The following is a 55,444-nucleotide window of genomic DNA, read 5'->3' on the forward strand; positions in this document are numbered from 1 at the left end:
GCATGGCGCTCAATGTCATGTTGTTCTTCAACCGGCGTTACGGAATCTAGGTGATCTGGGATGTACGTCATCCGGCTCGCTGATGGGACCCTGCGGGTGCCACAGAGCCTGTCCAGTGAGGACGGACGTCTGATCGGCAACGCGTACGTGGAGCTGTCACCGGGTGATCCGGACTACGACCGCTGGCTGTCGGAGGCGCTCACCGAGGAGGAGTGGGCGGAGCGCCGGCGGCGCTGGCTCACGGAGAACGATGATCTGGAACGGAGGTTTTTGGCCTTCAAGGCCGAGCAGGACAGTTAGCGCGGCGGGTGGTCCTCCCGCGGGGCGGCGGTCCGGTGGGGTGAGGAGGGGTTCGGTGACGGGGTGGCCACCTCCTCGCGGTGCCGGCGACCGCCGGCTGTACGACTCATCGGTGACCCTGCGGCTTTCCGGGTGAGGCTCGCAGGACCACCGATGTGTGACGTCATTAAGATCGTCAGACGCGCGGGGACTCGCCTGTCGGCCGTTCGGCCGTCAGTACGTCCTCTCCACGCAGAAGGGCGTGCACTTCCGACTCGCGGAAACGCCGGTGCCCTCCGGGGGTACGGATGCTGCTGATGCGGCCTGCCGCGGCCCAGCGTGTAACCGTCTTTGGGTCGACCCGGAAGAGGGCGGCAACCTCTCCGGGCGTCAGCAGACGCTCGCTGCTACTCTCCACAATCTCTCCCCCTCGCATCCCGCTTCCTGCCAGCGGGCGGACAGGTAACCAGTGTGCCGAGCGAAGTCTGATTTATCCGTGCTTTTCAACAAAGATCACGGGTTGTTATCGACTGACTGCCCGATTGTTATATGATAGAGCCTCTTTGAGACTCTCGTGGGTGTTTCTTTACAAAACTGATCTCTTGGGCACACTAGCAGCGCTCGTACCCGGTGCGTAGAGCGTCCACTCTGTTGCCCTGATCGCGCTTCACCGGGAAGGGTGACGTAGCCTCGATGCTGTGCATCCCGTCTTCGTTTACACCGTCTCCCGGCTGGGCCTGCTGGCAGTGAGCATCGGTGTGCTCTATCTCCTCGGCCTGCGTCAGCCCCTCCTCCTGCTGATCGCCGCACTCCTGGTCAGTGGGGTGGCCAGTTACGTCCTGCTGTCGAAGCAGCGTGACGCGGTGAGTGAGCGATTCACAAGGAATCGGGAGTGATCATGGCAACGGGAACATGCCGACTCGGGCATGGTACTCGTGACCCAGCCGCGTTGTGTCACTACCAACCAGTAGCCCTCCGTGATGGGCCAGGAATGCCTTGACCCCGATTCCTCGCTCCCTTGTCGGATTCCACTTCAGAGCCTTCCCGGTGCGTGGATGGATCGCTCCAATACCCGGCCGCGCCACCGCCCCCGGGCCCGCCGAATCACGGCCCCGTGGATTGTCCAGCCAGCGCTGGTGGCCGCCCACGTATACGGCGGCCCCGGTCGCCGCCACCGCGTAGAGCGAGTCGCCGCCGGTGTGGTTCACCCACGTCGGCCTCACCTCACCCCGGGTGTAGGTCTCGAAGCGCGCCGTGGTGTCGCACGGCTTCCCCGCCCCCAGGGCACCCCCGGTCGTGACGACCGCGAAGTAGGTGCCGTCCGGGGCGAAGTCCAGGCCCCGCAGATAGGCGGGGAAGACGTCCAGGCACCTGGCGGCGTAGATGCCGGTCCGCCAGTCGGCGACCCTGGCGGGGGACGCGCCGACGTCGACCAGGCCGAGCTGGGGGCGCGACAGCCCGCCGAGGACGGTGAAGTCGCCGGCGACCGCCAGCCGGTCCCCGCTCAGGGACATCGCGTGCACCCGCACCCGGCCGCCCCTTGGGCCGGCCGGCTCGACCGCGAAGTCCGGGTCCACCGCGCCGGTGGTGGCCTCCAGCCGGGCCAGCGCCGTACGCCGGACGTCGCCGATCCGGGTGAAGTCACCGCCCACGTACAGCTGGGAGCCGCGCCGGGCCAGGCTGGTGACCGTGCCGCCGCGGATCGAGGCGTCGAAGCCGGGCACCGGCAGGCCGTCGGAGAGCCGGAGCCGGACCAGGCCTCCGGCGCCCGGGTCCGGGTGGGCGAACTCGCCGCCGACATAGACGGTGCCGCCGGTGCCCGCGGCCAGCGCGCGGACCGGGCGGTCGAGGAGCGGCGCGAAACCGGGCAGGATCCGCCCGGTGGACAGGTCGTAGGCGAAGACGTTGTCACGTTCCAGGACGGTCGTGCTCCCGGCGTCGCGCACCTGGCCGAACGAGCCGCCGACCACCACCGTGCCACCCACAAGCGCGATGGCGTCGACGATCCCGTCGAGCACGTGGGGGGTGGTGTCCACGGGGTCGGCCGAGACGACCTCGTTGTGCTCCGTCGTGCCGGCGGCGGCGACCCCGGGGGGAATCAGGATCAGGGTCGCGACCAGCACGGAAGCGGTTCTGGCAAACATTCGGCAATTTCTACCAGACTCCGGGTAGTCGGATCACTACTTTCCGTGGACTGTCCGTCCGGGCCTAGGCTTGTGTCCATGACGCGTGCTTCGCTGGACAAGCAGCCGTATGAGGTCGCCGCGATGTTCGATCGCACGGCCCGGCGATACGACCTGGTCAACGACGTTATCTCCCTCGGGCAGGTCCGGTTGTGGCGCAAGGCGGCCGCGGCGGCCGTCGACGCGGGTCCCGGAGAGCTGGTTCTCGACCTCGGCGCCGGCACCGGCACCTCCACCGACGCCTTCACCGCGCTGGGCGCCAGGGCGATCGCCTCCGACTTCTCGCTCGGCATGCTCCGCACCGGCGTGCGGCGGCGTGGCGGCTCCGGCCTGTCCGGCGGCGGGGTGCGGGGCGTCACCTTCATCGCCGGTGACGCGCTGAGGCTGCCCTTCGCCGACGGGGTCTTCGACGCGGTGACGATCTCCACCGCGCTGCGCAACGTCCAGGACACCGGGCAGGCGCTGCGCGAGATGCTCCGCGTCGCCAGGCCGGGCGCGCGTCTGGTGATCCTGGAGTTCTCCCACCCGACGGTGAAACCGTTCGACCTGGTCTACTCGCAGTACCTCATGAGGCTGATGCCGCAGGCCGCCAGGCTCGTCGGCTCCAACGACGACTCCTACGAGTATCTGGCGGAGTCGATCAGGGCCTGGCCGGACCAGGCGGCACTGGCGAAGATCATCCAGGACGCGGGCTGGGAGCGGGTCGCCTGGCGCAACCTCGCCCTGGGCATTGTGGCGCTTCACCGCGCCTATAAGCCCGTATAGAACCCCGCATGGAAGATTGACAGGCGATAGCAGCACCCCCCTGACACTTCACTCCGCAAAGGGGTTAGACTTCGGCCCGACAAGTTTGTGAAGACCTTCACAAAGGAACGAAAGGCCCCTCACTCCGAGGCCGTCAGAGCGTGTAGGACAGGACAGGTCCGTGACCGTGCCAGCCGCCATACAGCGGAACGTCGCTGAGGCTGACGCCGACGTCATCGTCGTCGGCGCCGGGCCCGCCGGTTCGACAACCGCTTTCCATCTCGCACAGGCCGGGCTGAACGTCCTGTTGCTGGAGAAGACCACGTTTCCCCGGGAGAAGGTCTGCGGCGACGGGCTGACCCCCCGCGCGGTCAAGCAGCTCATCGCGATGGGAATTGACATCGACGCCCCCGGCTGGGTCAGGAACAAGGGCCTGCGGGTGGTCGGCGGAGGGCTCCGCTTCGAGCTCGACTGGCCCGAGCTGTCCAGCTACCCCGACTTCGGCCTGGTCCGCACCCGCCAGGACTTCGACGAGATCCTCGCGGACAACGCGGTGCGCGGCGGCGTCCGCCTGATGCAGGGCGTCAACGTCACCGCCCCGATCCTCGACGACCGCAGCGGCCACATCGTGGGCGTGGTCGCCAGGCGGGACGGCGAGGAGGTCTCCTACCGTTCCCGCCTGGTGGTGGCCGCCGACGGCAACTCCACCCGGATCTCCCTGGCGATGGGGCTGCACAAGCGCGAGGACCGGCCGATGGGCGTCGCGGTACGGACCTATTTCACCAGTCCGCGCCACGACGACGACTACCTGGAGACCTGGCTGGAGCTGTGGGACGGCGACACCCTGCTGCCCGGCTACGGCTGGATCTTCGGGGTCGGCGACGGCACCTCCAACGTGGGCCTCGGGCTGCTGAACACCAGCGAGGCGTTCAAGGGCATGGACTACCGCGACCTGCTCAGGCGCTGGGTGAAGGGCATGCCCCCCGAGTGGGGGTACGTCGAGGAGAACATGACCGCCCCCATCAGGGGAGCGGCGCTGCCGATGGCCTTCAACCGCCAGCCGCACTACACCCGGGGGCTGGTGCTGGTCGGCGACGCGGGTGGAATGATCAACCCGTTCAACGGCGAGGGCATCGCCTACGCCATGGAGACCGGCCGGGTCGCGGCCGAGACCGTTGTTCAGGCGCTGGGCAGGACGACCCCCGCCCAGCGGGAGCGCGTCCTGCGGGCCTACCCGCAGACGCTGAAGGACGCCTATGGTGGTTACTTCACGCTGGGCCGTGGCTTCGTGGAACTCATCGGCCACCGCGGGGTGATGAACTTCGCCACGCGTCACGGGCTGCCACACCCCCGTCTGATGCGCTTCGCGCTCAAACTTCTCGCCAATCTCACCGACCGGCGAGGCGACGCGTCGGACCGCATCATCAACGCGCTGTCGAAGGTCACGCCATCGGCATGATCTCAACGAGCGTCCGGCATCCGGGACGGAGAGCAGGGATGGCCGCTCTACCTAGACTTGCACGACGACGTGCACGACGAAACGACATGATGAGCTACGCGCCGGCGCGCGTGGAGATGGGAGAGGAGGCGTAGCGATGGAATTGTACGCACCCATTCTGGTGCTCGCCGTTCTCGCGGCGGGTTTTGCGATCTTCTCGGTGACGGTCGCGCCCTTCACCGGTCCCAGGCGCTGGAACCGCGCGAAACTGGACGCCTACGAGTGCGGTATCCAGCCGACGCCCCAGCCGGTCGGCGGCGGTCGCTTCCCGTTGAAGTACATGATCACCGCGATGCTCTTCATCGTGTTCGACATCGAGATCATTTTCCTCTACCCGTGGGCGGTCGCGTTCGACCGGCTCGGCGTCTTCGGGTTGGTGGAGATGGTGCTGTTCATCGTCACCGTGCTCGTGGCCTACGCGTACGTGTGGCGCCGCAAGGGTCTGGACTGGGACTAGATATGGGTCTTGAAGAGAAACTTCCGAGCGGGTTCATGCTCAGCACGGTCGAGCAGGTGGCCGGCTGGGCGCGTAAGAACTCCGTCTGGCCGGCGACCTTCGGCCTCGCCTGCTGCGCCATCGAGCTGATGTCCACCGGTGGCCCCAAGCACGACCTGGCGCGCTTCGGTATGGAGCGCGCTTCGGCGTCTCCGCGCCAGGCCGACCTCATGATCGTGGCGGGCCGGCTGTCACAGAAGATGGCCCCGGTGCTGCGCCAGATCTACGACCAGATGGCCGAGCCCAAATGGGTCATCGCCATGGGCGTCTGCGCGTCCAGTGGAGGCATGTTCAACAACTACGCCATCGTGCAGGGCGTGGACCACGTCGTCCCGGTCGACATCTACCTGCCCGGCTGCCCGCCGAGGCCGGAGATGCTCATCGACGCGATCGTGAAGCTGCACGACAAGATCCAGAACATGAAGTTCGGCGCGCACCGGGCCAAGCAGATCGACGAGCTCGAACTGCAGGCCCTGCGGACACTGCCCCTGATCGAGCAGGGGACCGCCACATGAGGCGCGAACCCGGCGCGGTGAGCACCGCGCCTCCCGGGTTTTCCGGACGGGCCCGCGGCGGACGGCACGCGGTGCCGCGGGCGTGCCCTGTGGCCCCGTGCGCAGCCAACGAGGAGCGGTAAGGCGACCGATGAGCACTGACAACCTCCCCGAGGCCCCCGACGGGCCGATCGCCCGCCTGGGCATGTTCGGCGCCTCGGGCACCGGTGACACCTCCGGCTACGGCCGGCTGGCCGTACGGCGCAAGCCCGAGCTGTCCACGCCCCGCCCCTACGGCGGCTACTTCGACACCGTGGCCGACGAGCTGGAGCGCGCGCTCGGCGGCGACCTCGGCGTCGCGATCGAGCGTGTCGTCGTGGACCGGGGCGAGCTGACCCTGCACGTCAGGCGGGACCGCCTGGTCGAGGTCGCCAGGACTCTGCGCGACGACCCCGCGCTCCGCTTCGAGCTCTCGCTCGGCGTCTCCGGCGTGCACTATCCCCACCTGAAGGGGGAGGAGCTGCGCGCGGTGATCCACCTGTGCTCGATCACGAACAACCGCCGCCTGCGTCTGGAGGTGTCCTGCCCCGACACCGACCCGCACATCCCCTCCACCGTCTCGGTCTACCCCACCCACGACTGGCACGAACGGGAGACCTGGGACTTCTTCGGCATCGTTTTCGACGGTCACCCGGCGCTGACCCGCATCATGATGCCCGACGACTGGGACGGTCACCCCCAGCGCAAGGACTACCCGCTCGGCGGCATCCCGGTCGAGTACCGCGGCGCCGAGATCCCCGCGCCGGACCAGAGGAGGTCGTACTCGTGAACGCTCCCAATGAGGAGGCCACCGAGGGCAGGGTCTACACCGTCTCGGGCAACGACTGGACGGAACTGGTCGAGACCCTCAGCGGCCAGCAGGACGAGAAGCTCGTCATCAACATGGGCCCGCAGCACCCGTCCACGCACGGGGTGCTCCGCCTGGTCCTGAACCTGGACGGCGAGACGGTCACCGAGGCCCGCACGGTCATCGGCTACCTGCACACCGGCATCGAGAAGAACATGGAGTTCCGGACGTGGACCCAGGGGACCACGTTCGTCACCCGCATGGACTACCTCGCGCCGATCTTCAATGAGACCGCGTACTGCCTGGGCGTCGAGAAGCTCCTCGGCATCACCGACCGGATCCCCGACCGGGCCCAGGCCATCCGCGTGATGATGATGGAGCTCACCCGCATCTCCTCGCACATGGTGGCCATCGGCACCTTCGGCATGGAGCTGGGCGCGACCACGCCGTTCCTGTTCGGGGCCCGCGAGCGCGAGATGGTGCTCGACGTGATGGAGTACATCACCGGCCTGCGGATGAACATGGCCTACATCCGGCCCGGCGGCGTCTCCGTCGACCTCCCGGCCGGTGCCGTGGACAAGGTCGGCGAGCTGCTCAAGGTCATGCCGGGGCGCATCAAGGACATGCGCAAGATGCTCGACGCCAACCCGGTCTACCTGGCCCGCACCAAGGACATCGCCTACCTCGACCTCACCGGCTGCATGGCGCTGGGCGTCACCGGCCCGATGCTGCGGGCCGCGGGCCTGCCGTGGGACCTGCGCAAGTCGCAGCCCTACTGCGGCTACGAGACCTACCGGTTCGACGTCCCGACCGAGAAGACCGCCGACGTCTACGGCCGCTACCTGGTGCGGATGGCCGAGATGGAGGAGTCGCTCAAGATCATTGAGCAGGCTCTCGACCGGCTGTCCGGCCCGCTCAAGGGCGGTCGCGTCATGGTGGACGACAAGAAGATCGGCTGGCCCGCGCAGCTCGCGCTCGGCCCCGACGGCCTGGGTAACTCGCCCGACCACATCGCCCACATCATGAGCGGCTCGATGGAGGCGCTGATCCACCACTTCAAGCTGGTGACCGAGGGCTTCCGGGTCCCGGCGGGGCAGGCGTACGCCTCGGTCGAGTCGCCCCGCGGCGAGCTCGGCGCCCACGTGGTCAGCGATGGCGGCACGCGACCCTACCGCGTACACTTCCGCGACCCGTCATTCACGAACCTGCAGGCCATGCCCGTGACATGCGAGGGTGGCATGGTCGCGGACGTCATCTCCGCGGTGGCGTCGATCGACCCGGTCATGGGAGGTGTGGACCGATGAGCGAGCGGAGCCCGTCCCCGAACCCCGGCGGCACACCGGCGGGAGAGCGGAGCGGCCGGCCGGCGAACGCGGCGGCCCGCGTGGCGAACGAGAAGGGGGGCGCGACCTTGAACACGGGTTACGCACCGGAGGTCCGTGAGCGTCTGAAGCGGGACGCCAAGGAGATCATCGGCCGCTACCCCAAGCCGCGGTCGGCCCTGCTGCCCCTGCTGCACCTGGTGCAGTCGGAGGACGGCTACGTCTCCGACGACGGCCACGAGTTCTGCGCCGAGATGCTCGGCCTGAGCAAGGCCGAGGTCGTCGGCGTCTCCACGTTCTACACGATGTACAAGCGCAGGCCGATGGGCGAGTACCACGTCGGCGTCTGCATCAACACGCTCTGCGCCGTCATGGGCGGCGACCAGATCTGGGAGGAGCTCTCCGAGCACGCCGGGGTCGGCCACGACGAGGTGACCCCGGACGGGAAGGTCTCGCTGGAGCGGCTGGAGTGCAACGCCGCCTGCGACTTCGCCCCGGTGATGATGGTCAACTGGGAGTTCTTCGACAACCAGACGCCCGACTCGGCCAAGCAGCTCGTCGACGACCTGAGGGCCGGCCGGCAGGTCCTGCCGACCCGGGGGCCGAACAGGTTGTGCACCTTCAAGGAGGCCTCCCACGTGCTGTCGGGCCTGCCCGACGGCCTGGCCGGTGAGGGCCCTGCGGCGAACGGACCCTCCCTGGAGGGTCTGAAGGTCGCCAAGGCCAACGGATGGAAGGCCCCCGAGCAGTGAGCGAGCGAGCCGATCAGCACAGCGCCACCCCGTCGCGTCGCGACGGGGCGCTGGGCGAGGAGACAAGGTGACCACTCTTACCCCGGTCCTCACGGCGAACTGGGACCAGTCCGACGCCTTCACCCTGGACGGTTACGGCGACTACTCGGCGGCCAGGAAGGCGCTGGGCATGGACCCCGACGCCGTCATCCAGGCCGTCAAGGACTCCGGACTGCGCGGCCGTGGCGGCGCGGGCTTCCCCACCGGCCTGAAATGGGGCTTCATCCCCCAGGGTGACGGCAAGCCGCACTATCTCGTGGTCAACGCCGACGAGTCGGAGCCGGGCACCTGCAAGGACATCCCGCTGATGATGGCCAACCCGCACTCGCTGGTCGAGGGCGTCCTCATCGCGTCCTACGCCATCCGGGCCAACCACGCGTTCATCTACGTGCGCGGCGAGGTGCTGCACGTCATCCGCCGCCTGCAGGCGGCCGTGGCCGAAGCCTACGGCAAGGGCCTGCTCGGCAGGGACATCTTCGGCACCGGTTTCGACCTGGAGCTGGTGGTCCACAGCGGGGCCGGAGCCTACATCTGCGGCGAGGAGACGGCGCTGCTGGACTCGCTGGAGGGCTATCGCGGCCAACCTCGGCTCAAGCCCCCCTTCCCGGCCGTGGCGGGCCTGTACGCCTCGCCGACCGTGGTGAACAACGTCGAGTCGATCGCCAGTGTTCCCTCGATCATCTCCAACGGGGCCGCCTGGTTCGCCGGGATGGGCACCGAGAAGTCCACGGGCTTCGGCATCTTCTCGCTCAGCGGCCACGTCACCCGCCCCGGCCAGTACGAGGCTCCGCTCGGCATCACGCTGCGCGAGCTGCTCGACATGGCGGGCGGGATCCGCGAGGGCCACCGGATCAAGTTCTGGACCCCCGGCGGATCGAGCACCCCGATCTTCACCGACGAGCACCTGGACGTCCCGCTCGACTTCGAGTCGGTCGGGGCCAAGGGCTCCATGCTCGGCACCCGGGCCCTGCAGATCTTCGACGAGACCACCTGCGTGGTGCGCGCCGTACTCCGCTGGACCGAGTTCTACGCCCACGAGTCCTGCGGCAAGTGCACCCCCTGCCGGGAGGGCACCTTCTGGCTCAAGCAGGTGCTCAAGCGGCTGGAGAAGGGGCAGGGCACCGAGGAGGACCTGACCACGATCACCGACATCGCCGACAACATCCTGGGCCGCTCCTTCTGCGCCCTGGGGGACGGGGCCACCAGCCCCATCCACTCGTCGGTGAAGTACTTCAGGGACGAGTACCTCAAGCACTTCGAGATCGGTGGCTGCCCGTTCGATCACGCCCCCTCCACGGTGTGGGGCGCCAAGTGACCGGGCGAAGCGCGGCAACCAGCAAGCACGGCACCGTTTCGGTCATGAGGCCGACGGAGGAGGCGCCATGACCGTCGAAGCGACCACCCCGGCCAAGGCGCCGGTAGACCTGGTAACCCTCACCATCGACGGTTTCCAGGTGAGTGTCCCCAAGGGCACACTGATCATCCGGGCGGCCGAGCTGCTCGGCATCCAGATCCCCCGGTTCTGCGACCACCCGCTGCTGGAGCCGGCGGCCAACTGCCGCCAGTGCCTGGTGGACATCACCGACGCGGGAAACGGCCGGGGCTTCCCCAAGCCGCAGCCCTCCTGCGCCATCGAGGTCGCCCCCGGCATGGTCGTCCAGACCCAGCTCACCTCCCCGATCGCGGAGAAGGCGCAGCGCGGCGTCATGGAGATGCTGCTGCTCAACCACCCGCTGGACTGCCCGGTCTGCGACAAGGGCGGCGAGTGCCCGCTGCAGAACCAGGCCATGTCCAACGGCCAGGGCGAGAGCCGCTTCGAGGAGAGGAAGCGCACCTTCGAGAAGCCCATCGCGCTCTCGACCGAGGTGCTGCTCGACCGCGAGCGCTGCGTGCAGTGCGCCCGCTGCATCCGCTTCTCCGATGAGATCGCCGGTGACCCGCTCATCGAGTTCTTCGAGCGCGGGGCCAAGGAGCAGGTGCGGACCGCCGACGGGGAGCCGTTCGAGTCCTACTTCTCCGGCAACACCATCCAGATCTGCCCGGTGGGCGCGCTGACCGGCGCCGCCTACCGCTTCCAGGCCCGCCCGTTCGACCTGGTCTCCACCCCCGGCGCGTGCGAGCACTGCGCCAGCGGTTGCTCGCTCCGCACCGACCACCGCCGGGGCAGGGTGACCCGCCGCCTGGCCGGGGACGACCCGGAGGTCAACGAGGAGTGGAACTGCGACAAGGGCCGCTGGGCCTTCACCTACGCCACCCAGCCCGACCGGCTGAGGACCCCGCTCGTCCGTGACGAGGAGGGCCGCCTGGTCCCGGCGTCCTGGCCCGAGGCGCTCGCCGCGGCGGCCGAGGGCCTGCTCGCCGCCCGCGGGCGCGCCGCCGTGCTGGTCGGCGGCCGTGTGACCGTCGAGGAGGCCTACGGGTACGCCAAGTTCGCCCGGATCGCACTCGACAGCAACGACGTCGACTTCCGCGCCCGTCCCCACTCCGCCGAGGAGGCGCGGTTCCTCGCGCACGCCGTCGCGGGCAAGGGCATCGAGGTCCGCTACCGCGACCTTACGAGCGCCCCGGCCGTGCTGCTGGTGGGCTTCGAGCCGGAGGAGGAGTCGCCGATCGTCTTCCTGCGCCTGCGCAAGGCGTGGCGGAAGAAGGGCCTGAAGGTCTTCGCGGTCGCGCCGTTCGCCGCCCCCGGCCTGGACAGGATGGGCGGCACGCTGATCCGCACGCTGCCCGGCGCCGAGGCCGCGGCCGTCGAGGACCTGATCTTCGGCGCCTCCCCCGCCGCCGAGGCGGTCAGGCAGCCGGGCGCGATCATCCTCGTCGGCGAGCGGCTCGCCACCGTGCCGGGCGCGCTCTCCGCGCTGGTACGGCTCGCCGCCTCCAGCGGCGCCCGCCTGGCCTGGGTGCCGCGCCGCGCCGGTGAGCGAGGGGCCGTCGAGGCCGGAGCGCTGCCCAACCTGCTGCCGATCGGCCGCCCGATCGACGACGCGACCGCCCGCGCCGAGGTGGCGAGGGCGTGGAACGTCGCCTCGCTCCCCGAGGCCCCGGGCCGCGACACCTCCGGCATCCTGGCGGCGGCGCTCGACGGGGAGCTCGACGCCCTCGTCGTCGCCGGAGTCGACCCCGGCGACCTGGCCGACCCCGAGGCCGCCCTGGCGGCCCTGGAGAACACCCCGTTCATCGTGAGCCTGGAGCAGCGCGTCAGCGCGGTCACCGACCGCGCCGACGTGGTGCTGCCGGTCGCCGTGGTGGCCGAGAAGTCCGGCACGTTCGTCAACTGGGAGGGGCGCGGGCGCACCTTCGAGGAGGCGCTCCCGGTTCCGGGGATCATGAGCGACCTGCGGGCCGTCTCGGCGATCGCCGACCACATGGACGTGCACCTGGGCCTCCCCGACCCGGCGGCCGCCCGCCGCGAGCTCGGCGCGATCGGCGCCTGGCGCGGCTCCCGGGCCGCGGCTCCGGCCGCGGCCGGCCGGCCGGCCCCCGTCGCGCGCGCGGGGGAGGCGATCCTGGCCACCTGGCACCTGCTGCTCGACGACGGCCGCCTGCAGGACGGCGAGCCGTACCTCGCGGGCACCGCCCACTCGGGCGAGGTGCTGGTGTCGGCGTCGACCGCGGCCGAGTCGGGTCTGGTCGACGGCGACAAGATCACTGTTACCGCCGAGGGCGGCTCGCTGAGCCTGCCGGTGCGGATCGCCGACCTGCCCGACCGGGTGGTGTGGCTGCCGTCCAACTCCGGCGGCCACTCGGTCACCCGCGACCTGCGCGCCACGGCCGGTGACGTCGTCAGGATCGGGAGTGCCCACCGGAACGGGGCCGACGCGATGAGCACGGTGTCTCCGGGGCGCGCCTCCGGTACGACGGCCGGCGAGGCCGTGCCCGCGGAGCGCGTCTCCGGCACGACAGTCGCCCGCGAAGCGAACGAGAAGCGGTGAGCGACCAATGAACACGAGCACTCTTCTGGCGGCCGATCCCTCCCTCGCCGACTTCGGCAAGGACCCGCTCTGGATCAGCATCATCAAGGCCGTCGTCATCTTCGCCGTCCTGATGCTGGGCGTGCTGTTCGGCGTCTGGTTCGAGCGCAAGCTCATCTCCCGCATGCAGAACCGGTACGGCCCCAACAGGGCCGGAAAGTTCGGCCTGCTCCAGTCGGTGGCCGACGGTCTGAAGATGGGTCTGAAGGAAGACCTGATGCCGCGGACCGTGGACAAGGTGATCTACTTCATCGCCCCGATCGTCCTCGCGGTCCCGGCCTTCCTGGCCTTCTCCGTCATCCCCATGGGGCCGAAGGTCTCGATGTTCGGCGTCGAGACGCCGCTGCAGCTCACCGACCTGCCGGTCGCGGTGCTGCTGGTGCTGGCGATGGCCTCGATCGGCGTGTACGGCATCGTGCTCGCCGGCTGGGGGTCGCGCTCGCCGTACTCGATGCTGGGCGGTCTGCGGGCCAGCGCCCAGGTGGTCTCCTACGAGATCGCCATGGGCCTGTCGTTCGTGGGCGTGTTCCTGTACGCGGGGACGCTCTCCACCTCGGAGATCGTCGCCTCGCAGGCGGGGGGCAAGGTGCTCGCGCTGGGCGGCCTCAACATCCCGATGCCGTCCTGGTACATGATCCTGCTGATCCCGTCCTTCCTGATCTACATCGTCACGATGCTGGGCGAGACCAACCGGGTCCCCTTCGACCTGCCCGAGGGTGAGGGCGAGCTGGTCGGCGGTTTCCAGACCGAGTACTCCAACTCGCTGAAGTTCGCCGTCATCATGCTCGCCGAGTACGTCAACGTCTTCGTGGTGTCCGCCGTGTCGATCACCCTGTTCATGGGCGGGTGGCGGGCGCCGTTCCCCATCTCGCTCTGGGACGGGGCCAACGCCGGCTGGTGGCCGCTGCTCTGGTTCTTCCTGAAGATGGTGGTGGTCTTCACCTTCTTCATCTGGTGCCGCGCCTCGCTGCCGCGGGTCCGCTACGACCAGCTGATGGCCCTCGGCTGGAAGATCCTCATCCCGGTCAACCTGGGCTGGATCCTCCTGGTCGCCACCATGAAGGCCTACCAGCTCCAGGGCGTCAACAGGCAGCTGGTCGTGATCCTGGCCGGGCTGGTGCTCGTCGGATGCTTCGGGCTGTGGTGGCGCTTCGACCACGTGATGCAGAAGCGCAAGGAGGCCAAGGCCGGCCAGGTCGAGGCGGAGTTCGAACAGCTCGTCGCCGAACCGGCCGCGGGCGGCTTCCCTGTGCCGCCGCTCGACCTGCCGCACTACCACGGGGTAGAGCGCAAGGAGGTTCCCAGTGGGAGCAACTGATTGGCTGAACCCCATCAAGGGGTTCGGCGTGACCTTCCACACGATGTTCAAGAAGGTCGAAACGGTCAACTACCCCGAGGATAAGCGGCCCACGGCTCCGCGCTTCCACGGCCGGCACCAGCTCAACCGCTGGCCCGACGGCCTGGAGAAGTGCGTCGGCTGTGAGCTCTGCGCCTGGGCCTGCCCGGCCGACGCGATCTTCGTCGAGGGGGCGGACAACACCGACCAGGAGCGATACTCGCCGGGTGAGCGCTACGGGCGCACCTACCAGATCAACTATCTGCGGTGCATCCTGTGCGGCCTGTGCATCGAGGCCTGCCCGACCCGCGCGCTGACCATGACCAACGAGTACGAGCTCGCCGACACGAGCCGCGAGAGCCTCATCTACACCAAGGAGATGCTCCTCTCGCCCCTCGGCCCCGGCATGGAGGTCCCACCCCACGCCATGCGCCTCGGCGAGACCGAAGAGGACTACTACCGGCTGGGACGTAACAATGGGTGAGACCATCACGTTCTGGGTGCTGGCGACCGCGTCGGTGTCCGCCGCACTCGGACTCGTCTTCAGCCGCAAGGCCGTCTACTCGGCCCTCATGCTCGGCGTGGTCATGCTCTCCCTGGCCGTGCTCTACGCCGTCCAGGACGCTCCCTTCCTCGCCGCGGTGCAGATCATCGTCTACACCGGCGCGGTCATGATGCTCTTCCTGTTCGTGCTGATGCTCGTCGGCGTGGACTCCGCGGACTCACTGGTCGAGACGATCAAGGGGCAGCGGCTCTGGGCGGCCGTCGCGGGCCTGGGCTTCGCCGCCCTGCTCGCGCTGGCGGTCGGCAACGTGGCGTTCGGCCCGGCGACGGGTCTCGACGGCGCGGTACGGCAGGCGGGCGGCAACATCCCCGCCCTCGCCGAACTGGTCTTCACCAGATACGTCTTCGCCTTCGAGGTCACCTCGGCGCTGCTGATCACCGCCGCGCTCGGCGCGATGGTCCTGGCCCACCGCGAGCGGGTACGGCCCAAGGCCACCCAGCGGGACCTGTCCCGCGCCCGCTTCCTGGGCCCGCAGCCGTCGCCGCTGCCGGGGCCGGGCACCTACGCCCTGCACAACGCCATCGACATGCCGGCGCTGCTGCCCGACGGCACGGTGTCGCCCAAGTCCATCAACCGGGTGCTCGCCAGGCACGACCTGGAGGACGGCGTCGTGCCCAGCGACCCGGAGAAGGCCGCGCTCGTCAGGCAGATCCTCAGCCGGGACGTCGTCGTGAAGAACGAGGGACCGGCGCGAGACGACGCGCGGGACGGTGACGCGCGCGGCGCCAACGGCGTCAACGGCAACGGCGTCCCGCGGGAGGTCGTCGCGCGGGACGGTGAGGAGCGGGACGTCACCGTGCGGGACGGCGGCATGCAGGACGGCGACGTGGAGAGCGGCGCCGCGCAGGAAGCGGCTCACCGGGAGGACGTCAAGTGACCACTCACTACCTGGTGCTCTCCGCACTGCTGTTCGCGATCGGCGCCATCGGCGTGCTGACCCGGCGCAACGCGATCGTGGTGTTCATGTGCGTGGAGCTCATGCTCAACGCCTGCAACCTCGCGTTCGTCACCTTCGCCAGGCAGCACGGGAACCTGGACGGCCAGATCATCGCGTTCTTCGTGATGGTGGTGGCCGCGGCCGAGGTCGTGATCGGCCTTGCCATCATCGTGATGATCTTCCGAACCCGCAGGTCCGCGTCGGTCGACGACGTCAACCTGCTGAAGTACTAAGAGGTGGCCGGTGCAATCTCCCGTTGAGATCGTCCAGCACTCCGGTGGAGTGATCGGGGTCTCCTGGCTGATGATCGCCCTGCCGCTGCTCGGTGCCGCGATCCTGTTGCTGGGCGGGCGCCGTACCGACCGCCGGGGGCATCTCCTCGCCGTCGGCATGTCGCTGGCCGCCTTCGTGATCGCCCTCCTCTCCTTCGTCGAGCTGCTCGGCCTGCCCGAGGGGGCGCGCCGCCAGGGGATCCAGCTGTACCAGTTCATCCCCGGCCTGGCCGACATGGGTGTGCTGATCGACCCGCTGTCGATCAGCTTCGCCCTGCTGATCACCGGTGTGGGCTCGCTGATCCACATCTACTCGATCGGCTACATGTCGCACGACCCCGACCGGCGCCGGTTCTTCGCCTACCTGAACCTGTTCGTCGCGGCGATGCTCCTGCTGGTGCTGGCCGACAACTACGTCGGCCTGTTCATCGGCTGGGAGGGCGTGGGCCTGGCCTCGTACCTGCTGATCGGCTTCTGGCAGTTCAAGCCGTCCGCGGCGGCGGCCGCCAAGAAGGCGTTCATCGTCAACCGCGTCGGCGACGTCGGCCTGCTGATCGCGATCTTCACGGTCTGGACGACGTTCGGCTCGGTCGCCTTCGGTGAGCTCTCCGGCACCGTGGTGGGCGAGGCCCTGAAGTCGGGCGAGGCGTCGCAGGGCACGCTGACCGCGATCGGCCTGCTGCTGCTCCTCGGCGCGTGTGGCAAGTCCGCCCAGCTCCCGCTGCAGTCCTGGCTGCTGGACGCGATGGAGGGCCCGACCCCGGTCTCGGCCCTCATCCACGCCGCGACCATGGTCACCGCCGGTGTCTACCTGGTCGTCAGGTCCGGCGTCTTCTTCGAGGCCGCCCCCACCGCGCAGCTGGTCGTCACCATCGTCGGTGTGGCCACGCTGCTCGCCGGTGCGATCATCGGTTGCGCCAAGGACGACATCAAGAAGGGCCTGGCGGGCTCGACGATGTCGCAGATCGGCTACATGATGCTCGGCGCGGGTCTCGGCCCGGTGGGCTACGCCTTCGCCATCGCGCACCTGATCACGCACGGCTTCTTCAAGGCCAACATGTTCCTCGGCGCGGGCTCCGTCATGCACGCCATGAACGACGAGGTCGACATGCGCCGGTACGGCGGGCTGTTCCCGGTGATGAGGGTCACCGCGATCACCTTCATCGTCGGCTACCTGGCGATCATCGGCTTCCCGCTGCTGTCCGGTTACTTCACCAAGGACGGCATCATCGAGACGGCCATGGAGCACAGCGAGATCCTCGGCTGGCTCGCGGTCGTGGGCGCCGGCATCACCGGCTTCTACATGTCGCGGATGATCTTTATGACCTTCTTCGGAGGGAGGCGCTGGGCCGACGACGCGCACCCGCACGAGTCGCCCTCGATCATGACCGTGCCGCTGGTCATCCTGTCCGTCGGCTCGATCTTCCTCGGCGCCTTCCTGATCCTGGGCAACCGGCTCATGCTGTTCCTCGCCCCGGCCGTCGGCCGTCCCGAGCACCTGCCCTCCTTCCACCCCCTCACCCTCCCCGGTCTCGCCACACTCGGACTGGTCGCCGTCGGCGCCGCCTTCGCGTGGTTCAGGTACGGCGCGGCCGAGGTGCCCCGGGTCGCCCCGCGCGGCTCCTTCCTCACCACGTTCGCCCGCCGTGACCTGTACGGCGACGCCCTGAACGAGGCACTGTTCATGCGTCCCGGTCAGTGGCTGACCCGGATCGCGGTGTTCTTCGACAACCGTGGTATCGACGGCCTGGTCAACGGGCTCGCCGCGGCGATCGGCGGCACCTCCGGGCGGCTGCGTCGCATCCAGACCGGCTACGTACGGTCCTACGCGTTGTCCATCCTCTTCGGTGCCGCCCTGGTCGTTGGCGCGCTGCTCTACGTAGGGAACATGTGATGCCCTGGCTCTCGACCCTGATGGCCGTGCCCGTACTGGGCGCGGTGGGTGTCTCCCTTGTCAAGAGTGACAAACTGGCCAAGCAAGTGGCCCTGGCGGTCTCGCTGGTCGTGCTGGCACTGACCGTCGTCATGGCGGCCCTGTTCGACCCGTCCCTGGGCGCGTCCAAGGCCACCCGGTTCCAGTTCGCCGAGGTCCACGAGTGGATCCCGCGCTTCGGGGTGCACTACGGCGTCGGCGTGGACGGCATCGCCCTGGTGCTGATCGCGCTGTCGGCGGTCCTCGTGCCGATCGTGATCCTGGCCTCCTGGCACGACGCCGACGGCACCGGGGCCGCGGCCCCGCCCAAGCGGTCGGTGAAGACCTACTTCGCGCTGCTGCTGGTGCTGGAGGCGATGATGATCGGCGTCTTCGCGGCGACCGACGTCTTCCTCTTCTACGTCTTCTTCGAAGCCATGCTGATCCCGATGTACTTCATGATCGGGTCGTACGGCGGCGCCCAGCGGTCCTACGCGGCCGTGAAGTTCCTGCTCTACTCGCTCTTCGGCGGGCTGCTCATGCTGGTCGCGGTGATCGCGCTCTACGTGATCGCCGACAAGGGCACCTTCATGTTCCCCGAGCTGATCGGGGTCATCCAGGACCCGGCCACGCAGAAGTGGCTCTTCCTCGGCTTCTTCATCGCGTTCGCGGTCAAGGCGCCGCTCTGGCCGTTCCACACCTGGCTGCCCGACGCGGCGGCACAGGCCCCGGCCGGCGCCGCCGTACTGCTGGTCGGCGTGCTGGACAAGGTCGGCACCTACGGCATGCTCCGCTTCTGCCTGGAGCTGTTCCCCGACGCCGCCAAGTTCTTCACCCCGCTGGTGATCGTGCTCGCGGTGGTGGGCATCGTCTACGGCGCGATCGTGGCCATCGGCCAGACCGACATGAAGCGCCTGATCGCCTACACCTCGATCTCGCACTTCGGCTTCATCGCGCTGGGCGTCTTCGCGATGACCACCGACGCCGGTGCGGGTGCCACCCTCTACATGGTCAACCACGGCTTCTCGACCGGCGCGCTCTTCCTGATCGCCGGATTCCTGATCTACCGCCGGGGTTCCAGCCAGATCGCCGACTACGGGGGCGTGCAGAAGGTCGCCCCGCTGCTGGCCGGCACCTTCCTGATCGCCGGCCTGTCCGGCCTCTCGCTGCCGGGGCTGTCCACGTTCGTCAGCGAGTTCATGGTCCTGATCGGCACCTACGAGCGCTACGTCGTTCCGGCGGTCATCGCGACCAGCGGCGTGGTCCTGGCGGCCGTGTACATCCTGTGGATGTACCAGCGCACGATGACCGGCCCCACGGCCGAGTCCGTCAAGACCCTCCCGGACCTCAACCTCCGGGAGAAGTGGGTGGTGGGCCCGCTGATCGCGGTGATCATCGCCCTCGGCTTCTTCCCCAAGCCAGCGCTCGACATGATCAATCCGGCGGTGGACCACACGCTGTCCAACGTCCACGTCAACCCGCCGGCCGTCGCTGACAAGAAGGGGGCCGGGCAGTGAACGGCACCATCCAAGCTCCGACGATCGAATACGCCCTGCTCTTCCCGGTGCTGATCGTGTTCGCCGCGGCGATCGTCGGTGTGCTGGTCGAGGCGTTCGCGCCCCGCTACCTGCGCAAGTCGATCCACGTGCCGCTCACGCTGCTGACGCTGTTCGGCGCGTTCGTCACGACCGTCATGGCCGCGGCCAACGGCCTGCCGGCCACGCCGGCCGCGATGGGCTCGGTCGCGGTGGACGGCCCGTCCCTGTTCATCTGGGGCATCATCCTCATCCTGGCCTTCATCAGCACGCTGCTGATCAACGACGACGAGCAGTTCGTCGCGCAGGCGGCGGCCGTACCGGGCAGCGTCGACGAGGAGAACGCGGTCCGCAGCGGGTTCGCCCAGACCGAGGTCTACCCGCTGCTGCTCTTCGCGGTCGGCGGCATGCTGCTCTTCCCGGCGGCCAACGACCTGCTGATCATGTTCGTGGCCCTGGAGGTCATGTCCCTGCCGCTGTACCTTCTCTGCGGCCTGGCCCGCCGTCGCCGCCTGCTCTCGCAGGAGGCGTCGGTCAAGTACTTCCTGCTCGGCGCCTTCTCCTCGGCGTTCTTCCTGTACGGCATGGCCCTGCTGTACGGCTACGCGGGCTCGGTCGACCTGCGGGCCATCAGCGAGTCGCTCGGCGCGGTCTCCGGCAACGAGCCCCTGCTGCTCGTCGGCACCGCGCTGGTCGGCGTCGGCCTGCTTTTCAAGATCGGTGCGGCGCCGTTCCAGGCGTGGAAGCCCGACGTCTACCAGGGCGCGCCCACCGCGGTCACCGCCCTGATGGCCTCCACCGTGCTGGTGGCGGCCTTCGGCGCCGTGCTCCGCGTCTTCTGGGTCGCCCTGGGCAACCTGGACTGGGACTGGCGCCCGGCCATGTGGGGCGTCGCGATCCTGACCATGATCGTCGGTGCGATCCTGGCGATCACCCAGACCGACATCAAGCGCATGCTGGCCTACTCCTCGATCGCGCACGCGGGCTTCCTGCTCACCGGCGTGATCGCCACGGGCGCCGCGGAGCAGAACTCCCAGTCCCTGTCGGCGATCCTGTTCTACCTGGCCGCGTACGGCTTCACCACGGTCGGCGCCTTCGCGGTGGTCACCATGGTCCGCGACGCGGGCGGCGAGGCCGGGCACCTGTCCCGGTGGGCCGGGCTCGGCAAGCGGGCCCCGGTGCTGGCGGGCACCTTCGCCTTCTTCCTGCTGGCCTTCGCCGGCATCCCGCTGACGAGCGGTTTCTTCGGCAAGTACGCCGTGTTCACGGCGGCGGTCGGCGGCGGTGCGCTGCCGCTGGTCATCGTGGGTGTGGTGAGTTCGGCGATCGCCGCGTTCTTCTACGTCCGCGTGATCGTGCTGATGTTCTTCAACGAGCCGGCCGCGGACGGCCCGAGCATCGCCGCGCCCAGCGTGGGGACCTCGGCCGTGGTGGCTCTGGCCGCAGCGGCTACGGTAGTGCTGGGGGTCTTTCCTCAGCCGGTGCTCACGTTGGCGGACCAGGCCGCGTCCGCGCTGTTCATTCGTTAGGGGAGTAGGGCTTCATGGCTGCGCCACCAGTTGTTGATCTTCCGTTCGTCGACGAGCGGCTGGCGCAGGATCTCGCCGACGGTCTGGCGGAGGTCGAGAAGCTGCTGCGATCCTCGGTGGAGAGTGAGGACGCCTTCGTCACGGAGGCGTCCAAGCACCTCATCGAGGCGGGCGGCAAGCGGTTCCGGGCCATGCTCGTGCTGCTCGCCGCCCAGTTCGGGGCTCCGGGGGCCCCGGGGGTGGTGTCCGGGGCGGTGGTCATCGAGCTGACCCATCTGGCGACCCTCTACCACGACGACGTCATGGACGAGGCCCCGGTGCGCAGGGGATCCCAGTCGGCCAACGCCCGCTGGGACAACACGGTGGCCATCCTGACCGGCGACTACCTGTTCGCCCAGGCGTCGGAGATCCTCGCCGACCTGGGCCCCGACATCATCCGGATCCAGGCTCAGACCTTCTCGCGCCTGGTGCGCGGTCAGATCCGCGAGACCATCGGCCCGCGGTGCGGTGAGAACCACGTGGCCCACTACATCGGCGTGCTGGCCGACAAGACCGGCTCGCTGATCGCCACCTCCGGCCGGTTCGGCGCCATGCTGAGCGGGGCGTCGCCGGAGATCGTCGACCGGCTGACCCGGGCCTGCGAGGCCATCGGGGTCGGCTGGCAGCTCGGGGACGACCTGCTCGACGTCGCCTCCGAGTCGGTCGAGTCCGGCAAGACACCCGGCACCGACCTGCGCGAGGGTATCCGTACCCTGCCGGTGCTCTATGTCCTGGAGTCCGACGTCCCGGAGGACGCCCGCCTGCGCGAGCTGCTGGCCGGGCCGGTGGCCGAGGAGGACGTCGAGGAGGCGCTCCGCCTGCTCCGGGCGAACCCGGCCATGGCTCGGGCCCGTGCCGAGCTGGTCGCCTGGGTCGACCGGGCCAGGAGGGATCTTCTCGCACTCCCGGACATTCCAGCCCGTGCCGCCTACCTCGCCCTCTGCGACTACGTCGTCGAGCGCTCCGGCTAGCCCCGGGTCCGCGTTCCGGCCAGGTCATGGAGGCGGTTGGTTGTGGGGACTGTGTCGCGATTTTCCCGTAATACGTCGTTTGTCGGCATAAGACGATATTGCAGACAAATGTAGGATTTTTTAGGGCGAACGCTTCGAGGAGACTCACGATGACCTGGAACCGGTTCGTGCGCCTGCACGCCCGGGTGGAGGCCGAGCTGACCAAGGCGCTGCAGCGCGGGCACGGACTTGGCCTGTCGGAGTACCGTGCGCTGGAGCGGCTCGCCGCCGCCGGCGGCGAACTGCGGATGCAGGAGCTGGCCGACGCCCTCGGGCTGAACCAGAGCTCGGTGACCAGGCTGGTCGCCCGGCTGGAGGAGGCCGGGCTGACCCGTCGCGACCTGTGCTCGGCCGACCGCCGCGGCGTCTACTCGGTGATCACCGTCGACGGGCGCACCCGGCTGGCCGAGGCCATGCCCACCTACGAGCGCTCCCTCGCCGCGGCCCTGGAACATGCCTGCGCCGACCCCGACCTGACCCCCCTGGTCACACTGGTCCGGGGTTCCTGACCCGCGAGCGGGGCCGGTCCCGGTCGCCGGGGATCAGGCGGTCACCGGCTCCGGCTCCGGCTCCGGTGCTTTAGGGCGGCGGGCGCGGGCCTCGTGGGCGGCGCGCAGGCTGTCCCAGGTGAAGAGCGACAGGGCCAGCCAGACGACGGCGAACCCCGCCCAGCGGCTCGGCGGCATGACCTCGTGGGCGACGAGGACCCCGCAGAGGAACTGCAGCACCGGGGCGATGTACTGCAGCAGGCCCATCATGGTGAGCGGCACCCGGATCGCGGCGGCGGTGAAGCAGAGCAGCGGAACGGCGGTGATCACACCGGCCCCGACCAGCAGCAGGGCGTGGCCGGCGCCCGTGGTCCCGAACGTGCCGGTGCCCTGCTGCTGCAGGTAGAGCAGGTAGCCGAGCGCGGGCGGCAGCAGCACCAGCGTCTCGACGGTCATGCTCTCCGCGGCGCCCACCTGCGCGATCTTCTTGACCAGGCCGTAGGTGCCGAAGCTGACCGCCAGCACCAGGGCGATCCACGGTGGCCGGCCGTAGTCGACGGCGAGAATGATCACAGCCAGGCTCCCCAGTCCGACCGCGCCCCACTGCCAGGGCCGCAGCCGCTCCTTGAGCAGGACGACACCGAAGAGCACGCTGACCAGTGGGTTGATGAAGTAGCCGAGCGCGCTCTCGACCACGTGCCCGGTGTTCACGGCGTAGATGTAGACGCCCCAGTTGACGGTGACGATCATGGCGGCGAGTACGAGGAGGCCGAGTTTCCCCGGGGTGCGCAGCAGCTCGCGGAGCCAGGACCAGTGCCGCCGGGCCACCAGGATCGCCACGACGACGATGAGAGACCAGGTGATGCGGTGGGACAGGATCTCCAGCGCACCGGAAGGCTTCAGGAGTGGCCAGTACAGCGGGAACAGGCCCCACATGCTGTAGGCGGCGATGCCGTACAGGACTCCACGGCGCGATTCAGGCATGTAACCCATTTTTACTGCTTACCGCATTTAATACAAATTAGCAGTCCTTGTTAGACTGTTAAGGAGTCCTTACGGGAACAGATGGACGCGCCACACGGTTGCCTTCTGGTGGGAATGTGTCAGGAGGAGGTTCGCGATGGGCTGGCTGTTCGGCAAGGACAAGACTTCCATGGTGTCTGAGGAGAACGCGCTCCCGGGGCGGGCCACGCGCGTGGCGGCGCCCGAGCGTCACGCGGTCCTCGACGTCTCGCCGGCTCCGCCGTACCCCGCCGGGACCGAGATCGCCGACTTCGCCCTCGGCTGCTTCTGGGGTGCCGAGCGTAAGTTCTGGCAGACCCCGGGCGTGGTGTCCACCTCGGTCGGCTACGCGGGCGGCTACACCCCCAACCCGACCTACGAGGAGGTGTGCACCGGCCGGACCGGCCACGCGGAGGTGGTCCGCGTGGTGTTCGACCCCTCCCGGATCTCCTACGAGGACCTGCTCCGCGTCTTCTGGGAGGCCCACGACCCCACGCAGGGCATGCGCCAGGGCGGCGACATCGGCACCCAGTACCGCTCGGCGATCCACTTCCACTCGCCCGAGCAGGAGAAGTCCGCCCTGACCTCGCGTGACGCCTACCAGAAGGCGCTCACCGGCTCCGGCCACGGCGCCATCACCACCGAGATCGCCCCCGCCGGCGACTACTTCCCGGCCGAGGAGTACCACCAGCAGTACCTTCACAAGAACCCCGGCGGCTACTGCGGAATCGGCGGCACCAACGTCAAGCTGGGTGACCCGTCCGGGTGGGGTGCCTGCCAGACGGGCCTGGTCCCGACCGAGGAGTAGCTCCGCAGATCTCGCTGTACGGCTCCGCCCGACTCCTGGGCGTGAGCTGTTCCGCTTCTGCACCCAGGTGAGGGAGAGCCGGTGAGGTGGGAGCAGGGGCGTGTACGAGGCGGTCAGCGCGCAGCTTGATCCACCGCTGGGTCAGAGCCTGCGGCCTTTCGACCGGACGCGTCGGCGACGAAACGAAGCGGAGTACCCGCGCCTGGGCTCACCCCGTTTCAGCGCTGATGACGTCGGAGCCGACATGGCCAAGGTCGAGGCGATCGTGGAGATCGCAACGAAGGTGATCGATCAGATGCGGCCTTTCTGACGGCGGTTTCTCGCTGCGCCGGAAAAGGCGCGACTGCGGCACCGGCGTCACGCTGGGTGATCCGTCCGAGTGGGCGCCTGCCGGACGGGCCTGGTCTCCACCGCCGCCGATCGTGAGGATCGGCGCGGGCAGTCGGCTACGGCATCCCGCCTGTTCCTCGCCCTCGTCAAGCGCGGTCCGACCGCCCGCGCGCCGGCCATCGCCATGCCCGAGGGCTTCCCCCGGGGTCGCCGTCCCACGCCCGCCGAACCGCGTTTCTTGACCCTCGAACCGGTGGAGGCGCTCTCAGGCGCCGCGGAGCCGGAAGTCGATGTCACCACGGAGGAGGTCGTCGCGGGCCGGCGGGCGACCGCCCGGATCAAGGCCGACCCCGCCCATTACGCCCAGGCCCGCAAGGCCACAAGCGGCGACCTCGGGCCGGCGCCCTTGGACGGGACGCCGGCCCGGGATTCGGGTGGTGCGCTCACCTGGCCGCCCCTACGGGCACCTTCTCCAGCCAGGCCTCGTCCCAGGTATGACGGTCGATTTTGCCGGTCACCGGCAGGCCCTTGAAACGCTGCATGTCCTTGCAGATCGCCTCGGTCTCCGGGCCGAAGTCGCCGTCGACCGTGAGGTCCGGCCAGCCGCGGTTGTTCACCTGCTGCTGCCACTTCCGGACGTCAGCGTTGTTCATGTCGCCTTTCTGCAGGGTGCGGGCGGGCGCCTGCGGAGGCTTCGTGCTGGGGGCCTCCCACGTGGCCTTCCAGGTGATCGGGCCGACGATGCCGTCCGCGTCCAGACGGTGCTCCCTCTGGAAGTTGGTGCACAGGCGCTTGCTCTCTCCGCGGTAGTCACCGTCGACGGTGATGTGCCAGCCGCGATCCCTCAGCTGCTGCTGCCACTGCCTGACGGTGGCGGTCTGGGTGGGCGGCGGGAACTTCAGCGGCGGTGGCTGGAATTGCGGTGCCGTCATGCGTTACTCCTCAGGTCGGGGTGGTGGCGGGCCCGGGGGCGGGCTGCCTCGCGCCGCCCGTGATCACGAGCCGTCCGTTTCGTGCGAACTCTCTCGAAATGAGGTCGCACTTCCAGCAGAACACAGGACAGCCCGAAAGGTCCGCTGTCACGAAGCTTTTTGACCACCGTCTTAATGCACTGTGACTGATATCGTGGAAGGTATCCCGGACCGGATGATAGATGTCGGTTTCCCTTGAGAATGACTCGGTACGTTTGAGGTTTTCTACCAGGTGGCCCGCCAGGTATTCGGACAGACTGTCCCATGCCGGCGAGATCGGCCCGCCGAGTTGAGCGTGTGCGGCCTGCACAGGGCCAGGTAAAAATCGAGTCGGGGCGAAAGCCGTAGGCGGCCGCGCCGCGTCTCAGCTCCGCGTTCAGCCTGGCCGGCCGCTCATCGCTCAGCGGGCACCTGCTGCTGAGCCCTTTGGAGACCAGAGCGGCTTTGCCGCCTTCCAGCCGGGTCCGGCGCCATTCACCCGCCGATTTGCGGGTGGCGCCGAGCAACCGGGCCACCCGCGATGCGCCGATTCCCCGGTGAACATGTCCGCCGCCCGAAATCGCAGCTCCTTACGCCGTGATCGAGTCCGGGCGGACAAGTCCCGCTTCTGTCCGCGTATTTCATATGTTCAGATCTATACCCGCGCGAACAACGCACTGGATTCGGCCCCGAGCACTGGAACACACCGTCACACCGAGATTTCATGGCCGGTAGAGGGTGTCTGAGAAGTGTCAGGCCGGTCAGCGGCACCGCGGCTCCGTTCCGGTCGCCGATGTTCGCCGCGTTCACGTGCGCCTTGCGGACGATCCCGGGCGTGTCGACGAGCCGGTGGCGTTTGCGGCCGCCCGCCTTCCTGGCGCCGCCGTGGCCGTGGCCCCCTCCTTTTCGGGGGTCTTGATGCTCTGGCTGTCGAGGATGCCCGCGCCGGGCGGCGGGTGCCGGTCCCGCCGGGTGTGCTCCCGTTCCCGCAGTACCGCCGTGATCTGCTCCCAGCGGCCCTCGATCCGCCACCGGCGCCAGTAGTGGTAGACCGTCCGCCAGGGCGGCAGCTCGTGGGGCAGCCGCCGCCAGGCGCACCTGGCCCACAGCCAGTAGGCCAGGGCGTTGACGATCTCCCGCCGCTCGTGCACCACGGGGCGCCCACCCGGTTGTGGCGGCGGGACCAGCGGGGCGAGGGCCTCCCATTCGAGATCGGACAGATCCGTCGGATACGCGGCGCGCTTCCTCGGCATCGGCGGCCTCCCGTACTCCACGACGAGGCACTACGCCATCAATATGCCCATTTAGGGATTTTTCAGACACTCTCTATGTGCGGGACGGTGGTCCGGAGAAGGCTCGGCGGGTCTGGCGCGTCACCGCAGGTGGACGCGCGAGGTTGATTTGTCCAATGTCCAACTTTGCCCTTCGGATGAACCTTGGACAAAGATCGCTGGGTGGCCCGTCCCTCTGGTGGCAATGTGGTGGACATCCCCGGCGAGCACATCACCGGGGTGCGGGCGGGACGCCTACGGCCTCGGGCCCACGCTCCGTCCGCGGAAGGACTCCGAACGAGGGATCGCTTCGTTCGTCGGCCGTCGTGGTGGCCGGCATCAGCCTGATGTCGATCACGAAGGCGCCGCCTGCGCCACCGGTGTCGCCACGCGCGGCGCGGTCCCGGGGGCGAACGCCTCACCTCGACGAGGTGACCCGTATGACACCAGAAAAGGGGATCTTCATGTCCATGAGCTCTCGTGGGGCAAGCCTGCGCACCCGAGTCGCCGTCGTCGCCGCCGCTTCCGTCGCCGTCGCGGGTCTCGGTGCCGGCCTTGGTGCCACTCCGGCGTCGGCGGACGTCCACCGCGGCGTCAACGGCTGCTTCTCCTGGTCCTGGGGAGACGGCAACACCTCTGTGACGGTGTACTGGCACAACCGGTGCAAGAGCAAGCACAAGCTGAACATCAAGTACAGCCTCGGCTGGACCACCAAGAAGTACACGGCTGTCGTCGGGGCCGACGGGAAGGGCCACAAGAAGTTCCAGACCGCTTCGATCGTGTCCATCACCGACGGGGGCGCCGCCTAGTCCGCTGTTGCCGGTTTCGGGGTGCGGCGCGGTCACGCGCCGCACCCCGACGCGTTGTCGCATGTGCCGAAGGGCGTCTTCCACGCGACGGCCGCGCGCACTCGGCAGCACCCGGTACGGCACCTCGGCCAAGCCGGCGGCGAGGACGATCCGGCGCAGGCTGATCTGCCCGACGACGTCCCCCGTGTCGAGCACGGCCCACCCGGCGCCGGCCTCACCGCGCCCCCGACCGGGCCAGGCGTCTACCCCGGTGGCCGTGCCGTACTCGTCGGCGGTGGCAACGAAGGGCTGTGGAGACGGGTTCCGGCGTGCCTGACCGCTCCGGTGTGGTCACCGCGACGGTTGGCGGTATCCGGGGTGGACGCCGGGGGCGAGGCCCTGCTGGGCGGCGATGGCTTCGAGCAGGGCGGTGAGCTGCGCGCGCTGGTCGTCGTCGAGCGCGGCGCAGATCTCGTCCTCGTGCGCGGGGGCGAGCTCGCGCATCTCGGTCATCACCCGCGTGCCCTCGGCGGTGAGGTGCAGGGCGTGGTTGCGGCGGTCCCGAGGGTTGCGCCGCCGTTCGACGAGCCCCTTGCGCTCCAGGCCGTCGACCAGTGCGACGACCCGGCTCGGCACGACTCCCAGCTCCCCGGCCAGGGACTGCTGGCTCCGTCCCGGCCGGGTGGCGATCATGCGCAGGAGCCCGACGTCGGCGGGGGTCATCCCGAGGACGCCGATCCGCTCGGCGAACCGCGCCGCGGCGTGAGCACCCACCTGGGAGAGCAGGAACGCCGCTCCCCTCGGCCGGGACCGCGGCGGCGATCCGTCGTCGTGGCCGGTCTGCCGTTCCGTGGTCATACAGCGATGGTAGCGGCAGTGAATAGTTCTATGCTATGAATAGTTCACATAAGAGAATGGAGTAGGACGTGTTCGGAGATATCGGTGGTAGCCCACCGTCCCCACCCGGCCCGGTCGGCAAGGTCGCTCCGGTGACCGGCGGCTCGCGCGGAATCGGCGCGGCGACCTGCCATGCCCGGACGATGAACGGGAACGCGGTGAACGGCCGTGGCCTGGCGGTGAACGGGGCCGGGGCCGGGATCGCGGTGAACGGCCGTCGCCGGGCGGCGATCGACGACGGAGGCAGGCGCGGTGATGTCGGCCGGGCCGTGCTGTCTCTCGCCTCGAACGCGTCGCCCCGGGGTGCCGGGGTCACGCTCGGCCTGACCGGTGGGCGGGTGATCGTGTGACCGCCGTCGAGCACACTCCGCGACAGGCCCAGGCCGGGCCGCCGCTGGGGATCCTCGCCGTGGTGTTCACGGCGCTGTTCCTCGGCGGGATCGTCGTCAGCACGGTCATGGCGGGTGGCGTCACCTTCCCGTCGCCGTTCGGCGCTCCGGCCGAGATCCTGGCGTATTTCCACGACCACCGGAACGCCGTGCAGACGGGCGCGTTCCTGCAGTTCGCCGCCTCGGTCCCGATGTCGATCTACGCGGCCACCGCCTCGGCCCGCCTGCACAGTCTCGGCATCCGGGCACCCGGCGCGACCATCGCCCTGGTCGGCGGTGTGCTGGCCACCGCCATGCTGGCCCTGTCCGCGCTGTTGAGCTGGGTGCTGTCGCGCCCGGAGGTGCTCACCGTGCCCGCCGTGGTCCGGGCCCTGCAGGACCTCGCCTTCGCCACCGGCGGCCCCGGGCACGTCGTCTTCCTGGGTCTGTTCGTGGCGGGCATCGCCGTACCGGGGCTGCTGGCCGGCCTGCTGCCACGCCCGCTGGCGCTCGCCGGTCTGGCCGTCGCCGCGGTCGCCGAGCTGTCCACCCTCACCCTGCTGGTCTCCGACGCCGCCATCCTGCTGCCCATAGCCCGGTTCACCGCCCTGGCCTGGCTCGTCGCCACCGGCTTCCTCCTGCCCCGCACCCGGTCCAACAAGGCCGTCGCGCGCCTGAGCCGGACCGGATCGTCGCCGGCAGGGGAAGGGGCCGCGTGAACACCGCGATGACCGAACGACTTATCCGGTTCCAGCACCCCGAGAAGGTCCTGGGATATCTCGGAGGGCTCGACGACGACCGCATCGCCGCCCTGTTCGGGCTGGACCTGGACTCCTACCGGCGGTCGCGCCGGGGATACGACGAGCAGGCACGTCGCGCCGCGGCCGAACTGCTCGACGATCCCGGATTCGCGGAGAAAGTGGACCGGCTCCCCTTCAAGCCCGGTCAGCGCGTCGTGGCCCTCGGTGAGAGCACCACCGACGACCTGCTGTCGTGGTTCGAGATCCTGCGCCACGTCATCACCCTCCGGCGCCCCGCCGACGGCATCACCCTGGTGAACATGGCGGTCTCCGGGCACACAAGCACCCAGGCGCTGACCCTGCTGCCCGGACTGTCATTCCATCGCCCGGACTGGGTGCTCTGCATGCTTGGCGGCAACGACGCCCAGCGCCTCGGGGCGGCCGACGGGCCAACCCTGGTCAGTCTCCCCGAAACCGAGCGCAACCTGCGCCTCCTGCGTGATCTCGTCGCGCGGAGCGTCGCGGAGCGATGGGCGTGGATCACCCCGACCGCGGTGGACGAGACCCGCGTCGCGGCCTACCAGCCGTTCCGGCGAGCCGGGATCACCTGGGCCAATCGCGACCTCGACGCCATCGGGCGGATCCTGACCGCGCGACCGGACCTCACGGTCGACGGCTACGCCGTCACCGCCCGGCAGGCGGGGGAACGGTTTCACCTTGAGGACGGGCTGCACCTCTCCCTCGCCGGTCAGCAGGCCGTGACCGCCGCCGTGGTCGACACCCTCATGGGGCGGTCATGAGACTCCTCGTCTTCGGCTCCACCGGCGGCAGTGGCGCCCAACTCCTGGCCCAGGCGCTCGACGCCGGTCACGACGTCACCGTCGTCGTCCGAGACCCGAGCGGGATTCCCACGCCGGACCACGTCCGGCTGACCGTCGTCACCGGAGACGTACTGGAGCCCCGGACGTGGAGAGCAGCGGTCGGCGGTCACGACGCGGTCCTGTCCTGCCTGGGCAGCAGGGAGCGCAGGCATCCCACCACCGTCTACTCCCAGGGGACGGCCAACGTCGTCGACGCCATGCGCCTCGCCGGGGTGCGACGCCTCATATGCGTCTCCTCGGCCGGTATCGACATCTCTCCTGAGATTCCCCTGGGGCAGAGGCTCGTCACCAGATTTCTCATCCAACGCCTCTACCGTCACGGCTACGCCGACATGGCCGCCATGGAGCGCGCCGTCGCGGCCAGCGCCCTCGACTGGACGATCATCCGCCCGCCGATGCTCACCAACGGGCCGCTCACCGGGCACTGCCGGGCGGCGGCCGGCCACCTGCCGAAGGCGAGGAGCATCTCGCGAGCGGATCTCGCCCACTACATGCTGAGCCACGTCGAGGAGCGGGGCACCTGGGGAAAGACGATCGAGGTCTCATCGTGAACCGGCCGGTCCCGGCCATCGGGCCGACCGGCCCGGCTCGCTCGCCGGACGCCGATCGACGATGTCCTTGGAGTCCCGCGATGTGATACATGATCACTCCCAAGGTCACGAGCAAGCCCACCACCCCGCCGCCCGCCGGGCTGATGAAAGCCAGGCGCGCGCGGAGTTACACCGCGAACCCCGTACTCGCCTGTGTGAATGTCGGCCCGGCGCGAGTGGGGATGTGGTGTGGCGATTATGGGGGCACAATCGGGGTTTGTGCAGTTCGGCATCCTTGGGCCGTTGGAGGTCCGTACGGCCGAGGGGGAAAGGGTCTCCGTCGGCGGGGTGCGGTCGCGTGCGCTGCTGGTGCTGTTACTTCTTGACGCCGGCCGGGTGGTCGGTGTCGATCGGCTGATCGACGGTCAGTATGGGGACGATCCGCCGGGCGGGGCGGTGAACGCCATCCAGGCCCAGGTGTCCCGGCTCCGCCGTAACCTGCCCGGTGATCTGATCGAGTTCCACGGGGCGGGGTACCGGCTCGCGGTCGACGCCGACGACGTGGACGTCCACCGGTTCGAGCGGCTCACGCGTGAGGGGCGCCGGTTTCTGGTCGCCGGGCACCACGAGCGTGCCGCGAGATCGCTCAGGGACGCGCTGGGGCTGTGGCGAGGACCCGCCTTGGCGAATGTGGCGGACGCGCCTTTCGCGCCCTCGCAGGTGACCCGGCTGGAAGAGGTACGGCTGGCCGCGCGGGAAGACCTCGTCGAGGCCGAGCTCGTCCTTCCCGAGGGCACGTCGACGGCCGAGTTGCGGCACCTGGTGGCCACCCACCCACTGCGCGAACGGCTGCGCGGCCAGCTCATGCGGGCCCTGCACTCCGCCGGGCGGCAGGCCGAGGCGCTGGCCGTCTTCGAGGAGGTCAGACGGCTGCTCGCGGACGAGCTCGGCGCCGATCCCTCACCGGAGCTGGCGGCGCTCCATCTGGCGATCCTGCGCGGCGGGGTGGTTTCGCGTGGTGCCGAGGTCCCGCGTGGTGAGGGGGCGCGTGAGCGGGGGGTGGGCCAACGGCTGCCCGCGCAGCTCACCAGCTTCGTCGGCCGTGAGGAGGAGCTGCGGCGGATCGACGCGCTCCGGGGCTCCCGGTTGATCACCCTGACCGGTCCGGGTGGGATCGGCAAGACCAGGCTGGCGATCGAGGCGGCGGGTCGCCGGGGACGGATCGGGGCGGCCGGTCGCGGGGAGCAGGCCGGGACGGCCGGTCGACAGGAGCATGTCGAGGGGGGCGGTCGCCAGGGGCGGGAGGTGTGCTTCGTCGATCTGTCCTCGCTCGACGACGGTGGACGGCTCCCGCACGCCGTACTGATCGCGCTCGGCCTGCGCGAGACGGGGCTGGGGGCGCCGGACCCGGGCCGGGACGACGCCGAGAACCGGCTGACGGCGGCCCTGGCGGACCGCGAGATCCTGATCCTCCTGGACAACTGCGAGCACGTGATCGCCCCGGCCGCAGCCCTCGTCCGCCGGTTGCTGGGCGCCTGCCCGGGGCTGACCGTCCTGGCCACCAGCCGCGAGCCGCTCGGGCTCACCGGCGAGGCGCTCGTCCCGCTGGCGCCGCTGGCCGTGCCGCCGCCGGGTACGGAGCCGGGGGAGGCGCTCGCCTATCCGGCCGTACGGCTGTTCGCGGATCGGGCCGCCGCCGCGCGGCCGGGCTTCACGGCGCGGCCCGAGGTCGCCGAGATCTGCGCGGCGCTGGAGGGGCTGCCGCTGGGGATCGAGCTGGCCGCGGCGAGGGTCAGGTCGTTCACCGTGGCGGAGATCGCCGAACGCCTGAAGGAGCACGGCAGGTTCACGCTGCTGTCGCGCGGCGATCGTACGGCGGCGGCGCGTCACCGGACCCTGCACGCGGTGGTGGAGTGGAGCTGGAGCCTGCTCGGTCCCGAGGAGCGGGTGATGGCCGGGCGTTTCTCGGTGTTCCCGGGGGACGCGTCGCTGGAGGCGGTGGAGCGGATCTGCGGATCCGGCGAGGTGCTGGCCGATCTGGTGGACAAGTCCCTCATCGAGGCGAGCGACGGCCGTTACCGGATGTTCGAGACGATCCGCCTGTTCTGCGCGGAGCGGCTCGCGGAGACGGGGGAGGAGGGGCGGCTGCGCGACGCGCACGCCGGTTACTTCCTCGACCTGGCGCGTCGCGTCGACCCCTGGCTGCGGCGCGCCGAGCAGCTCGACTGGCTGTCCCGGCTCTCCGCGGAGCACGGCAACCTCCAGGCCGCGCTACGCCACGCCGTACAGGCGGATCCGGTGACCGCGCTGCGGCTGATCGCCGCCCTGGCCGCGTACTGGTGGCTGAGCGGGCGGCGCGGCCAGGCGGCCTCGTCCGCGCTCGGCGTGCTCCGGCGGCTCGGGACCGAGGTGCCCGAGGGGCTGGAGGAGGAGTACGTCCTCTGCGTGCTGCACGCCGTACCGGATGTGCCGCCCTCGCAGTGGGCGCGGGCCGAGGAGGTCATGCGATCGCTGGACTGGGAGCTGCGGCACCCGTTCGCGGTGGTCATGTGGGGGATGGTCGCCGGGCCGCCGGACCCGGGCTCGGTCGAGAGCCGGGTGAGGCAGTTCGGCCGGGATCCGTGGAGCCGGGCCGTGGCCCTGCTGGGGCGGGGAACGATGAAGCTGCTCGACGGCGGGGTGGCCGAGGCCGAGCGGGATCTGGCGGCGGCGCTGGAGGGCTTCGGGTCGGTGGGTGAGCGCTGGGGGACGGCGCAGGGGCTTGAGTGGCTGGGGCTGATCGCCAGTTGGCGGGGTGACGGGGCGCGGGCCGGGCGGCTGTGGGAGCGGGCCCTGGACCTCCACGAGCAACTCGGCGCCCTGGAGGAGATGGTGGACGTGCTCTGCCGCCGGGCGGGTGGGCTGTCGCGCGAGGGCGATCTCGACGCGGCCGATGCCGACCTGCGGCGCGCCGCCGAACTGGAGCGCGGGGCGGGCCGGTCCCACCGGTCGGCCCTGATCGGGCTCGGCCAGGGCGAGCTCGCGCGTCGGCGCGGGGATCACACCGAGGCCCGTGAGCGCTACACGGAGGCGCTGGAGGCGGCCGGTTCCGGCACCTACGCCGACGAGAGCACCAGGGTGCCGGTGCTCACCGCGCTGGGGCGGCTGGCCCAGGCCGAAGGCGACCTGCCGGAGGCCGGGCTCCGCCACGACGAGGCGCTGGCGCACGCGCACGCGCTGCCGGCGATGGACCTCGCCGACGTCGTCGAGGGGCAGGCCGGGCTGGCACTGCTGGAGGGTACGGCGGAGCGGGCGGCGTTCCTGCTCGGTGTGGGGGTGGCGCTGCGCGGCACGGCCGTCGCCGGCGACCCCGACGTCGCCGAGGTCGCCTCGGGCGCCACGGAGGTCATCGGCGCCGAGGCTTTCGCGTCGGCGTTCGCCAGAGGCGCCGGGCTGAGCCGATCCGAGGCGCTGACGGCCCTCTCCTGAGCGTCAGCCGGTTGTCTCCGGACTGTCAGCGCTCCCGGGGAGGCTCGTGGGCATGAACACCACCACCGTCCTGATCTCGGGCGCGAGCATCGGCGGCCCCGCCCTGGCCTTCTGGCTCAACCGCTACGGCTACCGCGTGACCGTGGTCGAGAGGGCCCCCGCCCTGCGCCTCGGGGGTCAGGCCGTCGACTTCAAGGGCGAGACACACCTCACGGTGCTGAGGCGCATGGGCATCCTGGAGGACGTGCGGCGGCTCCAGACCGGCGGGACCGACCAGGAGATCGTCGACGCGGACGGCCGGAGGCTGACGGTGATCCCCGGCGAGTTCACCGGCGGTGAGCTGGAGATCCGGCGCGGCGCGCTGTCCCGGCTGTTGTACGAGAGGACGGCCGCCGCCGGGTGTGAATACGTCTTCGGCGACTCCGTCACCTCGCTCACCGAGACCTCGGACGGTGTGCACGTCACGTTTGAGCGCGGCGCCCCGCGGACCTTCGACCTGGTGGTGGGCGCGGACGGCATCCACTCCAATGTCCGCCGCCTGGCCTTCGGCCCCGAATCCGACCATGTCCGCTTCCTCGGTCACTACTACGCCCTGGCCGATGTTCCCGAGCGTTTTGGGAACGTCGCGAAGATGTACAACGAGCCCGGCAGGATGGTCGCCCTCGGCGGCCCCGCGTCGCCCGTGTTCTTCGTCTTCGCCTCGCCGGAACTGGACTTCGACCGCTACGACGTCGAGGGGATGAAGCGGATCGTGATCGACGCGTTCGCGGGGATGGGCTGGCGTACCCCGGCCGCCATCGAGGCGGTACGGCACGCGGACGACCTCTATCTCGACTCGATCAGCCAGGTGCGGATCGACCGCTACGCCAAGGGGCGCGTGGTGCTGCTCGGCGACTCCGCCTACGGCAACACGCTGGGCGGATTCGGCACCGGCCTGGCCATGGTGGGCGCGTACGTGCTGGCCGGCGAGCTCGCGGCGGCCGGGGGAGACCATCGCGTCGCCTTCCGGCGCTATGAGGAGGGGTTCCGCGACTACACCAAGATCGCCAGGAACGGCAACGCGGGACCCTTCCTCGCCCCCGGCACGTGGGGGCGGATCCGGATGCGTAACCGGATCTTCAAGTACAGCCTTCCGCTGAGGGTCATGATGAGGATGACCAACAGGTTCGCCACCAACATCACTCTCAAGGACTATTCGTCTCCGGTGTCCCGCTGATCGTGGGATCGGCGAGACCGGAGACGCCGCCGCCGCGTCCTCGATCGCCTTGGACGCGCCCTTCGCCTGTTTCGCCGCGCCCCGGCGAGATCAACCCGGAGGGCTCCGCGTTATGGGTGTGCTCTTGTGGGCGGGGACGTCACGCCTCCGGCTGGTGGCGCTTCCTGTCGGCGTCCATCCCCATGAGCAGGGTGAGCGCGACGACGATGACGGACGACGAGACGATCCACCATGTCGGATCGGGGAGCAGCAGGGGGAGCGCGAGAACCGGGTGCCAGCCGAACAGCTTGGCCACGAAGGGCATCACACCCTCGTAGACGCCGACCAGCAGCACCACGGTTAAGATCGCGTCTTGCGACTTCGAATCCTTCATAACTGTTAATCGTGACCTGCCCACCGCCCTGCCGGTAGAGAGCAATGCCGATACCATGCCCACCTGGTATTGAACGGTTTGCCAATGCCGTTTCGCGGGGAATCGCTCAGATAGGGGCCGCGCAGAGCCTCGGCCGGGAGCCGTTCAGAGCCTCGGCACGACGTGGCCGTGGCGGAACACGCGTGCCGGGTCGTAGCGGTCCTTGAGCTCGACGAGACGGCGCAGCACCGGCTCCGGCCACGCGCGGGCGAGCTGGTCCGGAGCCAGCGCGGATCCCTGGAAGTTGAGCAGCGACCCTCCGGTCGACCAGGGGGCCAGGGCGTCGAGCACGGCCTGGCCGGTCGCCGGGATCACGGTCTCCAGCAGCTCCGGTACGGGGGCGCCGATGACCAGTACGGAGAAGGCCGCGTCGCGCCCGCCGACGGCGTTCGGCCGCTCCGGCGCACGGCCCAGCGCCCCGCCCAGCTGGCGCAGTTCCACGACGGCGAGGGGGACGTCGGCGGCCGGGCCGGCGACCGCCAGGATCGCCTCCACAGTCTCGGCGGTGAGCTCGCGCAGCAGGGTGCCGCGGTCCCAGGTCGGCATCGGCGTCACCGGGTCGTTGTGCACGGTGTCGAGCGCGGTGAACGGCAACCGCGCGACCGTGTCGAGGATCGGCTCGGCGGCGGCGCGCATCGGGGCGAGCAGGCCCTCCGCCTCCTGTGCCCCGCCCAGGTGGGTGAAGCGCAGGTGAACCACGAAGCGTCCCCGCAGCTGCGGCGGCAGCTCCGGCAGCGGCGGCAGGCGCAGCATCGCCACCGAGGTGCCGGTGGCCTCCGGCAGCGTGCCGGTCCAGCGCCGGTAGGCGTGCAGGACGGCGGCCGCGTCCTCGGCGCCGTAGTAGAGGCCGCCCCCGTACAGCGAGGTCACCGGGAACAGGTCGACCACCATGGAGGTGACCACGCCGAAGCTTCCCTTGCCGCCGCGCAGCGCCCAGAACAGGTCGGGTTCCCGCCGGGTGTCGGCCACCCGGACCAGCCCGTCCGCGGTCACCACGGTGATCTCCCGTACATGGTCGGCGGCGAAACCGAAGGCGCGTGAGATCGGGCCGATGCCGCCGCCCAGGGTGTAGCCCACCGCGCCCACACCGGATGCCGAGCCGCTCAGGGGCGCCAGGCCGTGCGGTGCCGTCGCGGCGATGACCTCGCCCCAGGTGCAGCCCGCGCCGATCCGCGCGCCACGGGTGGACGGGTCCACATGGACGTCACGCATCCTCGACGTGCTGATCAGCACCGCCCCGTCGGCGGGCTGAACCGCCCCGTGGCCGGTCGCCTGGACGGCGACGGGCAGGGAGTGGGTCGTCGCGAAGCGGATCGCGGCGGCGACGTCCTCGGCGCCGGTGGCGGCCACGACGACGGCGGGGTGGTGCCGGATGGCGAGGTTGAAGGCCGCGGCCTCCTCCTCGAAGCCGTGCTGTCCCGGTGACAGAACGGGGCCGGCCACCTGGCGGCGCAGGGCCTCCACCGCCATGCCGAAGCGGTCCGTTTCCGGGGAGACGGTACTCATGGATCTTCTCCTGTCGGTGAATCTGCCGGTGAATCTGTTCGCGAGGTCGTGGTGAGGGCCGGGGCGCCGTCGGGTGCGAGTGGCCCGGCCGCTCCTTTCTCGCAGACCGCGCTGGGAAACGGCTGCACAGTCACTGGTGACCGGCTGCAGGGACGGACGCTCGTGCGCCGCCCGGCGACGGTGAGCAGGGTACGGCCCGCCGCGCGCCTCCCCTCCGGCGGGGCCCGGGGCCGTCGGGGTGTCTCTCGTGCGAGGGCGCGGGGCTTTTCGGGGATCCCGTCGGGAAATACCCTTGCGAAGCATGATTGACGTGGAGCTGCGTGATTGGCGGCCCAGTGACGTCGGGGTCGTGATCGACGCGTTCAGGTCACCGGACGTGGCGGGGCAGGCGTCCCGGCCGATCGACACGGCTCAGGCGGCGCTGGAGTGGATGGGGCTGTGGGGTTTCCGCGACGACGCGCGGGCGTTCGCGGTGGTGGTGGGCGGCCGGGTGGTGGGGAACGTCGCGGTGAGCGACATCGACGCGCACGACACCGGCTGGGTGTCCTACTGGATCGTTCCGTACGCCCGGGGCCGTGGGGTGGCGGTGGCCGCGGCCGTGAAACTGGCGGAGTGGGCGTTCCGTGAGCGGGGGCTGTTCCGGCTGGAGCTGGGGCACCGGCTCAGCAATCTCGCCTCCTGCGCGGTGGCGACCAGGGCGGGGTTCGTGGCCGAGGGGGTCGAGCGGGCCAAGCTGAGCCACGACGGTGTCCGGTACGACGTCGAACGGCACGCCCGCCTGGCCACCGACTGATCCGGCCGATCCGCTGCCCCTGCCTCCCCGCCCGGCCGGGAGTGGGACGGCGGTTCAGTCGCTCAGCAGCAGGACGGACAGGAAGGCCGCTTTCGGGGTGTCGTCGGCGACGGCGTCGGCGAGCACGCTCCGGATCGCCTCGTAGGCGGCGGGGTCGGCATCCCGCAGCACCGCCGACCGCGACCAGATCAGCAGGTGCTCTCCCTCGGGCAGCCACGCCAGATCGGTCAGGCAGTCGTAGAGCGCGTCGAGGTTGTGCCCGAAGTAGTCGGGGAACCACAGGGCCACGGCGATCGCGGCCATGGCCTCGGCGGAGGTGGTGATCTGTGAACCGTCGATTCGGTGTGTGCGGGCGCCGACGTGCGCGGCCTCGGTGATCCGCGGGTCCTCTTCGAACGTTCCCCTGTGCACCGCCGGCTACCTCCGCACGTCGACGACGACGAAGGAGCGGTAGTGGTCGCCGGTGTAGTAGATCTCCCGGGTTCCGTCGCCGCTGATCAGCCGCCGCGCTCCCCGGTCGCGGCTGCCGGGGGTGGGCACCGTGTACTCCCGGTAGTAGCCCCGGTCCCGCGACGGCAGGCGGCCCTCCCGGTTCTGGAAGACCACGCCGTCGCGCGAGTAGGGGAAGGGGCCGCCGTTCACGACGAGCCGCCAGGTGACGGCGGCCTCGGCGGGCAGCTCGGACAGTGCCTTGACGGGCAGCGTGCGGGCTGTCCCCGCGCGGGGGCGCGGCGTACCGCCGGGTGCGGTGGGCGAGACGGGCGCGGTGGGTGAGACGCGGTGGGTGACGCTCGGCCCGGCGTTCTCCGTGGGCGAGGTGTGAGCCCGCACCGCCGTCTCGGCGGGCGCGCATCCGGCCAGCAGCAGCACGGCGGAGGCGAGCGCGACAATTCCCCGATGTATCACCTGGCCAAGCTACCTGGCTGCGAATCGGGAGAAACGGTGAGGTAGGTGTGGCGACCCGAAAGGATTGGACAAATATTGTCTGGTTGTCAGACAGTATGGGGATGAAGCTCGCCGTCGTGGGGGCCGCCGTGCTCTGGGGTACCGCAGGCACCGCGGGGTTGCTGGCCGCCGGGGTCGACCCGGTCTCCCTGGCCTCGGCCCGCCTGGTGGTCGGAGGGCTGGTGCTCGGGGCCGTCGCTGGACCGGCCCTGCGGCTGCTGCCCCGCAGGGGCCTGCTCGTCTCCGCCGCGGTCGCCGTGGCCGCGTACCAGCTCTGCTTCTTCGCGGCGGTCGGCCTGACCGGTGTGGCCGTCGGCACCGTGGTCGCCATCGGCAGCGGTCCCGTCTTCACCGGCCTGCTCTCCTGGCTGCTCGACGGCCACCCTCCCACCCGGCGCTGGGCCGGGGCGACCGCGGTGGCGATCGCGGGCTGTGCCGTGCTGACCGGTGGCGGAGGCGAGGTGCGGGTGGACGGTGTGCTGCTCGCGCTGCTCGGCGGCCTGCTCTACGCGTTCTACGCGGTGACGGCCGCCCGGGTGATCGGCGCCGGGGCCCCGTCCGACGCGGTGATGGGCGCGATGTTCGGCGGGGCCGCCGTCGTCATGTTCCCGGTCCTGCTCTGGACGGGCACCGCCTGGCTCACCGAGCCGCGCGGCCTGCTCACCGCCCTCTACCTCGGCTGCGCCACCACCGCGCTGGCCTACCTCCTGTACGGCAGGGGCCTGCGCACCACCCCCGTGGCGATCGCCGCCACCCTCGCCCTCGCCGAACCCGCGGTCGCCGCCCTGCTCGGCGTGGTGGTGCTCGGCGAGCGGCTCACGCCGGTCTCGGCCGGCGGGCTGGTGCTGCTCGGGGTGAGCCTGGTCGCGGTGGCCCTCCCGGAGCGCCGGGCGGCGGCGCTGGAGGCGCCGGCGTGACCGTCCCGATCCGTCCCGTCTCCGCCGTCGGCGCCCTCGCGGACGCCCTGCGCCGGCGGGTGCTCTCCGGTGAGATGGCGCCGGGCACCGCGCTGCCGGAACAGGAGCTCTCCGCCCTGTACGGCGTGGCCCGGCCGACCGTCAGGGAGGCGCTGGCCGTGCTGGTGCACGAGGGGCTGCTCAGGCGTGAACGGCACCGCAGCGCGCAGGTGGCCGAGGTGACCCCGGCGGACCTGGAGGACCTGATGTTCGTCCGGCGTCCGCTGGAGGATCTGATGGCGACCGCGCTCGCCGGGCGGCGGGTCGGGGAGGCCGACGGGGCGCTGGCGCGGATGGCCGCGCTGCCGGGGGACGCCGCCTGGTCCGACGTCGTGGCCGAGCACATGGCGCTGCACCAGGCGTTGATCGTGGCGGTGGGCAGTCCCCGTCTGGAGCGGCTCTACGCCGCGCTGGCCGCCGAGACCAGGCTCGGCCTGGTGCGGTTGCGGACCGTCTACCCCGACCGGGAGGTGCTGGTCGCCGAGCATCGGGACCTGCTCGACGCGATCGGCCGCGGACCGGTGGAGGACGCCAGGCGAGCCGTCGCCGCGCACCTCGATCACGGCTGGGGTGAGCGGCGGTCTCCGGCGGTCCGGCGCCGGAGCGGGGCGGGGGCCGCGGGTCCGCCGGAGCGCGGATAGCCCCGGGGCGCCTGCTCCGGGGTGGCCGTTGCCTGCGGAGTTGCGCGACTCTCTTGCCCCGGGTGCCGTGCAGTCGTCACAATCGCGGCCATGTACGGCAATTCAGCGCCGGACTCCTATGTATACGTGACCGAGGAAGGCGTGACCCGTCACCACGAGGACGGCAGCGTCGACGCTCTCGCGTGGGAGGACGTCGTCGAGGTGCGAGTGGTGGGCGGTAGAGACTCCGACATTCTCTACATTCTTCTCGATCGTGGCGGTCAGGGGTGTGTGGTGCCCGAGTCGGCGATCGACGCGGTCTTCCTCACTCGGCTCTGCTATTTGCCCGACTTCGATGCCGATCGGCTTGGCGCGGCGGTGGACGCCGCCGGTGACGGTTATGTCGTTGTCTGGCGGAGTCCCGACCCCCCGGCGTCTCTCCCGGATTTCGAATATGACTGACCCGCGACAAGTCGGTGAATTTATTCGGTCAAACGTACATGTTTGGACCGTTCCGTCAAGATGTTCGCTCTGTCCCGCTTAGGCCAGTAGTGGACAGTGGGGCGCTATTCCCCTGTTGAAAGGTGATCACTAGGATTTCCATGGGTATCCACGGTCCTGGTGTATTTCGGGAAAACTGTCAACCCTTGAAATAGGATGCGCGTCCCGTAGCTGTTAACGCTGGGGCATCTGGGTGGGGTGGTATGAAAGTGGGGACAGAGGAGCCCGCTGTTACGCTCCTCAACGGTTCGGTCAGGACGGCTCCAAGCATCTGGACCCGCTCCTACGCAAGGATTCTGCTGGCTGGAGATCTGGCCTGCGCGGTGGTCGCCTGTGAGTCGGTCCTCGGGGTCCGGCTCTGGTTCGGCGCCTTCATTCCCAGGACGGAGGCGCTGCTCGGGTTCGGCCTCGCCCTGGCGTGGCCGCTGTCGCTGGCGATCGGAGGCGCCTATCGCAAGCGTGCGCACGGTGAGGGGACGGAGGAGTTTCGGGCGGTTTTCGATGGCGGGGTCGGTTTGACGGCCGCTGTCGCAATTGGGGCTTATGCCACGCAAACGACGATTGCCCGTAGTTTCGTGATGGCGATGTTCCCCCTCGCCCTTGTTCTCACGATTTTTTTCCGCTACCGGATGCGTAAGCGGCTGCACCGCCGGCGCTCCCTCGGTGACTACATGCGGCAGGTGGTCGCCGTCGGGCACCGCGAGTCGGTGCTCGACCTGGTGCTGCAACTACGCAGACAGCCCCACCACGGCATGACCGTGGTCGCCGTGTGCCTGCCGTCGGGGCCCGAGGCGATGGACGTCGACGGGATCCCGGTCTACGGCGGCTTCACCGACGTCGCCGCGGTGGTGGCCAAGGTCGACGCCGACGCCGTCGCCATCCTGGCCTGCCCCGAGCTCGACGGCGTCGCGCTGCGCAGGATCGCCTGGGGCCTGGAGGACGCGCGCACCGACCTGTTCGTGGCGCCCGCCCTGATGGACGTGGCGGGCCCGCGCATCAGTATCCGCCCGGTGGCCGGGATGCCGCTGCTCCACGTCGAGCATCCCGAGTTCGACGGCGCCAAGCAGCTCGCCAAGAGCCTGTTCGACCGGGTCGCCGCCGGCTTCGCACTGCTGCTGCTGGCCCTGCCCATGCTGGTCATCACCGCGGCGATCCGCGCGACCAGTCCGGGACCGGCGCTGTTCCGCCAGGTCAGGGTGGGCAGGGGCGGTGTGGAGTTCAGGGTCCTGAAGTTCCGCACCATGGTCAACGACGCGGAACGGCTCAAACTCGACCTGCGGCGGCACAACGAGTTCAACGGCGTGCTCTTCAAGATGAAGAAGGATCCGAGGATCACCCGCGTCGGGACCTTCCTCCGCCGGTACTCCCTGGACGAGCTGCCGCAGCTGATCAACGTGATCCGGGGGGAGATGTCGCTCGTCGGGCCGAGACCGCCGCTGCCCGACGAGGTCGCGCAGTACGGCGCCGACGTGCGCCGCCGCCTGGTCGTCAAGCCGGGCATGACCGGCCTCTGGCAGGTCAGCGGTCGCTCCGACCTGAGCTGGGAGGAGTCGGTCCGCCTGGACCTGCGCTACGTCGAAAACTGGTCGCTCTTTCTGGACCTGCAGATCCTCTGGAAGACCTGGAGCGCCGTCACCGGCGGAGAAGGGGCCTACTAGCAGTGAAAGCTCTCGTGCTCGCGGGCGGATCGGGCACCCGGCTACGGCCGATCACCCACACCTCCGCCAAACAGCTCGTCCCGGTGGCCAACAAGCCCGTGCTCTTCTACGGGCTGGAGGCCATCGCGGCCGCCGGGATCAGCGAGATAGGGATCGTCGTCGGCGACACGCAGGCCGAGATCGAGGCGGCCGTGGGCGACGGCTCCGCGCTCGGCCTGCGGGTCACCTACCTGCGCCAGCGGGCCCCGCTCGGGCTCGCCCACGCGGTGCTGATCGCCCGCGACTACCTCGGCGACGACGACTTCGTCATGTATCTCGGTGACAACTTCATCCTCGGCGGCATCGGCGACCTGGTGGACCGGTTCGTCCGCGACCGGCCGGCCGCCCAGATCATGCTCACCCGGGTCGGCGACCCCCGGCAGTTCGGCGTCGCCGAGCTCGACGCCGGTGGGCGGGTGATCGGGCTGGAGGAGAAGCCGGCCAACCCCAAGAGCGACCTCGCCCTCGTCGGCGTCTACCTGTTCACCCCGGCGATCCACGAGGCCGTGGCCGAGCTCAAGCCGTCGTGGCGGGGCGAGCTGGAGATCACCGACGCGCTCCAGTGGCTGATCGAGCAGGGGCACTGGGTCGAGTCCACCGTCATCTCCGGCTACTGGAAGGACACCGGGAACGTCACCGACATGCTTGAGGTCAACCGGCTGGTCCTGGAGTCCCTGGACGGCCGGATCGACGGCCGGGTGGACGACGCCAGCGAGCTGATCGGCCGGGTGGTCGTCGAGGCGGGCGGCGTGGTGCGCAGGTCCCGCATCGTCGGTCCGGCGATCATCGGCGCCGGGGCCCGGGTGGTGGACAGCTACATCGGTCCCTTCACCTCGATCGCGGCCGACTGCGTGGTCAGCGGCAGCGAGATCGAGTACTCGATCGTGCTGCCCAGGGCCTCGATCTCCGGGGTGTCCCGCATCGAGGCGTCGCTGATCGGCCACGACGTCGAGGTCACCCCGGCACCCAACACCCCCAGAGCCCACCGTCTCGTGCTGGGCGATCACAGCAAGGTGCAGATCAGTTCATGAAGGTCCTGGCTGTCGGCTGTGCCGGGTTCATCCACCCCCGGCACGCCGCCGAACCTCCTCTGGACCGGTCCATTCCGGGGGGACGCGCGATCGTCCACGGCCCGCCGGTGTCCATCACGCGCCGCGGCGGCACCCGCCACGGTCCCTACCAGTGTCCGGAGAAGATGATTCCTCCCTTCGTCGTCAACCCGCTTCCCAGAGCCGGAGGCCACGTCGCCGGCCGGCGCTCCGCCGTCCGGCTCGCCGCCGGGCGCGCGCTCGCCGGCACCCGGGGTGGGGAGGTCCGATGAGCCGGTGGCTGGTCACCGGGGCCTCGGGCATGCTCGCGACCGAGTTGCTGGCCCACCTGGCGGCGGCCGGGGAGCCGGTCGTCGCGCTCCGCAGGGACGACCTCGACCTGTGCGACGGGCCCGCCGTACGTGAACGGGTAGCTGCGCACCGGCCGGAGATCGTGGTGAACTGCGCGGCGTGGACGGCGGTGGACGACGCCGAGGCGCGCGAGGACGAGGCGCTCGCCGTCAACGGGCACGGGACGCGGACGCTGGCCGAGGCGTGTGAGCGGGCCGGCGCGCGGATGATCCAGCCCTCCACCGACTACGTCTTCGACGGGACCGCGCTGGACCCCTACCGGGAGGACGCGCCGACCTCGCCGGTCAACGCCTACGGGCGGACCAAGCTCGCCGGCGAGCGCGCCGTGCTGGAGGTGCTGCCCCGCACCGGCTACGTGGTGCGGACCGCCTGGCTGTACGGCGCGACCGGCAGGAGCTTCGTCCGCACGATCGCCGCGGCCGAGAGGACCAGGCCGGTCCTGGAGGTCGTCGAGGACCAGGTCGGCCAGCCCACCTGGGCGGGCGACCTGGCTGGCTGGATCGTCGCGCTGGGGCGGTCCGCGCCTCCGGCGGGTGTCTACCACGCCACCGCCTCCGGCCAGACGAGCTGGTACGACTTCGCCAGGGAGATCTTCAGCCTGGTCGGCGCCGACCCGGACCGGATCACCCCGGTCTCCTCCAAGGACTTTCAGCGGCCCGCGCCGCGCCCGGCTTACAGCGTGCTGGGGCACGACCGCTGGAACCGGGCGGGGCTGCCGGCGTTGCGCGACTGGCGAGAGGCGTTACGGGAATCCGATGTGCTCGTCAGCGACTAGGCGTGGAGGGGGCGCGTTCCGGCGTGGCCGGGTGGTGACCGGACGGGGTGAGATCGCCGCGGTCGCGCCGGGCGAGGCTCTCGTAGTGGGCGAGGCACGCGCGGTGGTCGGGCAGCAGGCCCGCGGCCAGGGCCTCCTGGAGGGTGGGGGCGGCGGCGTCCTTGTCCGACAGGATCGGCTCCAGACCGGCGGGCCAGTCGATCCCGATGGCCGGGTCCAGCGGGTGGACCTCGTGTTCGCGTCCGGGGGCGTAGGGCCGCGAGCACAGGTAGACGATCGTCGCCGACTCGCTCAGCGCCATGAAGGCGTGGCCGATCCCCTCGGCGACGTAGAGGCCGCGGCGGGACTCGTCGTCCAGGCGCACGGCCTCCCAGCGGCCGAACGTGGGCGAGCCGGCGCGGATGTCCACCACCACGTCGAGGACGGCCCCCGAGACGCACGTGACGTACTTGGCCTGGCCGGGGGGCACGTCCGCGAAGTGGATGCCCCGCAGGACGCCACGCCGGGAGACCGAGCAGTTGACCTGGGCGAGGTCCATCGGATGCCCGGTGGACTCCCGCAGGTCGGCCGCGCGGTAGCTCTCCAGGAACGCGCCGCGTGGATCGGTGTGGACACGCGGGGTGTGGCACCAGGTTCCGTCGATGCTGAGGGGTTCCATGGGGCGAAGCATGCCACAGCGGGCGGTTGTAACACCCCCGAAAGATCAGGCGAAATCCTAGGGTTCGAAGGCGATGAAATGATCTTGATGGATACCGGCGGAGCCGCGGCGCGCGGCGAGGGAGCGTAGTGATGACAATCTGCCGGCTGTGTGGTTCGACGAGCCTCGCCAGCGTCGTCGACCTTGGGGCGACACCCCCCTGTGAACGGTTTCTCACCGCCGAACAGCTCGACGAGCCCGAGGTCACCTACCCGCTGCACCTGAGGGTGTGCACCGGCTGCGGGCTGGCGCAGATCCCGCCGTTGATCACTCCGGAGGACACCTTCACCGAGTACGCCTACTTCTCGTCCTACTCGACGTCGTGGGTGGAGCACGCGAGGCGGTTCGTGCACGGCGCGGTCGACCGGCTGGGGCTGGACGACGGCTCGTTCGTGGTCGAGGTGGCCAGCAACGACGGCTACCTGCTCGGGCACGTGGTCGACCTGGGCATCCGGTGCCTCGGCGTCGAGCCGTCCAGGAACGTCGGCCAGGCGGCCAGGGAGCGGGGCGTGCCGACCGTCACCGCGTTCCTCGGCCCCGAGACGGGCGCCGGGGTGCGTGCGGAGCACGGGCCCGCCGACCTGGTGGTGGCCAACAACGTCTACGCCCACATCCCCGACGTCGTCGGGTTCACCAGGGGACTGCGGGCGCTCGTGGCCGACGACGGCTGGGTCTCCGTCGAGGTCCAGCACCTGCTGACGCTGATGGAGCACAACCAGTACGACACGATCTACCACGAGCACTTCCAGTACTACACGGTCGCCTCCGCGCAGCGCGCCCTGGCCTCCGGCGGCCTGTCCCTGGTGGACGTCGAGCCGCTGCCCACACACGGAGGATCGATCCGCCTGTGGGCGCGGCCCGAGGAGGCGGCGGGCGAGCCCGGCGAGCGGGTGGCCGAGGTGCTCGCCGCCGAGAAGGCGGCGGGCCTGCACGAGCTGTCGGGATACGCCGAGTTCGCCGCGCGGGTGGCCCGGGTACGGCGGGACCTGCTGAGGTTCCTCGTCGAGGCCGCCGAACAGGGGAAGACCGTGGTCGGCTACGGCGCGCCCGGCAAGGGCAACACGCTGCTCAACCACTGCGGGATCCGCGCCGACCTGCTCCGGTACACGGTGGACCGCAACCCCTACAAGCACGGCAGGTTCACCCCCGGCACCCGGATCCCGATCCTGCCGCCCGAGCGGATCGCCGAGGACCGGCCCGACTACGTGCTGGTCCTGCCCTGGAACCTCCGTGAGGAGCTCACCGGCCAGCTGTCCTTCGTCCACGACTGGGGAGGCCGGCTGGTCTTCCCGATTCCCAGCCTGGAGATCGTCGAGGTGAACCCGTGAAGGTCGTTCTCTTCTGCGGTGGATACGGAACGCGGATGCGCAGCGGCACCCCGGGTGACGTGCCCAAGCCCATGCAGCTCGTGGGGCCCCGGCCGCTGATCTGGCATGTGATGCGGTACTACGCCCACTTCGGGCACACCGAGTTCGTCCTCTGCCTCGGGTACGGCGCGCACCACATCAAGGACTTCTTCCTCAACTACCAGGAGGCCACCTCCAACGACTTCGTGCTGCGCGGCGGTGAGATCGAGCTGCTCTCCACCGACATCTCCGACTGGTCGATCTCGTTCGTGCAGACCGGGATCGAGTCGCCGATCGGCGAGCGGCTCCGCCGGGTCCGCGACCACCTCGACGGCGACGAGATGTTCCTGGCGAACTACGCCGACGTGCTCACCGACGCGCCGCTCCCGGAGATCGTCGACCGCTTCGCCGCGTCCGGCGCCGGCGCCTCCATGATGGTCGTCCCGCCGTCGGACACCTTCCACTGCATCGAGCTCGGCGAGCGCGGGATGGTCGGCGGGATCACGCCGGTCAGCCAGATGCCGCTCTGGGTCAACGGCGGGTACTTCGTGCTCCGCCAGGAGGTCTTCGACCACATCCCGCCGGGCGGCGACCTCGTCGCGGACGGCTGCGCCGAGCTCGCCAAGCGCGGCAGGATGCTCGCCTACCCGCACCGGGGGTACTGGCGGCCGACCGACACCGTCCGGGAGCGGATCGCCCTGGACGAGGCGTACTCGCGCGGCGACCGGCCGTGGGCGCTCTGGGAGCGCGAACCGGCGGGGCGGGCGTGATCGGGTTCAGGCCGGGGGAGGTGCGCCGGATCGCGCTGCTCGCCGCGCACTGCGACGACATCGCCATCGGCGCGGGCGGCACCCTGCTCACCGCCTGCGGCGGGCGTCCCGGCGTCCGGGTGGACGCGCTGGTGCTCTCCGGCGGCGGCACCGAGCGGGAGGACGAGGAGCACGCGGCGCTGACGGCCTTCTGCCCCGGCGCCGACCTGCGGCTCACCGTGCTGAAGCTGCCCGACGGGCGGCTGCCCTCCCACTGGGAGGAGGCCAAGACCGCCGTGGAGGAGCTGCGGGCGCGGACCGAGCCCGACCTGCTGTTCGCCCCGCACCCCGCGGACGCCCACCAGGACCACCGGGGCCTGGCGAAGCTGGTGCCCACGGCCTTCCGCGACCACCAGGTGCTCGGCTACGAGATCGTCAAGTGGGACGGCGACCTCGGACGGCCGTCGGCCTACCAGCCGCTCACGCCCGAGGTGGCCGAGGCGAAGGTGGCCCTGCTCCAGCGGCACTACCCCTCACAACGGCGACGTCCCTGGTACGACCGCGAGGCGTTCCTCGGACTGGCCCGCATCCGCGGTATCGAGTGCCACTCGCGCTACGCGGAGGCGTTCCACACAAACAAGCTGACTCTCGATCTGACTGGAGGATGAACCGGATGCGCGTGCTGCTGACCGGGCACCAGGGGTACCTGGGAAGTGTGATGGCCCCGGCGCTCACCGGAGCGGGCCACGAGGTGATCGGCCTGGACTCCGGGCTGTTCGCCGACTGCCTCCTGGGGCCCGCGCCCGACGACCCGGCCGGTCACCCGGTCGATCTGCGGGACGTCACCGCCGCCGAACTGGCCGGCGTGGACGCCGTGGTGCACCTGGCCGCACTGTCGAACGACCCGCTCGGCTCGCTGGCGCCCGAGCTGACCTATGACATCAACCACCACGCCTCGGTACGGCTGGCAAGGCTGGCCCGCGAGGCGGGTGTGCGGCGTTTCCTGTACGCCTCCACCTGCTCGGTCTACGGCGCCTCGGGCGGCGACGACCTGGTCGGGGAGGACGCGCCGCTCCGTCCGGTGACCCCCTACGCCGAGTCCAAGGTCCGGGTCGAGGCCGACCTGGCCGATCTGGCCGACGACGACTTCACCCCGGTGTTCCTGCGCAACGCCACCGCGTTCGGGTTCTCGCCCCGGCTCCGCGCGGACATCGTGCTGAACAACCTGGTGGGGCACGCGCTGCTCTCGGGCGAGGTGCGGGTGCTGTCGGACGGCACCCCGTGGCGCCCGCTGGTCCACGCCGAGGACATCGCCGGGGCCTTCGTCCACGCGCTGGCCGCCCCCCGGGACGCCGTGCACGCCAGGGCGTTCAACGTCGGCACCGAACAGAACAACGTGACCGTCGCGGAGATCGCGGCCGAGGTCGTCGAGGCGGTGCCCGGCGCCGAACTGGTGATCACCGGTGAGGCCGGCGCCGACCCGCGCTCCTACCGGGTGGACTTCTCCCGCATCCGGGCCGCGCTCCCCGGCTACCAGGCGCGCTGGACCGTCAAGGCGGGCGCGGTCGAGCTGGTGGAGACCTACGGGCGGCTGGGGCTGACCGAGCACGACTTCCAGCACCGCTTCACCAGGCTCGCGCGGCTGGCCGCCCGGCGCGCGGCCGGCACCGTCGACGACTCGCTACGACCGTCCGGGGCGGTCACCAGTGACGGTTGAGGCCGAGGGGCGTGAGATGCACGCCCTGGTCAAGCGGCTCTACCCCATCTGCCGGAGCATCACAGGCGACGGGGTCCGCCGCACGCTGGACGTAGTCGGGGAGTCGGTGCCGCTGGAGATCAGCGAGGTGCCGACGGGGACGGAGGTCCTCGACTGGACGGTTCCCCGGGAGTGGAACATCCGCGACGCCTACATCAAGGACGCCTCGGGCGCCCGGGTGGTCGACTTCGCCGAGTCCAACCTCCACGTGGTCGGCTACAGCGTCCCGGTGTCGGCCACCATGACCCTGGACGAGCTGCGCGGGCACCTGCACACGCTGCCCGGCCAGCCCGGCCTGATCCCGTACCGGACCAGCTACTATGCGGAGACCTGGGGCTTCTGCCTGCGGGAGAAGACCCTGGCGGCCCTGGGCGACGGCCCCTACGAGGTCCTGATCGACTCGACCCTGGCCGACGGTCACCTGACCTACGGCGAGTACGTCGTGCCGGGCCGGGTCGCCGACGAGGTGCTCGTCTCCTGCCACGTCTGCCACCCCTCGCTGGCCAACGACAACCTGGCGGGCATCGCGGTGGCGACCCGGCTCGCGCGCCGGCTGGCCGAGACCGCCCCGTGGTACACCTACCGCTTCCTGTTCGTGCCGGGCACCATCGGCGCGATCACCTGGCTGGCGCGTAACCGGGAGCGCGTCGAACAGGTCAAGCACGGCCTCGTCCTGGCCTGCGCCGGCGACAGCGGCGTGCTGACCTACAAGCGCAGCAGGCAGGGGAACGCCGAGATCGACAGGGTGGTCCGGTACGTCCTGCGGAGCTCGGGGCGTGACCACGAGATCGTCGACTTCTCCCCGTACGGCTACGACGAGCGGCAGTTCTGCTCGCCCGGCTTCAACCTGCCGGTCGGCTCCCTTACCAGGACGCCGTACGCCGGCTACCCGGAGTATCACACCTCCGCCGACAATCCGGACTTCGTCTCGCCGGAGGCGATGGCGGACACCCTGGAGACCTGCTGGGAGGTCACCCGGGTGCTGGAGCGCAACCGCCACTACCTCAACCTCAGCCCGTACGGCGAGCCGCAGCTCGGCAGGAGAGGTCTGTACGGCTCGCTGGGCGGGCGCAGCGACACCAGGCAGACACAGATGGCGATGTTGTGGGTGCTGAACCTCTCCGACGGGGAACACAGCCTCCTCGACATCGCAGAACGGTCCCACCTGCCCTTCGCCGCCGTGGCGGACGCGGCACAGGCCCTGCGTGGTGCAGGACTCGTCAAGGAGTGGAGATGACACGGTCGCAGACCGTCACCGGGTCCGCGGTGCTCAACCTGCGGGTGGGGGAGACGGTGGAGGTGCTCAGCGAGGCCGAGATCATGGCCACGCTGGACGAGAGGGGGGAGCTGGAGGAGCTGCCCTTCATGCCGGAGATGCTGGCCTTCTGCGGGCGGCGGCTCACCGTGCACAAGGTGGCGTACAAGCTCTGCGACACCATCAGCCGCAGCGGCATGCGGAGGATGGAGCGCGCCGTGCACCTCACCGGCGCGCGGTGTGACGGGCAGGCGCACGGCGGGTGTCAGACGGCCTGCCTGATGTACTGGAAGGAGGCCTGGCTCAAACGGGTGGACCCCGGCGCCCCCCCGCCGTCCGGCCCGCCACCGGGTACCCGTTCCGACGCGCGGTCCAACGCGCGGTCCAACGGCCTGGCCGCCGGCCGTCCCCTCCTGCCCGTTCTCCAGACGGCCGCCAGGAAGGAGCCCGACTCCGACGGGGAGGAGCGCTTCTCCTGCCAGGCGACAGAGCTGCTGCGGGCCGCGCCCACCTGCCTGCCGCTCAAGGACGTCCGGCAGTACGTCACGGACGTGCGGACCGGCAACGCGAGCGTGTTCTTCACGCTCCGCGCGCTCCTGGTCGGGCTGTTCAACCGTTTTCAGGAGCGGAGCAGGCGGCTGCCGCGCCCGCTGCGGATCAAGGGCGGCCTGAAGTGGGGCTTCGTCCAGGGGCGGCTCGACGGCAGGACGCCGAGCGTGACGCTCGACCTCCAGCCCGGAGAGCTCGTCCGGATCAAGTCCAAGGAGGAGATCCTCAAGACGCTCAACCAGGACCTGCTCAACCGCGGGATGGGGTTCGAGGAGGAGATGTCGCGTTACTGCGGGCAGACGGCGCGGGTGCTCTCGCGGGTCGACCGCTGTATCGACGAGAAGACCGGGCGCATGCTCCGGATGAAGAGCTCCTGCATCATCCTGGACGGCATCGTCTGCGCGGGCGCGTACAGCGCCGGCTGCCCCCGGCAGTTCCTGCCGTTCTGGCGGGAGATCTGGCTTGAGCGGGTCAAGGAACCCGCCTGATCGGACCGGGACGCCGAGGCGGTGGCGGCGATGGCGACGGGCGATGGCGGCGACGGTCCGGCGGGTGACCGGTGAAGGGTAAGACATGGAACACACAGAGGGCGCCGGACCGGCGACGGTGGACGCGGAGTCCGGCCGGTCGGGCACGGCCGCCTCCCAGGCGGGGGAGATCGGCCGTCAGGCCGGTCGCGGGCTGCGCTGGAGCGTGCTGGGCAACCTGGTGCTCAAGGCCGGTTCGTTCGCGATGAGCCTGGTCCTCGCCCGGCTGCTGGTGCCGGAGGACTTCGGTGTCTACGCCATCGCGCTGTCGGCGAGCCAGTTCGTCATCTACATCAACGACGCCGGCATCATCTCCGCCACCGTGCAGTGGCGGGGCAGGCTGGAGGACATGGCCCCCACGGCGACGGTCGTGGCCATCTCGTCGAGCGTCGCCCTGTACGGGGTGTTCTGGATCATCGCACCGTACTTCGCGGCCATGTCGGGCAGCGAGAGCGCCACCGGGGTGATCCGGGTGCTCACCGCCGTCAACCTCGTCTACGGGATGACGGCGGTGCGCAGCGCCGCGCTGCTGCGCAGGTTCGAGCAGGACAAGCTCACCAAGGCCAACATGGTGGGCTTCCTGGTGACCGCCCCGGTCTCCATCACCCTCGCGGCCAACGGCGCCGGGGCCTACAGCTTCGCCTGCGGCCAGCTCTGCGGCGCCGTGGTCACCGGTGTGCTGGTGGTCGTCTTCGCCAGGGTCAGGATCGGCTTCGGCCTCGACCGGGCCACCGCCAAAAAGCTGCTCGTCTTCGGGCTGCCGCTCTGCGCCAGCCTGGGCATCGAGGGGGTGCTGCTCAACGCCGACGCCGTCATCGTCGGTGACGCCCTCGGCCTCACCATGCTCGGCTACTACCTGCTGGCCTTCAACATCTCCAGCTGGCTGCCCGGCCTCGTCGGCACCGCCGTGCGCTACGTCGCGCTGCCCGGCTTCTCCCGGCTGGCCGAGGAGGACAGGGACTCGCTGTCGAGGGGGGTGCAGCAGGCGGTGCCGCTGCTGGTCTCCGTGGTCCTGCCCATCGCCGTCCTGCTGGGGACGCTCGCGCCGGCGGTGGTGGTGTTCCTGTACGGCGAGCGCTGGCGGCCCTCCGCCGAGGTGCTGACCTTCCTGGCGATCGTCATGGTCGTGCGGATGCTGACCGCCCTGGCGTTCGACATCCTGGCCGCGATGGGCGCCACCAGGTCCACCATGTGGCTGAACCTCGGCTGGGCGGTGGCGCTGGTGCCCGCGCTGATGGCCGGCGCCCGCCTCGGAGGCATCCGCGGTGCCGCGATCGCGCACGCGACGATCGGCCTCCTGATCGCGCTGCCGCTGGCGGCGCTGGCACTGCACAGGGCGGGCGTGGTCCTGGCCCCGATCGCCGCGGCGGTGGCGCGTCCGCTGCTCGGCGGCGCGCTCTCCGCGGTCGTCACCGCGGGACTGGCCCGGCTCACCCACGGAGCCCCGTTCGTCCAGCTGGCCGTCGCGGGCGGCACGGGGCTGCTCGTCTACGTCCTGGTCGTGGTGCCGCAGGCCGTACTCAGACAGCTGGGCGGCCGGGTGACCGAGTTGATTCCCGCACGTTCACGCTGACCCGACAAGGAGATTGGATGCTTGACTCCGACACGCTGGTGTCGATCGGACTTCCCGTGCGCAACGGCGCCGCGAGGCTGGAGGGCGTGGTCAGGTCGGTGCTGGCCCAGGACCACGGCGACATCGAGCTGGTGATCTGCGACAACGCCTCCACGGACGGCACCGAGGAGATCTGCAGGGAGCTGGCGCGCTCCGACGGCCGGATCGTCTACCGGCGGCATCCGGAGAACATCGGGCTGCTCAACAACTTCAGGTACGCCGGTGATCTCGCGAGGGGGACGTTCTTCCGCTGGATCGGCGACGACGACCGTCTGGAGCCCGGCTACGTCTCCCGTTCGCTGCAGGCGTTCGCCGAGGACGAGCGGCTCATCCTGGTCACCACCCAGATGTCCTACACCAACCCCGACGGGACGGTTCAGACCAGCGTCTACCAGAGCACCGCCCTGCTCTCCGGCGACCCCGTCGACCGGTTCGCCGAGATGCTCCGGGTGCTCAACGAGAACCACCTGATGATCGACCCGCTGTACGGTCTCATGCGCCGTGCCCCGGTGATGAGCATCCCCCGGCGCAACATGCTCCGGGAGGACGAGGTGTTCGCGACCAAGCTCGCGCTGGCCGGGCCGTGGGCCCACGTGCCCGAGGTGCTCGCCCACCGCCACTGGAAGCACGAGCGCATCACGACGGTGGGCCACCGCCTCGGCGTGCCCTCCTGGCAGGCGCACTTCTCCTCGACCCTGCAGTATCTGGAGATCCTGCGCTGGCTGCGCGACGCCGACCTCGGCCTCAGCGAGGACCAGCGGCGCCGCGCGCGCGCCGCCGCGCACCGGATGTACGCCCGCCGTCAGCGGCGGACCGCGTCACGGCGCGGTCGCAAGCTCGTACGGCTGGCCACCGGGATGCTCCTGCCGGGGCGCCCCTCCAAGGGCTCTCCGGCCGGCAGCTGATCATGAACCACCCCGTACGTGTCAGTCTCGTATGTCGCACACAGGAAGAGCCCTCAGGATGACCACCGTTTTTTCCAACAGCGTGGTGGACGACGACACCCGGCGCGGTCTGCTCTACGAGGGGAAGGTGTTCGTCTACTCCGCGACGCCGGCCTCCAGGGACCTCGTCGACTTCGCCCGCGAGCTGATCGCCGAGGCGTTCGGCGACCGCGACCCGGAGACCGCCCAGTTCGACATGCCGGTCGAGGAGTTCGCGGCGCTGCTGGCCGATCTCAAGCCCCGGTTCATCCACCACCCGGAGTGCAAGAAGCTGCTGCCCGCCGTACTGGAGGAGCTCGGCTGCGGGCTCGACCGGACCTACTTCGACGTCCCCCGGCTGCGCACCTCCACTTCCAACGACTATCTCACCTCCGGCATCTCCTACGCCTTCCACCCGCACCGCGACTGCTGGTACTCCGCGCCGTTCAACCAGATCAACTGGTGGATCCCGATCTACGCGGTGGTCCCGGAGAACGTGATGGCCTTCCACCCCGGATACTTCGACCGGCCGGTGCGCAACGGCAGCGCGCGTTACGACTACGCCGAGTGGAACCGGACCAGCAGGCTCACCGCGGCCCGGCACCTGCGCGGCGACACCAGGGAGCAGCCCAGGCCCGAGGAGCCGGTCGAGCTCGACCCGCAGGTCCGGGTCGTGCCCGAGCCCGGCGGGGTGATGCTGTTCTCCGGCGCGCAACTGCACTCGACGGTCCCCAACACCTCGGGCAGGACCCGTTTCAGCATCGACTTCCGCACGGTGAACCTCGACGACGTCCGGGCGCGCCGGGGCGCGGTGAACGTGGACGCGGCGTGCACCGGGACCACCCTGCGCGACTTCGTGCGCTGCGCCGACCTCGACCCCATGCCCGAGGAGCTGGCGGGCGAGTACGAGGCCGAGGCCCTGGCGCGG

The 55,444-nt window shown here is 70.2% G+C and carries 58 protein-coding genes (2 of these 58 cut by a window edge); 47 read left to right on the plus strand and 11 right to left on the minus strand.

Annotation, left to right across the window (positions count from 1 at the left end; translation table 11 throughout):
* Both ACWEF2_RS06860 and ACWEF2_RS06865 read left to right on the plus strand, forming a co-directional pair.
* Positions 1–50, plus strand: partial view of a hypothetical protein gene (locus ACWEF2_RS06860; RefSeq protein ID WP_453812615.1) — the 3' portion only. Its footprint begins 655 nt before the window's first position; 50 of the gene's 705 nt are visible here — the last part of the coding sequence; its start codon lies off the left edge, out of view; its stop codon occupies positions 48–50.
* A 10-nt stretch (positions 51–60) separates the two neighbouring features.
* Positions 61–300: a hypothetical protein gene (locus ACWEF2_RS06865; protein WP_355595909.1), complete on the plus strand. Its 240-nt coding sequence runs from the start codon at positions 61–63 to the stop codon at positions 298–300.
* A 175-nt stretch (positions 301–475) separates the two neighbouring features.
* Here the strand turns inward: ACWEF2_RS06865 and ACWEF2_RS06870 are convergent, their stop codons facing one another.
* On the minus strand, positions 476–715 hold the full coding sequence (locus tag ACWEF2_RS06870) for a BldC family transcriptional regulator (protein WP_344747320.1): 240 nt from the start codon (positions 713–715) through the stop codon (positions 476–478).
* A gap of 262 nt (positions 716–977) precedes the next feature.
* Here ACWEF2_RS06870 and ACWEF2_RS06875 point away from each other — a divergent pair, with 262 nt between their 5' ends.
* Positions 978–1,175, plus strand: coding sequence for a DUF4229 domain-containing protein (locus tag ACWEF2_RS06875; RefSeq protein ID WP_453812618.1), 198 nt, complete (start codon positions 978–980; stop codon positions 1,173–1,175).
* Here ACWEF2_RS06875 and ACWEF2_RS06880 read toward each other — a convergent pair whose 3' ends face one another.
* Entirely contained in the window at positions 1,176–2,423 is a 1,248-nt protein-coding gene (locus tag ACWEF2_RS06880) for a delta-60 repeat domain-containing protein (RefSeq protein WP_453812619.1), read from the minus strand.
* A 78-nt stretch (positions 2,424–2,501) separates the two neighbouring features.
* Between ACWEF2_RS06880 and ACWEF2_RS06885 the strand changes: the two genes are divergently transcribed.
* The 18 genes from ACWEF2_RS06885 to ACWEF2_RS06970 all read left to right on the plus strand — a co-directional run bounded on the left by ACWEF2_RS06885 (position 2,502) and on the right by ACWEF2_RS06970 (position 22,269).
* Entirely contained in the window at positions 2,502–3,227 is a 726-nt protein-coding gene (locus ACWEF2_RS06885; RefSeq protein ID WP_453812621.1) for a demethylmenaquinone methyltransferase, read from the plus strand.
* Between the two features lie 160 nt (positions 3,228–3,387).
* Positions 3,388–4,665 carry a geranylgeranyl reductase family protein gene (locus ACWEF2_RS06890; RefSeq protein WP_355595918.1) on the plus strand — a complete coding sequence of 426 codons (1,278 nt, stop codon included), beginning with the start codon at positions 3,388–3,390 and terminating at the stop codon, positions 4,663–4,665.
* 136 nt (positions 4,666–4,801) lie between these two features.
* Entirely contained in the window at positions 4,802–5,161 is a 360-nt protein-coding gene (locus ACWEF2_RS06895; protein ID WP_355595920.1) for an NADH-quinone oxidoreductase subunit A, read from the plus strand.
* A gap of 2 nt (positions 5,162–5,163) precedes the next feature.
* Positions 5,164–5,715, plus strand: coding sequence for a NuoB/complex I 20 kDa subunit family protein (locus ACWEF2_RS06900; protein WP_453812623.1), 552 nt, complete (start codon positions 5,164–5,166; stop codon positions 5,713–5,715).
* Positions 5,716–5,845: 130 nt separating this feature from the next.
* A complete protein-coding gene (locus tag ACWEF2_RS06905; protein ID WP_453812625.1) occupies positions 5,846–6,523 on the plus strand; it encodes an NADH-quinone oxidoreductase subunit C in 678 nt (225 codons plus the stop codon).
* Positions 6,520–7,845: an NADH-quinone oxidoreductase subunit D gene (locus ACWEF2_RS06910; protein ID WP_453812627.1), complete on the plus strand. Its 1,326-nt coding sequence runs from the start codon at positions 6,520–6,522 to the stop codon at positions 7,843–7,845. The genes ACWEF2_RS06905 and ACWEF2_RS06910 overlap by 4 nt, the downstream gene beginning before the upstream one ends.
* Positions 7,842–8,615 (plus strand): NADH-quinone oxidoreductase subunit NuoE, encoded by a 774-nt coding sequence (gene nuoE, locus ACWEF2_RS06915; RefSeq protein ID WP_453812628.1) that lies wholly within the window; start codon positions 7,842–7,844, stop codon positions 8,613–8,615. Before ACWEF2_RS06910 ends, nuoE begins: the two co-directional genes overlap by 4 nt.
* Positions 8,616–8,682: 67 nt before the next feature.
* Positions 8,683–9,969 (plus strand): NADH-quinone oxidoreductase subunit NuoF, encoded by a 1,287-nt coding sequence (gene nuoF / locus ACWEF2_RS06920; protein WP_453812630.1) that lies wholly within the window; start codon positions 8,683–8,685, stop codon positions 9,967–9,969.
* A 67-nt stretch (positions 9,970–10,036) separates the two neighbouring features.
* A complete protein-coding gene (locus tag ACWEF2_RS06925; protein ID WP_453812632.1) occupies positions 10,037–12,586 on the plus strand; it encodes an NADH-quinone oxidoreductase subunit G in 2,550 nt (849 codons plus the stop codon).
* A gap of 7 nt (positions 12,587–12,593) precedes the next feature.
* Positions 12,594–13,943: an NADH-quinone oxidoreductase subunit NuoH gene (gene nuoH / locus ACWEF2_RS06930; protein WP_453812634.1), complete on the plus strand. Its 1,350-nt coding sequence runs from the start codon at positions 12,594–12,596 to the stop codon at positions 13,941–13,943.
* Positions 13,930–14,445 (plus strand): NADH-quinone oxidoreductase subunit NuoI, encoded by a 516-nt coding sequence (gene nuoI / locus ACWEF2_RS06935; protein ID WP_355595934.1) that lies wholly within the window; start codon positions 13,930–13,932, stop codon positions 14,443–14,445. The genes nuoH and nuoI overlap by 14 nt, the downstream gene beginning before the upstream one ends.
* Entirely contained in the window at positions 14,438–15,403 is a 966-nt protein-coding gene (locus ACWEF2_RS06940; protein WP_453812636.1) for an NADH-quinone oxidoreductase subunit J, read from the plus strand. Before nuoI ends, ACWEF2_RS06940 begins: the two co-directional genes overlap by 8 nt.
* Complete coding sequence (gene nuoK / locus ACWEF2_RS06945) at positions 15,400–15,696, plus strand: NADH-quinone oxidoreductase subunit NuoK (RefSeq protein ID WP_355595938.1); 297 nt, start codon at positions 15,400–15,402, stop codon at positions 15,694–15,696. Before ACWEF2_RS06940 ends, nuoK begins: the two co-directional genes overlap by 4 nt.
* Positions 15,697–15,766: 70 nt before the next feature.
* Entirely contained in the window at positions 15,767–17,629 is a 1,863-nt protein-coding gene (gene nuoL, locus ACWEF2_RS06950) for an NADH-quinone oxidoreductase subunit L (protein ID WP_453812938.1), read from the plus strand.
* Positions 17,629–19,164, plus strand: coding sequence for an NADH-quinone oxidoreductase subunit M (locus ACWEF2_RS06955; RefSeq protein ID WP_453812639.1), 1,536 nt, complete (start codon positions 17,629–17,631; stop codon positions 19,162–19,164). Before nuoL ends, ACWEF2_RS06955 begins: the two co-directional genes overlap by 1 nt.
* The gene (gene nuoN, locus ACWEF2_RS06960) at positions 19,161–20,711 is read left to right on the plus strand and encodes an NADH-quinone oxidoreductase subunit NuoN (RefSeq protein ID WP_453812640.1); all 1,551 of its coding nucleotides are present in this window, start codon (positions 19,161–19,163) and stop codon (positions 20,709–20,711) included. Before ACWEF2_RS06955 ends, nuoN begins: the two co-directional genes overlap by 4 nt.
* A 14-nt stretch (positions 20,712–20,725) precedes the next feature.
* Positions 20,726–21,721, plus strand: coding sequence for a polyprenyl synthetase family protein (locus tag ACWEF2_RS06965; RefSeq protein WP_453812642.1), 996 nt, complete (start codon positions 20,726–20,728; stop codon positions 21,719–21,721).
* Positions 21,722–21,870: 149 nt separating this feature from the next.
* A complete protein-coding gene (locus ACWEF2_RS06970; RefSeq protein WP_453812644.1) occupies positions 21,871–22,269 on the plus strand; it encodes a MarR family winged helix-turn-helix transcriptional regulator in 399 nt (132 codons plus the stop codon).
* A 33-nt stretch (positions 22,270–22,302) separates the two neighbouring features.
* Here the strand turns inward: ACWEF2_RS06970 and rarD are convergent, their stop codons facing one another.
* On the minus strand, positions 22,303–23,232 hold the full coding sequence (gene rarD / locus ACWEF2_RS06975; RefSeq protein WP_453812645.1) for an EamA family transporter RarD: 930 nt from the start codon (positions 23,230–23,232) through the stop codon (positions 22,303–22,305).
* 136 nt (positions 23,233–23,368) lie between these two features.
* Here rarD and msrA point away from each other — a divergent pair, with 136 nt between their 5' ends.
* Together msrA and ACWEF2_RS06985 are read left to right on the plus strand one after the other, a co-directional pair.
* The gene (msrA, locus tag ACWEF2_RS06980; protein ID WP_453812647.1) at positions 23,369–24,058 is read left to right on the plus strand and encodes a peptide-methionine (S)-S-oxide reductase MsrA; all 690 of its coding nucleotides are present in this window, start codon (positions 23,369–23,371) and stop codon (positions 24,056–24,058) included.
* Between the two features lie 100 nt (positions 24,059–24,158).
* Positions 24,159–24,368 (plus strand): hypothetical protein, encoded by a 210-nt coding sequence (locus ACWEF2_RS06985; protein ID WP_453812649.1) that lies wholly within the window; start codon positions 24,159–24,161, stop codon positions 24,366–24,368.
* Positions 24,369–24,831: 463 nt separating this feature from the next.
* Here ACWEF2_RS06985 and ACWEF2_RS06990 read toward each other — a convergent pair whose 3' ends face one another.
* Both ACWEF2_RS06990 and ACWEF2_RS06995 read right to left on the minus strand, forming a co-directional pair.
* Complete coding sequence (locus tag ACWEF2_RS06990; protein ID WP_453812651.1) at positions 24,832–25,320, minus strand: peptidoglycan-binding domain-containing protein; 489 nt, start codon at positions 25,318–25,320, stop codon at positions 24,832–24,834.
* Positions 25,321–26,144: 824 nt separating this feature from the next.
* The gene (locus tag ACWEF2_RS06995) at positions 26,145–26,591 is read right to left on the minus strand and encodes a transposase (RefSeq protein WP_453812653.1); all 447 of its coding nucleotides are present in this window, start codon (positions 26,589–26,591) and stop codon (positions 26,145–26,147) included.
* 458 nt (positions 26,592–27,049) lie between these two features.
* Here ACWEF2_RS06995 and ACWEF2_RS07000 point away from each other — a divergent pair, with 458 nt between their 5' ends.
* Entirely contained in the window at positions 27,050–27,418 is a 369-nt protein-coding gene (locus ACWEF2_RS07000; protein ID WP_453812655.1) for a hypothetical protein, read from the plus strand.
* 330 nt (positions 27,419–27,748) lie between these two features.
* On the opposite strand, the gene ACWEF2_RS07005 is transcribed toward ACWEF2_RS07000, so the two are convergent.
* Positions 27,749–28,255: a MarR family winged helix-turn-helix transcriptional regulator gene (locus tag ACWEF2_RS07005; RefSeq protein WP_453812657.1), complete on the minus strand. Its 507-nt coding sequence runs from the start codon at positions 28,253–28,255 to the stop codon at positions 27,749–27,751.
* 68 nt (positions 28,256–28,323) lie between these two features.
* Here ACWEF2_RS07005 and ACWEF2_RS07010 point away from each other — a divergent pair, with 68 nt between their 5' ends.
* The 6 genes from ACWEF2_RS07010 to ACWEF2_RS07035 all read left to right on the plus strand — a co-directional run bounded on the left by ACWEF2_RS07010 (position 28,324) and on the right by ACWEF2_RS07035 (position 35,497).
* Positions 28,324–28,644 carry a hypothetical protein gene (locus ACWEF2_RS07010; RefSeq protein ID WP_453812659.1) on the plus strand — a complete coding sequence of 107 codons (321 nt, stop codon included), beginning with the start codon at positions 28,324–28,326 and terminating at the stop codon, positions 28,642–28,644.
* Positions 28,641–29,381, plus strand: a complete 741-nt coding sequence (locus ACWEF2_RS07015) for a hypothetical protein (RefSeq protein ID WP_453812660.1) — start codon at positions 28,641–28,643, stop codon at positions 29,379–29,381. Before ACWEF2_RS07010 ends, ACWEF2_RS07015 begins: the two co-directional genes overlap by 4 nt.
* Positions 29,378–30,202: an SGNH/GDSL hydrolase family protein gene (locus tag ACWEF2_RS07020; RefSeq protein ID WP_453812662.1), complete on the plus strand. Its 825-nt coding sequence runs from the start codon at positions 29,378–29,380 to the stop codon at positions 30,200–30,202. Before ACWEF2_RS07015 ends, ACWEF2_RS07020 begins: the two co-directional genes overlap by 4 nt.
* On the plus strand, positions 30,199–30,834 hold the full coding sequence (locus ACWEF2_RS07025; protein ID WP_453812664.1) for an NAD(P)-dependent oxidoreductase: 636 nt from the start codon (positions 30,199–30,201) through the stop codon (positions 30,832–30,834). Before ACWEF2_RS07020 ends, ACWEF2_RS07025 begins: the two co-directional genes overlap by 4 nt.
* A gap of 237 nt (positions 30,835–31,071) precedes the next feature.
* A complete protein-coding gene (locus ACWEF2_RS07030) occupies positions 31,072–34,281 on the plus strand; it encodes a BTAD domain-containing putative transcriptional regulator (RefSeq protein ID WP_453812666.1) in 3,210 nt (1,069 codons plus the stop codon).
* Between the two features lie 52 nt (positions 34,282–34,333).
* Positions 34,334–35,497 (plus strand): FAD-dependent monooxygenase, encoded by a 1,164-nt coding sequence (locus ACWEF2_RS07035; protein WP_453812668.1) that lies wholly within the window; start codon positions 34,334–34,336, stop codon positions 35,495–35,497.
* 139 nt (positions 35,498–35,636) lie between these two features.
* On the opposite strand, the gene ACWEF2_RS07040 is transcribed toward ACWEF2_RS07035, so the two are convergent.
* Positions 35,637–35,870, minus strand: coding sequence for a hypothetical protein (locus ACWEF2_RS07040; protein WP_453812669.1), 234 nt, complete (start codon positions 35,868–35,870; stop codon positions 35,637–35,639).
* Between the two features lie 144 nt (positions 35,871–36,014).
* Positions 36,015–37,415: an FAD-binding oxidoreductase gene (locus ACWEF2_RS07045; protein WP_453812671.1), complete on the minus strand. Its 1,401-nt coding sequence runs from the start codon at positions 37,413–37,415 to the stop codon at positions 36,015–36,017.
* 301 nt (positions 37,416–37,716) lie between these two features.
* On the opposite strand from ACWEF2_RS07045, the gene ACWEF2_RS07050 reads away from it, so the two are divergent.
* Positions 37,717–38,208, plus strand: a complete 492-nt coding sequence (locus ACWEF2_RS07050; protein ID WP_453812940.1) for a GNAT family N-acetyltransferase — start codon at positions 37,717–37,719, stop codon at positions 38,206–38,208.
* A 54-nt stretch (positions 38,209–38,262) separates the two neighbouring features.
* Here the strand turns inward: ACWEF2_RS07050 and ACWEF2_RS07055 are convergent, their stop codons facing one another.
* Both ACWEF2_RS07055 and ACWEF2_RS07060 read right to left on the minus strand, forming a co-directional pair.
* Complete coding sequence (locus ACWEF2_RS07055) at positions 38,263–38,619, minus strand: barstar family protein (protein ID WP_453812673.1); 357 nt, start codon at positions 38,617–38,619, stop codon at positions 38,263–38,265.
* Positions 38,620–38,625: 6 nt separating this feature from the next.
* Positions 38,626–39,114: a ribonuclease domain-containing protein gene (locus ACWEF2_RS07060; RefSeq protein WP_453812675.1), complete on the minus strand. Its 489-nt coding sequence runs from the start codon at positions 39,112–39,114 to the stop codon at positions 38,626–38,628.
* A 101-nt stretch (positions 39,115–39,215) separates the two neighbouring features.
* On the opposite strand from ACWEF2_RS07060, the gene ACWEF2_RS07065 reads away from it, so the two are divergent.
* The 7 genes from ACWEF2_RS07065 to rfbD all read left to right on the plus strand — a co-directional run bounded on the left by ACWEF2_RS07065 (position 39,216) and on the right by rfbD (position 45,102).
* Complete coding sequence (locus ACWEF2_RS07065) at positions 39,216–40,070, plus strand: DMT family transporter (protein ID WP_453812677.1); 855 nt, start codon at positions 39,216–39,218, stop codon at positions 40,068–40,070.
* Entirely contained in the window at positions 40,067–40,750 is a 684-nt protein-coding gene (locus tag ACWEF2_RS07070) for a GntR family transcriptional regulator (protein WP_453812678.1), read from the plus strand. The genes ACWEF2_RS07065 and ACWEF2_RS07070 overlap by 4 nt, the downstream gene beginning before the upstream one ends.
* A gap of 126 nt (positions 40,751–40,876) precedes the next feature.
* Positions 40,877–41,191, plus strand: a complete 315-nt coding sequence (locus ACWEF2_RS07075; RefSeq protein WP_453812680.1) for a hypothetical protein — start codon at positions 40,877–40,879, stop codon at positions 41,189–41,191.
* Between the two features lie 242 nt (positions 41,192–41,433).
* Positions 41,434–42,888, plus strand: coding sequence for a sugar transferase (locus tag ACWEF2_RS07080; RefSeq protein ID WP_453812682.1), 1,455 nt, complete (start codon positions 41,434–41,436; stop codon positions 42,886–42,888).
* A 2-nt stretch (positions 42,889–42,890) separates the two neighbouring features.
* Positions 42,891–43,958 carry a glucose-1-phosphate thymidylyltransferase gene (locus tag ACWEF2_RS07085; protein ID WP_453812684.1) on the plus strand — a complete coding sequence of 356 codons (1,068 nt, stop codon included), beginning with the start codon at positions 42,891–42,893 and terminating at the stop codon, positions 43,956–43,958.
* Positions 43,955–44,248: a hypothetical protein gene (locus tag ACWEF2_RS07090; RefSeq protein WP_453812685.1), complete on the plus strand. Its 294-nt coding sequence runs from the start codon at positions 43,955–43,957 to the stop codon at positions 44,246–44,248. The genes ACWEF2_RS07085 and ACWEF2_RS07090 overlap by 4 nt, the downstream gene beginning before the upstream one ends.
* Positions 44,245–45,102, plus strand: coding sequence for a dTDP-4-dehydrorhamnose reductase (gene rfbD / locus ACWEF2_RS07095; protein ID WP_453812687.1), 858 nt, complete (start codon positions 44,245–44,247; stop codon positions 45,100–45,102). Before ACWEF2_RS07090 ends, rfbD begins: the two co-directional genes overlap by 4 nt.
* On the opposite strand, the gene rfbC is transcribed toward rfbD, so the two are convergent.
* Positions 45,092–45,760, minus strand: a complete 669-nt coding sequence (rfbC, locus tag ACWEF2_RS07100) for a dTDP-4-dehydrorhamnose 3,5-epimerase (protein WP_453812688.1) — start codon at positions 45,758–45,760, stop codon at positions 45,092–45,094. The two genes, rfbD and rfbC, sit on opposite strands and share 11 nt — an antisense overlap.
* 131 nt (positions 45,761–45,891) lie before the next feature.
* On the opposite strand from rfbC, the gene ACWEF2_RS07105 reads away from it, so the two are divergent.
* From ACWEF2_RS07105 to ACWEF2_RS07145, 9 genes are all read left to right on the plus strand, one after another.
* Positions 45,892–47,127, plus strand: a complete 1,236-nt coding sequence (locus ACWEF2_RS07105) for a methyltransferase domain-containing protein (RefSeq protein ID WP_453812690.1) — start codon at positions 45,892–45,894, stop codon at positions 47,125–47,127.
* A complete protein-coding gene (locus ACWEF2_RS07110) occupies positions 47,124–47,915 on the plus strand; it encodes a sugar phosphate nucleotidyltransferase (protein WP_453812692.1) in 792 nt (263 codons plus the stop codon). Before ACWEF2_RS07105 ends, ACWEF2_RS07110 begins: the two co-directional genes overlap by 4 nt.
* Positions 47,912–48,562 (plus strand): PIG-L deacetylase family protein, encoded by a 651-nt coding sequence (locus ACWEF2_RS07115; RefSeq protein ID WP_453812694.1) that lies wholly within the window; start codon positions 47,912–47,914, stop codon positions 48,560–48,562. Before ACWEF2_RS07110 ends, ACWEF2_RS07115 begins: the two co-directional genes overlap by 4 nt.
* A 5-nt stretch (positions 48,563–48,567) precedes the next feature.
* Complete coding sequence (locus ACWEF2_RS07120) at positions 48,568–49,611, plus strand: NAD-dependent epimerase/dehydratase family protein (RefSeq protein WP_453812696.1); 1,044 nt, start codon at positions 48,568–48,570, stop codon at positions 49,609–49,611.
* Positions 49,601–50,887, plus strand: a complete 1,287-nt coding sequence (locus ACWEF2_RS07125) for a DUF4910 domain-containing protein (RefSeq protein WP_453812698.1) — start codon at positions 49,601–49,603, stop codon at positions 50,885–50,887. The genes ACWEF2_RS07120 and ACWEF2_RS07125 overlap by 11 nt, the downstream gene beginning before the upstream one ends.
* The gene (locus tag ACWEF2_RS07130) at positions 50,884–51,942 is read left to right on the plus strand and encodes a hypothetical protein (RefSeq protein ID WP_453812700.1); all 1,059 of its coding nucleotides are present in this window, start codon (positions 50,884–50,886) and stop codon (positions 51,940–51,942) included. The genes ACWEF2_RS07125 and ACWEF2_RS07130 overlap by 4 nt, the downstream gene beginning before the upstream one ends.
* A gap of 85 nt (positions 51,943–52,027) precedes the next feature.
* Positions 52,028–53,554 carry an oligosaccharide flippase family protein gene (locus tag ACWEF2_RS07135; protein WP_453812701.1) on the plus strand — a complete coding sequence of 509 codons (1,527 nt, stop codon included), beginning with the start codon at positions 52,028–52,030 and terminating at the stop codon, positions 53,552–53,554.
* 17 nt (positions 53,555–53,571) lie between these two features.
* Positions 53,572–54,498: a glycosyltransferase family 2 protein gene (locus ACWEF2_RS07140; RefSeq protein WP_453812703.1), complete on the plus strand. Its 927-nt coding sequence runs from the start codon at positions 53,572–53,574 to the stop codon at positions 54,496–54,498.
* 58 nt (positions 54,499–54,556) lie between these two features.
* Positions 54,557–55,444, plus strand: partial view of a hypothetical protein gene (locus ACWEF2_RS07145; RefSeq protein ID WP_453812704.1) — the 5' portion only. Its footprint extends 9 nt past the window's final position; the window shows 888 of its 897 coding nt (coding positions 1–888); the start codon lies at positions 54,557–54,559; its stop codon lies off the right edge, out of view.

It is taken from the genome of Streptosporangium sp. NPDC004631 (genome assembly GCF_053601935.1).

Excerpts from the sequence above, each read along its gene's own strand:
- ACWEF2_RS06905 (WP_453812625.1), top strand. The coding sequence starts at position 5,846 with ATGAGCACTGACAACCTCCCCGAGGCCCCCGACGGGCCGATCGCCCGC.
- ACWEF2_RS07120 (WP_453812696.1), top strand. The coding sequence starts at position 48,568 with ATGCGCGTGCTGCTGACCGGGCACCAGGGGTACCTGGGAAGTGTGATG.
- ACWEF2_RS06970 (WP_453812644.1), top strand. The coding sequence starts at position 21,871 with ATGACCTGGAACCGGTTCGTGCGCCTGCACGCCCGGGTGGAGGCCGAG.
- ACWEF2_RS07025 (WP_453812664.1), top strand. The coding sequence starts at position 30,199 with ATGAGACTCCTCGTCTTCGGCTCCACCGGCGGCAGTGGCGCCCAACTC.
- ACWEF2_RS07065 (WP_453812677.1), top strand. The coding sequence starts at position 39,216 with ATGAAGCTCGCCGTCGTGGGGGCCGCCGTGCTCTGGGGTACCGCAGGC.
- rarD (WP_453812645.1), bottom strand. The coding sequence starts at position 23,232 with ATGCCTGAATCGCGCCGTGGAGTCCTGTACGGCATCGCCGCCTACAGC.
- ACWEF2_RS06885 (WP_453812621.1), top strand. The coding sequence starts at position 2,502 with ATGACGCGTGCTTCGCTGGACAAGCAGCCGTATGAGGTCGCCGCGATG.
- ACWEF2_RS07050 (WP_453812940.1), top strand. The coding sequence starts at position 37,717 with ATGATTGACGTGGAGCTGCGTGATTGGCGGCCCAGTGACGTCGGGGTC.
- ACWEF2_RS06865 (WP_355595909.1), top strand. The coding sequence starts at position 61 with ATGTACGTCATCCGGCTCGCTGATGGGACCCTGCGGGTGCCACAGAGC.
- ACWEF2_RS07135 (WP_453812701.1), top strand. The coding sequence starts at position 52,028 with ATGGAACACACAGAGGGCGCCGGACCGGCGACGGTGGACGCGGAGTCC.
- ACWEF2_RS07130 (WP_453812700.1), top strand. The coding sequence starts at position 50,884 with ATGACACGGTCGCAGACCGTCACCGGGTCCGCGGTGCTCAACCTGCGG.
- nuoH (WP_453812634.1), top strand. The coding sequence starts at position 12,594 with ATGAACACGAGCACTCTTCTGGCGGCCGATCCCTCCCTCGCCGACTTC.
- ACWEF2_RS07035 (WP_453812668.1), top strand. The coding sequence starts at position 34,334 with ATGAACACCACCACCGTCCTGATCTCGGGCGCGAGCATCGGCGGCCCC.
- ACWEF2_RS06870 (WP_344747320.1), bottom strand. The coding sequence starts at position 715 with ATGCGAGGGGGAGAGATTGTGGAGAGTAGCAGCGAGCGTCTGCTGACG.
- ACWEF2_RS07140 (WP_453812703.1), top strand. The coding sequence starts at position 53,572 with ATGCTTGACTCCGACACGCTGGTGTCGATCGGACTTCCCGTGCGCAAC.
- rfbC (WP_453812688.1), bottom strand. The coding sequence starts at position 45,760 with ATGGAACCCCTCAGCATCGACGGAACCTGGTGCCACACCCCGCGTGTC.
- rfbD (WP_453812687.1), top strand. The coding sequence starts at position 44,245 with ATGAGCCGGTGGCTGGTCACCGGGGCCTCGGGCATGCTCGCGACCGAG.
- ACWEF2_RS07005 (WP_453812657.1), bottom strand. The coding sequence starts at position 28,255 with ATGACCACGGAACGGCAGACCGGCCACGACGACGGATCGCCGCCGCGG.
- ACWEF2_RS06925 (WP_453812632.1), top strand. The coding sequence starts at position 10,037 with ATGACCGTCGAAGCGACCACCCCGGCCAAGGCGCCGGTAGACCTGGTA.
- msrA (WP_453812647.1), top strand. The coding sequence starts at position 23,369 with ATGGGCTGGCTGTTCGGCAAGGACAAGACTTCCATGGTGTCTGAGGAG.
- nuoE (WP_453812628.1), top strand. The coding sequence starts at position 7,842 with ATGAGCGAGCGGAGCCCGTCCCCGAACCCCGGCGGCACACCGGCGGGA.
- ACWEF2_RS06940 (WP_453812636.1), top strand. The coding sequence starts at position 14,438 with ATGGGTGAGACCATCACGTTCTGGGTGCTGGCGACCGCGTCGGTGTCC.
- ACWEF2_RS07090 (WP_453812685.1), top strand. The coding sequence starts at position 43,955 with ATGAAGGTCCTGGCTGTCGGCTGTGCCGGGTTCATCCACCCCCGGCAC.
- ACWEF2_RS07030 (WP_453812666.1), top strand. The coding sequence starts at position 31,072 with ATGGGGGCACAATCGGGGTTTGTGCAGTTCGGCATCCTTGGGCCGTTG.
- ACWEF2_RS07105 (WP_453812690.1), top strand. The coding sequence starts at position 45,892 with ATGACAATCTGCCGGCTGTGTGGTTCGACGAGCCTCGCCAGCGTCGTC.
- ACWEF2_RS07080 (WP_453812682.1), top strand. The coding sequence starts at position 41,434 with ATGAAAGTGGGGACAGAGGAGCCCGCTGTTACGCTCCTCAACGGTTCG.
- ACWEF2_RS06955 (WP_453812639.1), top strand. The coding sequence starts at position 17,629 with ATGCCCTGGCTCTCGACCCTGATGGCCGTGCCCGTACTGGGCGCGGTG.
- ACWEF2_RS06990 (WP_453812651.1), bottom strand. The coding sequence starts at position 25,320 with ATGACGGCACCGCAATTCCAGCCACCGCCGCTGAAGTTCCCGCCGCCC.
- nuoL (WP_453812938.1), top strand. The coding sequence starts at position 15,767 with ATGATCGCCCTGCCGCTGCTCGGTGCCGCGATCCTGTTGCTGGGCGGG.
- ACWEF2_RS07040 (WP_453812669.1), bottom strand. The coding sequence starts at position 35,870 with ATGAAGGATTCGAAGTCGCAAGACGCGATCTTAACCGTGGTGCTGCTG.
- ACWEF2_RS06965 (WP_453812642.1), top strand. The coding sequence starts at position 20,726 with ATGGCTGCGCCACCAGTTGTTGATCTTCCGTTCGTCGACGAGCGGCTG.
- ACWEF2_RS07045 (WP_453812671.1), bottom strand. The coding sequence starts at position 37,415 with ATGAGTACCGTCTCCCCGGAAACGGACCGCTTCGGCATGGCGGTGGAG.
- ACWEF2_RS07000 (WP_453812655.1), top strand. The coding sequence starts at position 27,050 with ATGACACCAGAAAAGGGGATCTTCATGTCCATGAGCTCTCGTGGGGCA.
- ACWEF2_RS06895 (WP_355595920.1), top strand. The coding sequence starts at position 4,802 with ATGGAATTGTACGCACCCATTCTGGTGCTCGCCGTTCTCGCGGCGGGT.
- ACWEF2_RS06900 (WP_453812623.1), top strand. The coding sequence starts at position 5,164 with ATGGGTCTTGAAGAGAAACTTCCGAGCGGGTTCATGCTCAGCACGGTC.
- ACWEF2_RS06880 (WP_453812619.1), bottom strand. The coding sequence starts at position 2,423 with ATGTTTGCCAGAACCGCTTCCGTGCTGGTCGCGACCCTGATCCTGATT.
- ACWEF2_RS06995 (WP_453812653.1), bottom strand. The coding sequence starts at position 26,591 with ATGCCGAGGAAGCGCGCCGCGTATCCGACGGATCTGTCCGATCTCGAA.